This is a genomic window from Paraburkholderia sp. DHOC27 (assembly GCF_003429005.1).
Taxonomy (GTDB): Bacteria; Pseudomonadota; Gammaproteobacteria; order Burkholderiales; family Burkholderiaceae; genus Paraburkholderia.
The window spans coordinates 1418681-1476351 of sequence record NZ_QVQV01000001.1 but is presented as its reverse complement, the minus strand read 5'-3'; the positions used below and the strand labels follow the sequence as shown (position 1 = coordinate 1476351).

The window sequence follows — 57671 nt, the reverse complement described above, 5'->3', positions numbered from 1 at the left end:
CTGAATTGAAGATATGCGTGCGCGGCATTAACGAACTGTACGGAATCACACTTAACGGTGATCTTGAGTCTTTGAAAATGTCAGGAAATGTAAAATCCAGTTAAATTTACGTTTCATCATCGCGGCCGGAAGTTATTGGTCTTAGATTCGGATTCCCAATTACTTTCTCGATTTGTCGTTTTTTAATATGATCAGATTTTTTCGGGAATATGTGACCGCATAGACGATCGGTACGGACGGGTCGCGACATCGGCCGCCGGCCACGCACCACTCGAAAGACGTCTTCGGAAAAGCCCGTGTGGTCTGCGATCTCGACCACATTGCGCGCCAGAAAAATCCGTCCGTCGCTCTGCCTCAGAGCCCACTCGACGGCGCTTTAACGCTCGCAGATGATTGCCGCCGCTAAGACCGCAAGTCGAAGATCATCGAGAAAGCTCACCAGGTCACCAGCAAAGCTCGCTAAAACAGCGCCCAAAGCAGCGCACGAAAGCGGCTTAAAGAGCACAACTCCTCGCCAATCCCAGCTTTTGGGCCGCGTTCGAAAGCGCGCTTTAAAACCACGCTTTAAAGCGCGCAAACGTTTCCGTCCACCATAAACACGGCTTTATTCGGCCGAATCCCGTTCGAACGCAAAAAATCCACTACGGCGATTTTCAGCCATTTCCCATTCAACGGGTCCACGGCCATTGCGGCCGTTCACCGCCGCTTCAACGCTCGTTCAGCGCGCCTTCAACACTATTTGGGTTTGTCACCCCCGCTTCCTGCTAAGCGCACGCAATTTCCTGTGCAAATGAGCAGCACGCCATCGCCACTTTGCGCAACCTCGGCGTTGCAATGTCGCATTCATACGACAGATTGCCGTGAATTTTGAACTGTCACATTCATTACCCTTGCGTCCCTTACATTGCGGGCCATCGCTCGACCAGCCGTTAGAGCCAAGCGCGCGATTGCCTATATTTCATCGGAGAATCTCTTGAACAAGAAAGTTTTGACCACCGCTATTCTGGCCGGCTTTGCCGGTGTTGCTCACGCACAAAGCAGCGTGACGTTGTACGGGTTGATCGATGCAGGTTTCACGTATGTGAATCACGCCAACGCCAAGGCACAAAGCCTGTACCAGTATGGCGACGGTGTTGCTCAAGGTAGCCGTTGGGGTCTGCGCGGCTCCGAAGATCTCGGTGGCGGCCTGAAGGCAATCTTCACGTTGGAAAACGGCTTTAACTCGGGTACGGGCGCAGCAGGTCAAGGCGGCGATCTGTTCGGCCGTCAAGCTTTCGTCGGTCTGACGAAGGACGGCATCGGCTCCCTGACGCTCGGTCGTCAGTACTCGTTCTCGACCGACTATCTGGGCGGTTCGTACGCGAACGGTGGCCAGACGGTTGCTGGTAACTACGGCTATCACATCAACGATATCGACCAGTTGACGTCGAGCCGTATCAACAACTCGATCAAGTTCAACAGCGCGAACTTCTACGGTCTGACGTTCGGTGCCATGTATGGCTTCTCGAACCAGGCTGGCTCGTTCGCAGGCGCGCCGGGCACGACCGGTTCGTCGTCGGCATACAGCTTCGGCCTGCAATACAACAACGGCCCGCTGGGTATCGCCGCAGCGTACACGGACATCCGCTTCCCGGGTTCGGCATCGCCGACGTTCTCGACGACGCTGGCTAACGCAGCGATCACGGGTACGGCAAAGGATCTGGCAACGACCGGTGTTGGCGCCAAGTACTCGATCGGCGCGGCTACGATGTGGGCCCTGTGGACCCATACGAACATCGATCAGATCACGGGTCACATGACGGAGTTCAACGCCTATGAAGCGGGCGCCAAGTACGCCATCACGCCGGCATTGACGGGCGCACTGGGCTACACGTACATGCAGGCCAAGGATCTGACGAACGGTCACTGGAACCAGGTCGACGCCAGCGTCGACTACGCGCTGAGCAAGCGCACCGACGTGTACCTGCTCGGTATCTACCAGGACGCATCGGGCAAGACGGCGAAGAATGCTGACCTGCAATCGCAGATCGGTGTGAGCACGAGCAGCTATCTGCCAGTTGCTGGCGCATCCACGCAGTTGGCTGTCCGTGTCGGTATCCGTCACAAGTTCTAAAGCAGCAGCCGGTTAGCGGGGACGCGGTACGCCTCCCCGTTGCATGAACCGGAAACGCCCCGCCAGGCATCCTTACTGGATGTCTCGCGGGGCGTTGTCGTATCCGGCGGCTTGGCGTCGTACGTGACATCGAGCGTCGAACCCTACGGCCCGACGCTCTGCATTCACCTTAGTGCCCACCTGCGGCAGCGGGGTCGACCTTGCCCTTCTCCGGCTTGGTCACCCAGATCAACGGCACAATCAGCACGAAGATTACGGCCGACAGCCAGAAAATATCATTGAGTCCCAGCATCGCGGCCTGGCTGTTGAGCGAGTTCTCGAAGAACGCCAGCGCCTTCCCATTGCCGCCGCCCAGCGTGTGGTGCAGCGCGGTGAGCGCCCCGGAGAACAGTGGATTTTCCACGCTGGTCTGCTCGGCAAGACGCGCGTGATGCAGGATCGTGCGGTCATTCCAGCCCGTGCTGGCGAGCGACGTGCCCACTCCACCCGCAAACACGCGCACGAAATTCGACAGACCGGCCGCTGCGGGAATCTTGTCGCCCGGCTGCCCGGACAGAATGATGGCGGTCAACGGCACGAAGAACAGCGCGGTCGGAATGCCTTGCAACAGCGTCGGCAGCACGAGGGTCCAGGTGTCGACGCCGGTGGTGTAGAGCGAGCGCATGAAGAACACCCCGGCGAAGCCGAGGAACGCAAGCGTCGCCAGCACGCGGGCATCGGACTTCGGCATGATCTTCGCCATCACCGGCGCGAGGATCACCGCAAAGATACCGAGCGGCGCGGTGACGAGCCCGGCATCCACGGCGCGATAGTTGAGAAACTCCTGCATCCACTGTGGCAGCAGCACGAGGTTCGAAAAGAACACGCCATACGCGACCGAAATCGCCACTGTCCCGCCCAGAAAATTGCGGCCAGCAAAGAGACGCAGATTGACGATGGGGTTCTTCTCGGTCAGCTCCCAGATCAGGAAGAACACGAAGCTGATGAGCGCGAACACGGTGAGTGCGACGATTACGGGCGAATTGAACCAGTCGAGGTCCTTGCCCTTGTCGAGCATGACCTGCAACGACGCAACCCACGCGATCAGCGAAAGCAACCCCACCTTGTCGATCGGCAGGCGTTTAGTCGGCGTTTCGCGGTGACGATACAGCGCCCACGTCACGCCAGCGGCAAAGATGCCGACCGGTATGTTGATGAAGAAAATCCACGACCACGAATAGCTATCCGTGATCCAGCCGCCGAGCGCGGGGCCCGCAATCGGACCCACCGTCGCCGTCATCGCCCACAACGCCAGCGCGGTCGAGCTTTTTTCCTTCGGATACGAGCCGAGCAAGATGGCCTGCGAGAGCGGAATCAACGGACCGGCCACCGCGCCCTGCACAATCCGCGCAGCAAGCAGCACCGTCAGGTTCGGCGCGACGCCGCACGCCCACGACGACAACACGAACAACAAAATCGCCCACACGAACAGCTTGATCTGACCCACGCGTTGCGTGAGCCACCCCGTCAGCGGAATCGCAATGGCGTTGGCCGCCGAGAACAACGTGATCACCCACGTGCCCTCATCCACCGAAACGCCAAGATTGCCGGCAATGGTCGGCACCGCCACGTTCGCAATGGAAGAGTCCAGCACGTTCATAAACGTGGCCAATGCCACGGCGAGAGTCGCCAGCACCAGCTTGCCGCCGGTGAGCGGCGCGAGCGCAGCGGGGCTCGTCGAGTTATTCATTTCATCACCCGTCTGTAGACGCGGTCAGATGCAAATGCGCTTGCTATCTGACCTATCAGCTAATTGGATAAAAAACGTTGCGCGTGTTAGCTCAACCAGCCGAGCGAGCCGGATTGCGATGCACGGCGGCCGTTTTCTGCACCGCGGCGGTTGCGGCCGTGCGCGAGACGGGCATGTTTTGCGCGATGATCTGCGCGATTTCGGCGTCGGCGGCGGCGCCGTATTGGGCGAAGACGTCGGTGTGATACGTGGTGTTCACGGCGGCGGCCAGTTGCGTGCCGGACTCGTCATGCGTGGTGACGTCTACCTGCATCGAGAGACCAATCCGCAACGGGTGCGCCGCGAGTTCCTGCGGGTCGAGGTACACACGTACCGGCAGGCGCTGCACCACCTTGATCCAGTTGCCGGTGGCGTTTTGCGCGGGCAATACCGCGAACGCGGCGCCCGTGCCCGCGGAAAAGCCCTCCACCTTGCCGTGATACTTGACGCTCGAGCCGTACACGTCCGCGGTCAACGTGACGGGCTGACCAATGCGCATATGCTTCAGCTGGACTTCCTTGAAGTTCGCATCCACCCACACGCCGTCGAGCGGCACGATTGCCATGAGCGGCGTGCCCGGCGCGACGCGCTGGCCCACCTGCACCGAACGCTGCGCCACGTAGCCCGTAACAGGCGCGGGCAAGGTGTTGCGCGCGTAGCTGAGATAGGCATCGCGTACTTTCGATGCGGCGGCCTGCACGTCTGGATGCTGTTCGATTGTCGTGCGGTCGGTCAACGCGTGATTGGCTTCGGCCTGCTGACGGGCGGCATCGAGCGCGGCCTGGGCGGAGCTGACCGCATCGCGTGCGTGCGAAACGTCTTCGCCCGACACCGCGCCGGTTTGCGCAATCGTCTCGCGGCGTTTGAGGTCGTCCATTGCGCGGGCGAGATCGGACTCGCGCTGCGCGACATTGGCGGCGTAGAAATCGTTGTTCACATACAGGCCGCTCACCTTGCGCACCGTCTGACCGAGCGTCGCTTCCGCATTCAGGAGCGCGATGCGTGCGTCGGCGCCATCGAGCGTGACCACCGGGTCGCCCTTCTTGACGATCTGCGTATCGTCCGCGTTGACCGCATCCACGGTGCCGGTCACCTGCGGGGTCAACTGCACGAGATTGCCGTTGACGTAGGCGTCGTCCGTCGATTCGTGGAAGCGTCCCGTTGTGTAGTAGTACGATCCATAGGCGCCAGCGGATACGACGATGGCTGCGGCCAGCAACAGCAGAAACAGTTTCCGCTTGCCGGATCTGGGCGCGTCCGGTTGCGACGGCGGCTGCGGCGGCGCAGCGTGTTGCGATGACTGCTGCGACTGCTGCGGCTGGGCCGCGTGGGCCGGCTTGGTGGTGATCGTGTCGCTCATTTCAATGACTCCAGGCAAAGAATAAAAGTGTCGCGATGCGGATTAGCGCGCGGCGGCGACAGGATGGGTTTGCGTCGCGCCGGCTGCGTCGGCAAGCGCGCTGTTGGGGGCGGACGTGTCGGTGTAGCCGCCGCCCAGCGCCTGCGCCAGCGCGATTTGCTGATCGCGCCGGTTCATCTTCAGATTGGCCACGGAATCGTCCGCGGCGAGCGCCGTGGTATCCGCGTTCAGCACGGTCAGTTGATTCGTGAGACCCGCCTTGTATTGCGTGAGCGCGAGTTGATCGGCGCTATGGGCGGCATCCTGTGCGGCGAGCGCCTGGGTCAGTTGTGCGTCGGTTGCGCGGATGTCGGCCAGTTGCGTGGCCACTTCCGAGAGCGCTGTCACGAGCGTCTGGTTGTAGCCCGCTACGGCGGAATCGAAATCGGCGTAACGCCCCTTGAGTTGCGCACGCAAGGCGCCGGCGTCGAAAATCGGCAGATGGATGGCCGGTCCCGCATCTACGGTGCGGCTGGCGGCCGTCAAAAAGCGCCCGAAGCCGAACGCATCCAGGCCGATGGCGGCGCTGAGATTGATGTCGGGATAGAACTCGGCCTTGGCTTCCTTGATGTCGTGCGTGTAGCTGTCGACCCGCCAGCGCGCTGCGACCAGATCGGGGCGGCGGCTCACCAGATCGGCCGGCAGATTGTCGGGCAGACGTACTTCATCGCCCACGCCCAGCGTCGGACGCGCAATCGCCAGGCCGCGGTCGGGCCCGGCGCCAAGCAGCGCGGCCAGTTGATAACGCGTCGTCACGATGCTGCCGTCGAGCGAAGCAAGCGTCGCGCGACTGGTGGCGAGATTGGCCAATGCGGTCTTGCGCTCCACGTCGGTGTCGAGCCCATGCGCAATCCGGGTCGCCGTGATGCGGTCAATCTGCTCGCGCTGCGTGATTTCCTGTTGCGCGATGTCGCGTAACACGTAGAGGCGTGCCAGCTGGTTGTAGCTGCGGGCAATGGAAGCGCTCAGCGTCAGCTTGACGACCTCTGCATCCGCTTCACTCGCCTGCAATTGCGACAGCGACGCCTTCAGCGCCTCGCGATTCTTACCCCACAGATCGAGGTCATACGAGGCAGACAGCACGCCCTTGGTTTCGGACTGCCAACTACCTGCATAGGGTGGTGGAACCGAAGCGGTTCCGGAAAACTGCTCGCGCTGGAAGGAGTAATCCGCGCCCACTTTGGGCAGCGTACTGGCCTTGGCGGTTTCGGTGTACGCCGCAGCCGCTGCAACGCGCGCCCGCGCCTGCTCCAGCGACGGATTGTCTTTCAGCGCTTGGTCCAGCAGCGCCTGCAATTGCGCGTCGCCGAACTGGCTGGCCCAGTCGAGCGTCGGCCAGCGCCCGCCGTCGGTTGGAATGCTTTGCTGGGTCGCGAGACTTTGCGGCTGCGCCATCTGCCTGTCGCTCGAAATCCCCGCGTAGTTGACACATGCCGACAGCACCGCCGCGAACATCACCGTCATGGCCGCCTTCGCTACTCGTGGACCCGCTGCACCTGCATTTAGCTGTGTTTTCATTTTCTGATCTGTCAGATATATGGCCAAAAAAATTTCCCGCTCAAGCTTCCAGAAATTTGCCCAGCAGATAGTTGAGTTGCTTGAACTCTTCCTTGGTAAAGCGCTTCAGGCGCCGGTTCAGCACCCCTGGGGCGATGCCGGGAATCTGGTCGGCGACGGCGTTGCCCTTCTCCGTCAACGTCAGATTGACCACGCGGCGATCTTCCAGGCTGCGCGAACGTTCCAGCAGGCCCTTCGTTTCCAGCTTGTCGAGCAGACGCGTCATCAAGCCCGTATCCGTGCCCAGATACTTCGACAACTCGAACGGCGTGGTGGCAATGCCCCGCTGAACGGCCAACATCACGCCCATTTGCTGGGTGCTGATGTCGAGATCTTTCAGCGCGGAATCCATTTCGCCCACCAGCAGATTGCGCGACTTGTTGATGGCGTAGCCAACGTTCTGCAACGAAGCAAAGTTGTCTTTCGTGTAGTGATCCATGTGGCTACTCCTTATTCGCTGAGAAAAAGAATATCTGACATGTCAAATACTGTCAAGCTGCCAAGCAGTGTCTTCCGTAAAGCTTGACTTCCATTTAGATGATGACTAACATCTATTAAACATCGGATGACGGAGCGCGGCACATCATGAGGAAGTCCAGGGTTGAAACCGCAGAAACGCGTCGGCGGATTGTCGAGATCGCGGCGCGCGAATTCACCGGCAAAGGTATCCACGCCACAGGGCTCGCCGACGTAATGGCCGAAGCCGGTCTCTCGCATGGCGGCTTTTATCGGCACTTCGACTCGAAAGATCATCTGGTTGCCGAGGCCTGCACAAGCGGCATGACCGACGTGATCGGCAAACTCGAAGCGGCAGCCACGGCCAGCGCGGCTCAGGACGGCTTCAAGGCGATTGTCGATGCGTACGTTTCCGCAGGTCATCGTGACAACGCGGCGCGCGGTTGCCCTATCGCGGGCATGGGCAGCGAATTGATCCGCTCGGAGGCTGAAACGCGGGCGGCGGCCACGGATTCGCTCGACCGTCTGCTTGCGCTGCTGGTCAAACATGCAGACGAAGCGGAGCCCGAAGCCGCGCGATCCAAAGCCGTGTTCGCACTCGCGGCCATGATCGGCGGTATCACGATGGCTCGCATCATGACGGACGCGGACGCATCAATGGCAGTTTTGCAGGAAGTAAGAGAACACCTCGACGCGCTCTAACCGCCCCAGTTTTTTGGTGCAGTGAGCGCGTTTTCTTCACCCACATCTGTGCATATGCATAGATAGCGAATCGGACACTTGAAGTAGTCCTCCCCCCGCACTTGTGACGAGTGCACCCACGCAAAGACTGGAGAATCACCATGACGCAACGGCAATATCTCATCACCGGTGCCACCGGCAAGACCGGCATCCACACCATCCGCCATCTTCTCGACGACGGCCACGCGGTGCGCGCCTTCGTGCATCAGGAAGACGAACGCAGTGCGGCGCTCGCGAAGCAAGGCGCCGAAGTGGTGGTTGGCGATCTGCTCGAACACGACGACGTGATTCGCGCAATGGACGGCGTGACCGGCGCCTACCTGTGCTACCCGGTACGCCCCGGCTTCATTCAGGCCACCGCCTATTTCGCGGACGCCGCACGGCGCGCGGGTGTGGAAGTCGTGGTGGATATGTCGCAGATTTCGGCCCGCGAAGACTCGAAGAGTCACGCCGCCCGCGATCATTGGGTCGCCGAGCGCGTGCTCGACTGGTCCGGCGTGCCGACCGTCCACATTCGTCCGACGTTCTTTTCCGAATGGTTCATCTTCCCGTGGGTGCGCGATCAGATCGTGCAGGACAACGCGATCACGCTGCCGTATGGCGAGGGCCGTCACGCGCCGATCGCCGCCGAGGACCAGGCGCGTCTGATCGCCGCCGTGCTCGCCAAACCGGCCGGTCATATCGGCAAGACGCTGCCGCTGTGCGGTCCGGTCGAACTCGACCAGCAGCAGATTGCCGATGAAATTGGCGAAGTGCTGGGCCGCAAGATCGCCTACCGCCCGTCTACGCTTGAACAATACCGCGAGCATCTGCAGAAATACGGATTGCCCGACTTCATGATCCAGCACTTCCTTGCGATTGCCGTGGACTACCAGAACGGTATTTTTAAGGGCGCGGATGACGTGATAGGCGAGATCACCGGGCAAGCGCCCCAGACGGTCGGCGCATTCGTGAAAGCACATCGCCACGTGTTCGAGCGTTGAGGTTGACGATCGACGTGTGGTTCGGGTTAGATCACACTCGATAAGCTATTGCACGTCTGACCGCCGGTTTCGAGGCGGCCAGACGCAGCAGGCAGAAAGACGTGCGTTAATCAGGAGAACAGGATGTCTGAAGTCAGTATCAAGCAGAACGCCAACGAGCCGCATCCGCTCGATGCCGTGGTATGGAACTCGCTCACAGGCAAGCACCAGCAGTTCGCCGTCGGTGACAAGCGGGCGCTGCGGTTCGTGGACGATATCGGCCGCTTCGCCGCCGTGCCGAATGACAGTGCTGAATCGCTGCAAGCGCTGCGCTCGCTCGTCGAGGCACAAGGTTCCGTGGCGCTGGTCACGCCGGAGGCATTCGTGGCGCCGCCCGGCATCACAGTGCTCAAGCAGGTGGATGCGCTGCAAATGATCTGGCAGCACTCGCTCGCCCCACGCGACGAGCAAGACGTCTTGCAGCACGTCAAGCTTACTCGCGACGATGTCCCCGACATGCTCGCCCTGACGAAAATCACCGAGCCTGGTCCGTTTGGTCCGCGCACCATCGAGCTCGGCGACTATCTCGGCGTGCGCGTCGAAGGCAAGCTCGCCGCGATGGCGGGCGAGCGCATGAAACTGGACGGCTTCACCGAAATCAGCGCCGTCTGTGTCGACCCTGCGTTTCGCGGACGCGGCTATGCGGGCGGTCTAATGAAACTGTTGATCTCGGCCATCGTTGCGCGCGGCGAGACGCCCTTCCTGCACGTGTTCGAATCGAATCACGGCGCTATCGCGCTTTATCGTGCCCTCGGCTTTACCGTGCGGCGCCCGATGCAGATTAACGTGATCGATGCCGCAGCACGCTAGAACAGGCGTCAACGAGGCGTGCGAAACGTGACGAGGTAGCGGTCCTTATTACCTCAGAGGTAGTTGGCGCGAGTACGGCACGAACCTACTCTACGTGGGTCGTGCAGTCATTCCCTGACATACGCGCTCAACTCTGAAGGATGAATATCATGGCCAGCTTTCCCATTTACACACTCGAATCCGCGCCGGAACAATCGAAGCCCGCGCTCCAGTCGCTTGCCCAAGCCTTCGGCATGGTGCCCAACATTGCGGGCGCTCTGGCAGGCTCACCGAAATTGATCAACGGTCTGGTGGGCGTGTTCCAGCAGGTGCATACCGGCAGCTTTACGGAAGCGCAAATCCAGACCTTGCTGCTGACGAATGCCGTCACTAATGGTTGCACCTGGGCAGTGGCTTTTCACACGTTCCTCGCGCTCAAGGAAGGACTCGATCGTGCGGATGTCGACGCCATCCGTGCACGCCGCGCGCCGAAAGACCCGCAGCATGCCGCGCTTTCGCATCTGGCCCGTACGCTGATCGAAAAGCGTGGACGGCTCGACGATCAGGATGTCACCGCCTTCACCGCAGCGGGTTTCGAGCAGGCGCTGGTGCTCGAAGTGATACTGGTGGTGGCCGCGTCGACCATGACCAACTACGCGGGCAGCGCCAGCCGTATTCCACTTGAAGACGCGTTCAGTGAATATGCCTGGGTTGCCTAACTAATTGACGTTAGCGCAGGTGCGGGCATCTTCGAAAAGCCCGCACCTGACGCTACGTTTAGTCCCTGCGATGAACCTCGTTCATCAAGTCCAGATGAAGCCGTTCGGTTGCTTCGTCCGCGGGAAAAAGACACTCCACGCGCAACTCCTGCGCTGCAACCGTGCGCGGCGTGCCGACCGTCGACACCATTGAAAAATAGTTCAGCGTGTTGCCGTCCTTGAAGAAACCGAGCGGCACCACCGGCATGGCGGACGCCTCCGGCGTGCCATCCGGCGGGTCCGGAATGCGCCACTCGGGCTTGACGTCTGGATACGCCAGCAACGCGTCCAGCAGTTCGCGGGTCGGTTCGTCCACCACGCGCCCTACCGCTTCCCGATAAACCCGCTGCACCAGACTCTTTGCGACCTCCGCCCAGTTGGCCACGAACGGCCGCATGCCTGCGGGATCGAAGATCAGATGCAGCATGTTGCGGGTCCCCGTGCGCTGCGCCATGTCGATGAAGCAATTGAAAAAGCGGGGCGCCGCGTCATTGGTCATCAGCACGTTCCAGTAACGATCCATGACGAGTGCGGGAAAAGGTTCATGCTGATGCAGAATGCGCTCCAGCGCGCGCGTGATGCTCTGCATCTCCTGCGAATTCCACGCGCCTTCGGAATACACGGGTGCATAGCCGGCGGCCAGCAACAAGGTGTTCCTGTCACGCAGCGGAATATCCAGTCCTTGCGCCAGGTCGATCAGCATCTGACGGCTGGGCACGGACCGGCCGACCTCGACGAAGCTGATGTGCCGTTGCGACACGCCCGTGTCGAGCGCCAGGTCCAACTGACTCTTGCCGCGATTGCTGCGCCAGTGACGCAGCATCTCGCCTACGTCGTTGGCGGGCAAGGTTGAGGGGTTGGCTGACTTGCTCATTGGGCCCAGGGCTTGTCGCCGGAAGTTGCGGGTAGCCTCAATGATAGTAGCCGGCGCGATTTCCTCAACGACTTCGCAGGTAATACCGTCACGCCTGAACGGCCGCGGCGGCGATTCACGCTTCAGGCAGCCGGGATTTCCGCACTCCTGGCCGCAAGCCGCTCCCAGTGTGGCGAGCGCAGCAACGCGTCGAGCGGCATCGGTCGGTCGAAGAAATAGCCTTGTGCCTGGGCCGCGCCCATTTCGCGCAACATCGCGAGCGTGCCCGCATCCTCGACGCCTTCCGCCACGAGCGTGAGCCCCAGTGATTCCGCCATCCGCACGATGGCCCTGACAATGGCCCGGCTACGCGGACTGCTGCTCAGTTCGAGAATGAACGACTTGTCGATTTTCAGGCCGCTGAAGCGGTACTGGTGGACGTAACTAAGCGACGAGAAACCCGCGCCGAAGTCATCGAGCACCACCGACATGCCGTTGTCCGCGAGCACCTGCATCGTGGTGCGCGCGAGTTCCGGTTCGGCCACGAGCGCGCCCTCGGTCAATTCGAGGCACACGCGCGACGGCGCCACGCCATAGCGCTGCAACAGCGCCAGCACTTCGCCCGCAAACTCCGGCCGCGTGATGCTGAAGCTCGAACAGTTCACGTGCACCGGCGGCCAGTTCGCGCGCTGCGGTTCCGCCAGAATTTCGGCCACACGCGTGAGCATGTAGAGATCGAGGCGCCCGATCAGGCGCAACCCTTCGACTCCCGGCAAAAACTCACCCGGCCCGACAATGCGCCCATCCGGCTGGCGCCAGCGAATCAGTGCTTCGAGTGCGACCACGTCGCCGGTGCGCACGTCCACGATGGGCTGGAAGAACGGCAGCAGTTCGTCATTGCGTTTGAGCGCGTTACGCAGCGCGCCCTCGCGTTCCACCTGATCCAGCACCTCACGCCGCAACTCGTGGTTGAACACCACGAAGCTGTCGCGGCCCGCGTTTTTCACGCGATACATGGCGATATCGGCATCGCGCAGCAGATCGGCCGGTTTGACGTGATACTGACTGTCGGCATTCACAACGCCGATGCTGCACGACGAGAACACCACATGCTCGTCGATATCGAAGGGCAGATCGAAAGCCGCGAGGATACGCTCCGCAATGGCAACCGCATCGCTCAGCGGCGCGTTCATCGACAGAACAGCAAACTCGTCACCGCCGAGCCGCGCCAGCAGATCGTTGGCACGCAGACAGCCGCGCAGGCGCCCGGCCGCCTGCACCAGCAGCAGGTCGCCGCAATGATGACCAAGGCTGTCGTTGACGATCTTGAAGCGGTCGAGGTCGATGAACATCACCGTCACCTGGCTGCCGTCCGTGCAATAGGCACTCCATGCGGCCTGCAAGCGGTGCAGCAGATGACTTCGGTTCGGCAATCCGGTCAGCGAATCGTGCGAGTTTTCGTGGACGAGGCGCGCGTTGGCGTTATCCAGTTCACGGGTACGGATCTGCACGCGCGATTCGAGTTCGAGGTTCGCAGCGTGCAGCGCGTCGGCGGCGCGCCGGCGCGATAGCGCAGTATCAATGTGATGCGAGACGAACGTCAGCAGCTCCTGATCGCGCTGCGAATAGCGCACGAGCGGGGCGTAGCTCTGCACGGCCAGCATGCCGCGCACGTCGTCGCCGTCGAACAACGGCACGCCAAGCCACGAACTGAGCCGCACGTTCTCGCTGCGAATGTCGATCTCGCCCGTGTCGATCAGGCGCAACGCGCCGTCCGCGTCGATCAGACATGGGCGGCGCTGGCGAATCACGTATTCGGTGAGGCCGCGCCGGTCGACACGCGGCGGCGGCGGTCTCTGCAAGAACTCGTCGACGTAATAGGGAAACGTGACGGCCTGCGTTTCCGTATCGAGCAGCGCGATGTAGAAATTGCGCGCGTAAAGCAGCTTGCCGACAATGTGATGCAGGCTGCGGAAAAACTCCACCATGTCGCCGGGACGGCTGGACAGTTCGGCAATCTGGAACAGCGTGGCCTGCAGATGTTCGGCGCGCTCACGTTCGGCAATGCCTTCGCGCAGCGCCGCATTCACGCGCGAGAGTTCGGAGGTGCGCCGCGCCACCTTTTCCTCGAGATCGGCGCGGTGCAGGATCCGGTCCAGCGCCATCGCCACGTGACGCGCCACCACGAGGAACAACGCGCGGTCCTCGGCGCTGTAGATGCGGGAGACTTCGTAGACCTGCATGGCCAGCATGCCGAACACCTCGTCCGAGGCGTTCTTCAGCGGCGCGCCCATCCAGAACTCGGGGTGGTCGCCGATCGGATAGAACACCCCTTGCGCCTTGGCGTTCTTGATCATCTCGCCATCCATCATCAGCGGCTGACCGGTGGTCAATACGCAGGCCGTCAACGAGGGGCGCTCGGGGTCGAGCATGTCGAAGTGTTCTGCCTCGACCACGTCGGTGTCGATCACGTCCACGTAGTACGGATAGGTGATCTTGCCGCTCTTGCGGTCGTAGAGCGCGAGGTAGAAATTCTCGGCGTCGATCAGCGTGCCCAGCCGTTCATGCACGCGCCGCAAAAACGCGGCGCGATCGGGCACCGAACTCGCCAGATAGGCGATCTCGTACAGCACGCGCTGGGTGTTCTGGGCGCGCGCCAACGCGTCGCTCTGCGCGCGTTCGCCGAGACTGCGGGCGAATTCCCGCAGCGAGGGGTCGTCGGCATGGGCAGCGGGTGCAATCAGCCAGCCGAGCACGCTTTCACCCCAGCCGGTCGGCCAGCGGTGCCAGCCGCGCTCGGCGCAGAGTTGCGCGAGCCGGTCGCTCGCGATGGCTTGCGGCCACTCGGGCGACGCGCTGCCCTGGCCACCGAGGTGCCATTGCTCGCCCGCGCGATACCAGGCCCACGTGGCCGCCCACGGCTGGCCAGAGTCGCGCGCGGCGCGAAGCTGGGCTTCGAGCGTCGGGGCACCGTGAGCGGTAGCGTCGGCCGCGTCCCAATGGGTGGGAACGTCAACCATGAGGCGTCATTCTCCGGCCATGCAAAGCCCGCAATTCAAGGCGCTTCATATCGTTTTCGAAGGTGTGCGTGTAGCACGGGCGCGCGCAGCCGTGCCGTCTTATGGATAGCGTATGGATACGTTTACAGGGCTAACGGCACGGACCCGGCCAGGCTTGAGGAAAATCCGTTATGCGGGTTAGATGAATGATTCGAGCGCGCCGGCGTCGGCGCGCTCTGCTCTCTCTCCGCGCTGTCAGCATGACTACGCAGGCGTGCCCTCGCCAGTGGGCGTGGTGCCGCCCGGAGCGCCCGGACCACCAGACCCGCCGGGACCGCCGCCGTCATGGCCGCCGTCATGCTCACCGTGGCCGCCCTCGTTGTCATCGCCGTGATGCGGCATCTTGCGCGAGACCTCGTCGAGCTTGTCGCCGAGCAGCCGCCGCACGACCACGTAGAACACCGGGATCAGCAGCAGGCCAAGGAAGGTGGCGAACAGCATGCCGCCGATCACGCCCGTGCCGATCTCATGCCGCGACGCCGCGCCCGCACCCGAGGAGAGCACGAGCGGACACACGCCGAGAATGAAGGCCATCGAAGTCATCAAGATGGGTCGCAGTCTGAGCCGCGCCGCGCTCATTACCGCATCGCGCAGCGTCTGGCCTTTCTGCTGCCCTTCCACTGCGAACTCGACGATCAGAATGGCGTTTTTCGCCGCGAGGCCGATCACGGTCACAAGCCCGATCTTGAAGTAGATGTCGTTCGGTACGCCAAACGTCAGACAGAACGCCAGCATCCCCAGCATGCCGAGCGGCACCACCAGCAGCACGGCCGCCGGAATCGACCAGCTTTCATACAGGGCCGCGAGACACAGGAACACCACCACGATGGACAGGATCAGCAGCGTCACCGCCGACGAACCCGACAGCAATTCCTGGAACGACTGACCGGTCCAGTCCGCCGCGAAACCGACCGGCAACTGACGGTCGACGATGTGTTGCAGCACGTCGATGGCCTGACCAGTCGAATAACCCGCCGCCGAGTTACCGACGATTTCAATGGCGGAGTAGCCGTTGTAGCGCGGCAGCACGGTCGGGCCAAACGACCACTTGGCATTCACGATGCTCGACAGCGGCACCATGTTGTACGGGCTGATCGCCGTATTCGCCGCTGACGGATTGGGCGCCGTCGCGAAGCCGTTGGTCGTGGTCGTGCCGGTCGTGGACGACTGGCTCGTGCTGGTGCTACTGGTCGTGGTGTTGGTGGAGGAGAACAGGCTCGGTGTGTACAGATGCTGGAACGCGTCGAGGTTCATCCGGTACGGCGCGTCTGCCTGGATATAGACGCGCTTCACCCGCCCGCCGTAGGTGAACTGGTTGACGTAGAACGGCGCCAGCTCCATCTCCAGCGTGTCGTAGACATCCGTGAGCGAGAGGCCCATCGACTCGGCCTGCGTGCGGTCCACTGCGATATCCAGTTGCGGCGCGCTCGGCAGCGAATTCGGGCGAATCCCGAACAGCACCGGGCTCTTCGACGCCTCGCCGAGCAGCGTGCGTGTGGCCCCGGCGAGTTCATCGCGCGACTGACCGGCACGCGCCTGCAGATACATGTCGATACCGCCGAACTGACTCAGACCGCGAATGGTCGGCAGGTTCACCGCGAAGATCTGCGCATCGGGAATGCCGTGCAGCACCTGGTTGATCTTCGGAATCAGCGTCATCGCCGTGTCGTGGCGCTTGTCCCAGTCGGACAGCTTGATAAACGACATGCCGACGTTTTCGCTGGTACCCACGAAGCTGAAGCCTTCCGGCTGGAAGATCCCGACGATCTCCTTGCTGAACGGTGCGTTCGCGAGCTTGTCGCGCACCTCGGCCATCACGTGATCGGTTCGCTGCAGCGTCGCGCCGGACGGCAGGTTGATCAGTGCCAGCACGAAGCCCTGGTCTTCATCCGGCACGAAGCTGGTGGGCAGTTTCGTGTAGAGGAAACCGGTCAGTATCACCACCAGCACGAACACGATCATCCAGCGCGGCGCGTGGCTCACGGCACGCGCCGTCTGACCGAGATACTTGTTCGTGGTCCATTCGAAAGCCCGGTCGAACCCGCGATAGATCCGGTTCTTCTTGGTCTCGTGCTCGGGCTTCAGGATCGCCGCGCACAACGAAGGCGTGAACGACATGGCGAGGAATGCGGAGAATCCCATCGAAACGGCAATCGTCAGCGCGAACTGGGCGTAGATGATGCCGGTTGCGCCAGGCTGCAACGCAGATGGAATGAACACGGCGGAGAGCACCACCGTAATCGCGATGATGGCGCCGGTAATCTGTCCCATCGCCTTGCGGGTCGCCGCTCGTGGCTCCAGTTTCTCCTCGGTCATGATGCGCTCGACGTTCTCGATCACCACGATCGCATCGTCCACCACGATCCCGATGGCCAGCACCATGCCGAACAGCGTCAACTGATTCAAGGTGTAATGCAGCGCCGACAGACCGATGAAGGTGCCGAGCAGCGCCACCGGAATCACCAGCGTTGGAATGATCGTGGCCCGCAGGTTCTGCAGGAAGATCAGCATCACGAAGAACACCAGCACGATCGCTTCGACGAGTGTGCGGATCACGTCGACGATCGACGCGGTAATGAACGGTGTGGTGTCGTAAGGCACGCTCCACGTCACGCCTTCGGGCAGGTCTTTCGCGAGCGTGGCCATCTCGGCCTTGACCGCTTTTGCCACCGCGAGTGCATTGGCGCCCGGCAACAGGAACACGGCCATACCGCCCGCGGCCTTGCCGTTGTAGACCGGCGCGAAGCCGTAGGTCTGCGAGCCGAACGAGATGCGCGCGACGTCACTCAGCTTGACCGTGGTGCCGTTGCTGTTAGCGACGATGATGATGTCCTGGAACTGCTTGATGGACGAGAAGAGACTGTCGCCCGTCACGTTCGCCGTGAACACCTGCCCTTTGATGGCCGGGTCCGCGCCGAGCGAGCCGGCGGCGAACTGCGCGTTCTGTGAGCTGACGGCGTTGAGCACCTGGGTGGTCGAGAGCCCGTAGCTTTGCAGCTTGTCCGGGTCGAGCCAGATCCGCACCGCGTATTCCGAGCCGAGCAGCGTGGTATTACCCACGCCGTTCACGCGGCCGATATTCGGCTGGATGTCCGAAGCCAGAATATCGGAGAGCCGGCCCGCATCAATGGCCGGGTTGTCGGACTGCAAGGCCACGAACATCAGAATGTCCGGGCTCGCCTTTGCCACCACCACGCCCTGCTGCGTGACCTGCGAAGGCAGCAGCGGCTCGGCCAGCGTGACCTTGTTCTGCACCTGCACCTGGGCGATGTCCGGGTTGGTGCCCGTGGCGAAGGTCAGAATGATCTGCGTCTGACCGTTCGAGCTCGAGGTCGAACTGAAGTACAGCAGATTGTCGATGCCGGTGAGCTGCTGCTCGATCACCTGGGTCACCGTCGATTCCATCGTCTGGGCGCTCGCACCCGGATATTGCGCGGTCACCGTCACTTCCGGCGGCGCGATATCCGGGTAGGAGTCGATCCCCATGCCGTGTACCGAGATGATGCCGAACAGGCAGATCAGGATCGCGATGACCCAGGCGAAGACGGGGCGGTTAATAAAGAAACTCGGCATGAGCGATCTCCTACTGCGCCATGCCGGCCGAAGCCGAAGATGCTGCGGATGCCGAAGCAGCCGCGGGACCGGAGCCGGGTGCCGCTGGCGCCGCCGTCGATGCCGAAGGTGCTGCCGCCGCGCCTTCCGCTGGCGCGCTCGCCGCAGCCGCGCCGGAGGCCGGCGGCTGCCACTCCACCGTCTTCACGGTGGCGCCTTCGCGCGCGCTCTGCACGCCGGTGACGATGATCTGGTCGCCGTCGACGAGACCCTGCGTCACGACCCAGTTGGGGCCGAGGCTGTCGGTTGCCACTACATCCTTGCGGCCCACCTTGTTGTCCGCGCCAACGACGAGCACGTAAGCGCCCACCGTATCGCGCTGCACGCCCTGTTGCGGAACGAGGAACACCTTGTTCTGCTGGCCGAAGTTGACCGTCAGCGATACATACATGCCGGGCAGCAGACGCCGCTGCGGGTTCGCAACCAGCGCGCGCAAATTGATCGAGCCGGTGGCCGCGTTGACGGACACGTCGGAGAAATCGAGCGTGCCCGGTGTGCCGTACGCCGCCCGGTTCGGCAGCGAGATCTGCACCGTGGTGTGATTCTGTTGCGACAGATCGACCGAGCCAGTGCTCTGCGCATCCTGCAAGGTGGCCAGATCGGACGAGCTGATCGTGAAGTTCACGTACATCGGATCGATCTGCTGCACCGTGGTGAGGAGCGTGCCGTTGCCGCCCGAGTCGGACGTGCTGCTGCCCACCACCGCGCCCGCCGTCACCTGTTGCTGTCCGGCAATGCCGCTGATCGGCGCAATCACGCGCGTGTAGTTGAGCGAGACCCGTGCGCTTTCCACCGTCGCCTCGTCGGCCTTGACCTTGGCCGCCGCACTGCGCTCAGCGGCGTTGGAGTTGTCGACCGTCTGTTGCGAAACCGATCCAACTGGCAGCAATTTGCGGTTGCGCTCGGCGGTGACGTGGTCGTTGACGTAGGTCGCCTGATCCTCGGCGAGAATCGCGATGTCGTTATTGAGCTGCGCGCGGTAGAAGGTCGGATCGATCTCGAACAGGACCTGCCCCGCCTTCACCTGGGCGCCTTCCGTGTACGTCCGCTTCATCAGCACACCGGACACGCGGGCCGTGACGTTCGCCATGTAGTAAGGCGACAGCCGGCCAACGTACTGGCGCTGCAACGGCACGGTCTGCGACTGCACCTTGACCACGGCGACCTGCGGCGTGGGCGGCGGAGGCGCGGGCTTGGAGCAGGCGGCAAGTACGATCAGGCACAGATACGACAGCGACGCGCGCTGAGGACGTGACTTCATGAGAACTCCGTTCTTGCTTGAGGCCGGCACGCCGCGTCAGGCGGCCTGCCAGAACTTATGGAACAGCATGTAAGTCAGTCGGCTGACCGCGCCGAGGCAGGTGTTGCGACAGCTTCTGAAGCAGGTGACGAGGCGGCGGCCGGCGCCGACGCCATCTCGGCGTCGTCACGCTGCCAGCCGCCGCCGAGATTCTTGACGAGATTGACGTTGCTCTGGGCCAGCAACGCCTGCGTGTCGCGCAGGGTTTCCTGCGCCTGAACCAGCGTCAGCCGCTGGGTCAGCACGTTCTGTTCGCTGGACGCGCCCGCGTCGAATTGCGCCTGCTGGCTCGCATACAGCCGGCTGCTGCTGTCGAGCACCTGCGCGTAGGCGGTCTCCTGATCGCGCAGATGGTTCATCGACGACAGGCTGTCTTCGACACTCTGGAATGCGGTCAGCACGGTGTTGCGATAGGTCGCGACGTTTTCGTCGTAGGTGGCGCGCGCCTTGTGGACCGCGGCCGTGCGCTCGCCGCCGTCGAAGAGGGTGGCGGCGAGATCCGGGCCGAGCGTCCAGAAGCGGCTCGGCACCGTGAACAGATGGGCAAAGGTGTTGTGCGCAAAGCCGCCCTCGGCTGAGAGCGTCAGGGTCGGGAAGTAAGCGGCTTCGGCCACGCCGATGGTCTCATTGGCCGCCGCCGCGGTGCGCTCGGCGCTGACGACGTCATAGCGGCGTTCCAGCAGTTGCGACGGCAGCGCCGCCGGCACGGCAGGCGAGAGGAAAGCGTAGTCCGGATCGGGTGGAATGCTGAACGACTCGGGCGGCACACCCGTCAGCACGGCGAGGGCGTGCTCGTCCTGCTCGCGGGTTATCTCCGTGGTCTGCAGTTCGGCGATCACCACCTGCAGATTTTCCTGCGCGTTCAGCACGTCGTCGCTCGACGACGCGCCGACCTGCAGCCCGGTCTGCGTCATCTTGAGGATGCGGCCGTAGATGTCCTGCTGCTCTCGCAGCGCACGGATGTCGTAGTCGGCCTGGCGGAGCTGGAAGTAGTCGGTGGCGACGCTGGCTGCGATCGAGATGCGCTCGCCGGCGAGCTGGGCGTCGGACGCCTCGGCGTTGGCCTTGGCTTCCGCGACCTCACGGCGTAACTGTCCCCACAGGTCGATTTCCCAACTGACCGCGCCGGAGGCCACCACCGCATTGCCCGCCCCTGTCGTCGACGAGCCGCTGCTCGCCGCGAGCCCGGCGATGTTGCCGCCCGAGCGCGAACCCGATATACCGGCCGTCACCACCGGGAACAGGGTTGCCCGGCTGGCCTCGACGGTGGCGAGCGCGACGCGGTAGGCGGCTTCGGCCGCTGCGATTGACTGGTTGGCCTTTAAGGATTGCTCGACGAGATCATTCAGTTTGTCGTCGCCATACATGCGCCACCAGGTGCTGGAGATCGCAGCCTGGGGATTCGCTTCGGCGCGTTGCCAGTCGACGCCTTCCTTGAAACTCTCGGGAGTCTGGACCTCGGGCTTGTGATAGTCGGGGCCCACCATGCAAGCCGCCAGCGACGTGGCGACGACGAACGCAAGGCCGCCTTTCACCGCGTACCGCGCTCGGAATTTCGTATGCTCTTCGTAAGCTAAACCCGACGTCCGCGAATCACTTTTCAAGTGCATTCCCCTGTTCACCGGATCAATGGTCCGGTCACGAGATGACACGTACTTTAGCGAAATAACACGTAACCTGTATATTTAGCCAAATAAGAAAAAAATTTCAATCGCGACCGTCACTTCAAAACATATTTTGTTCAGACGGCCGACGCTACGTTATCCTGTTCAAGCACTTGAGCTGCGGCGCATAACCCTTGCGTGACGGGATCACGGCGCGGGTCACGGCGACGGACCCAATCTTACCGACACTCTGCTTTTGACGTGCGCGAAATTTAAGTCCGGCAATGCACTGCGTTGGGTCATACGCATGACACTTTTGCCGCCCGCTTTTCCTCTGACGTTTTGAACTCTGGTACCCTGCGCCCTTTGCTATCCCTCGTATCGACCAGATGGAAACTCCCTTCAACGACCGTGGCGTATCGGTCACGCGCAATGCACTCTCTGCCGCCGGACAGGTTTTCCCGCTGCGCGAGGTGAAAAACGTCCGCGTCGTCACCGTGCAGAAAAACCGGCCACTGCCGGTGGCCATCTCGGTGATCGGTTTGATCGGCGCGGTGGTGGGCGGCTTCTATCACTCGTCCGTGAGCATCGTATGCGGCGTGATGCTGATCGTGGTCGGCTGGCTCACGTGGGCCACTCAGGACGTCATGCACCGCTTGATCGTCGAGACCAGCAGCGGCGAACGCGAGGCGCTGTCGAGCATCGACCTGGAATTCGTCGAACGCGTGGCGCTGACCGTGCGCGAGACGATGGCGGCGTCCGCTGTTGCGTCCTCTGCTTCAGTTTCTCCTTCTGCGTCTGCCGCGCCGTCTTCTGCGTCATCGTCTGCGCCGAAGGCCTGAGCCGCCTTGCGTTAACACGAATTTGATTCGAACCGCGTGAGCTTTTGCGCCGGCTTGAGGCTCACGTGGCTACAGTGGACAGGTCTTCACAACGCGCCGCCCTCCCCGGTCACGGCGCAAACATGATGCTTCAGTCCACCCAGTCCACCGTTTTGCCCCTCACCTCCAGCCGGCGCGCTGTCCAACCCGTGCGCGCCGTGACACCGCAGTCCTCACGCGACGTCCCGCGCGTTACCCTCGAAGTCACCGTCAGCGGCACGTCCTCGGCAAACGGCCGACGCGCGCTGCATGCCGCGCTTGGCAACAATCTGCAGCTCTATGTCGTGACTATCGACAAACGCAATGAACGCATGACGTTTCGCGTCGAAGTGATCTCGCGCACGCTGGACGAAGTGATCGGCGCGCTGACCAGTGCACTCGATCGGGCGACGCTTGGACGGGCCACCTGCTCCATGCTGCGTCGCTCACATAATCTTTGATCCAAATCAATACTTTACCTATTTTGTCAATTCGGTATGGCCGTGCGGTTAGAGTCTGCGCTTCTTTGATCCCGCGTTCCCTCCGCAGGCCCCGCAAGCGGCCAGGTTCAACGCCCCGGCCTCCGGCCCTTGGCTATTAGCTATCCGGGCACCATCGGGGCAAACAGGCCCACGCGACTGTCGCCCTTGCGGCCCGCTTCACAGTTCACGCTGCTTCGCCTCCGTCAGGGACACGCTCTTTCGCCAAGTGTGGTTCCATGCATCTGCTGTCCCGAAATAGCCTGTCATTCACGGCGACGCTCAAGTCGCTCAAAAGCCTCATCATCCCCCGCTTCGTCGAACGCCTCGAGCCGCGCCAGGCCACGGCGTCGCTGCGCGGCCGCTATGGCGTTCTCACGGCCGCAGCGCTGGCCGGCGCACTTGCGCTGAGCGGCTGCGGCGTCACCTTTCCGGTGCCCACCCCGCCCGCTCCCTCTGCCACGCTGATCAACGGCGGTAACGACGGCGTGCTGATCCCGCTGCATGTGGAACGCGCCGACGAAGGCCATGCGCGCCTCGGCCTGCCGGTCCAGCTCGATGGCAAACCCGTGTATATGGCGTTCGATACCGGCACACAAGGCGTGCGCGTGTTGCGCACAGTCTTGCCGGCCACCAGTTATCCGCCCGCCGGCGCCGACACCTCGCTGACCTTCGCCAACGGCGCCGTGGTGTCCGGCCCGTCCGTCAAACTGCCCGTCAGCGTGGTCGGCACCAAGCCGGTCGACATGAACGTGCAGGCGGTCAACCTCGTGCGCTGTCAGCGCAATCAACGGCATTGTCTGGCAATGGATGGCTACACCGGCGAGTTCGGCTTCGCCTTCTCGGGCATCTTCGGCGCGGGCGCCGAGCAGGCCAATGACGACTGCTGCACGGCACCGCTGCGCGCCTTGCCGGGCAATATCGGCCAGCGCTATCTGGTGCATGCGAACTTCGACAAACCGTTCGTGGTGATCACCCCGTCCGACGCCGTCACGCGCAATTTCACGCTGGTGCCCATGAGCGCCGCCCGCAACGGCGCCACGCAATGGCCGGTGGGGTGCGCGCAGATCGGCGACAAGATGCGCTTTTGCGCCCCCGTCGTGTTCGCGACCGGCAGTACCGAGATGATCCGCGTGGAAACGGACAAGGCCCCTAACTGGACCGGCGACGGCGACGAAAACGACGTCCTCGCGCAAGGTAACTACGATGTCGCGCTGGGCATCGGCGGGTGGACGCACCGTTATGAAGGCGCGCAGGTGACGGTTGCCAAGGGCAAGCCGGGCGCGAACCGCATCGTGATTGGTCTGACGGCCATGCAGAATCTGGACGTGCTGCTGGATTTCCGCAACGGCCAGCTCGGCCTGCACGCGAAGAAGCCGTCCGAAGTCCTCGCGCCGTAACACGAACCAGCTCAACTTCAACCTGCCGCCCGTCCCGTCGCATACTCACGCGGCGCGACGGGCGGCGCGTCGTTTACGACATGTCGAGCGGCTTCACGTGCCAGATCTCACGCGCGTACTCGCCGATCGTGCGGTCCGACGAGAACCATCCCATGCCGGCGACGTTCTCGATCGCACTTTCGGCCCACGCCTGTGGATTGCGGAAACGCGCATCGACTTCCTTCTGCGCCTCGGCAAACGCCGCGAAGTCCGCGAGCACCATATAGTGATCGCCCCAGTCGACCAGCGTATGGAAGATGTCCGAGAAGCGCAGCGGGTCGTCGGGTGAGAAGAAGCCCGTGCGAATCTGGTCGAGCGCCATACGCAGTTCCGGATTCTCTTCGTAGATCTGGCGCGGACGGTAGCCGGTGGCACGCAGGCTGTCCACTTCGTCGGCGGTGTGGCCGAAGATGAAGATATTTTCGCGTCCCACCGCGTCGCAGATTTCGATATTCGCGCCGTCCATCGTGCCGATGGTCAGCGCGCCGTTGAGCGCCAGCTTCATGTTGCCGGTGCCCGACGCCTCGGTGCCCGCCATCGAAATCTGCTCCGACAGATCCGCCGCTGGAATGATCAGTTCTGCTACGCTCACGCCGTAGTTCGGCACGAACACCACCTTCAGGCGATCGCCGATCAGCGGATCGTGATTGACCTTCTCGCTGACATCGCCGATCAGCCGGATGATGGTCTTCGCCATCCGGTACGCGGACGCCGCCTTGCCGGCGAACATCACCACGCGCGGCACCCAGTCGAGTTCGGGATTGGCGCGAATCTGGTTGTAGCGCACGATCACATGCAGCACGTTCAGCAGTTGCCGCTTGTACTCGTGGATGCGCTTTACCTGCAGATCGAACAGCGCGTCGGGGTCGAACGAGACCTTCGTGTGGTGCGACAGCAGTTGCGCGAGACGCATCTTGTTCTGACGCTTGGCATTGCGAAACGCGTCCACGAATGCCGTGTCGTGACGCAGCTCACGCAGCTTTTCCAGTTCGAACAGATCGCGCCGCCAGTGCGTGCCGATCTGTTCGTCGATCAGCGACGACAGCGACGGATTCGCCTGCGCCAGCCAGCGGCGCGGCGTGATGCCGTTCGTGACGTTGGTGAAACGGTCGGGGAACACGCGCGCAAAGTCCGCGAAAATCTCGCGCGTCATCAGTTGCGAGTGCAGCTTCGATACGCCGTTGACCTTGTGGCTCGCCACGATCGCGAGGTACGCCATGCGCACGCGACGTTGACCGTACTCGTCGACGAGCGAAATGCGCCGGATCATTTCGGCATCGTGGCCGGATTGCTCGCTCACGTGCTTGAGAAATTCCGCGTTGATCTCGAAGATGATCTCGAGGTGACGCGGCAGCAACCGCGCCAACGTTTCCACGTCCCACGTTTCGAGCGCTTCCGGCATCAGCGTGTGGTTGGTGTATGAGAACATCTGCTGGATCTGCTTCCACGCCGTTGCCCACGGTACGTGATGCACGTCCACCAGCAGGCGCATCAGTTCGGGAATGGCCAGCACCGGGTGGGTGTCGTTCAGATGCACGGCGACCTTTTCGGCGAAGCGGCCAAACGTGCTGTGCGTGCGCTGATAGCGGCGGATCAGATCCTGCATCGTCGCCGAGACGAAAAAATACTCCTGCCGCAGACGCAGTTCGCGACCGGCCGGCGTCGAATCATCCGGATACAGCAGGCGCGAGACGTTTTCGGACATCGTCTTGGCGTCCACGGCGCTGCGGTAATCGCCGCGGTTGAAGGCGGACAGATCCAGTTCCTCCGTCGAGCGCGCCGACCACAGCCGCAGTGTGTTGGTGGCGCTGGTCGCGTAGCCGGGAATGACGGTGTCGTAGGCCATCGCGTTGACATGCTCGGTGTCGATCCATTCCACGTGCTCGCCACGCTGCACGGTGCGCCCGCCGAAATGCACCAGATACTGGATCTCCGAGCGCGGAAATTCCCACGCGTTGCCGTTGCGCAACCAGTAGTCCGGCGCTTCGACCTGCTCGCCGTTGACGATCTGCTGACGGAACATGCCGTATTCGTAGCGGATGCCGTAACCAAATCCTGGGATGCCGAGCGTGGCCATCGAATCCAGAAAGCAGGCCGCCAGCCGACCCAGGCCGCCGTTACCGAGCGCGGCATCCGGCTCCATGTCGATCAGCATGTCCATATCGACGCCGAGGCCGGCGAGCGCCTCGCGCATCGGCTCGTAGATGCCGAGCGCCAGCAATGCGTTGGTGAAGGTGCGGCCGATCAGGAATTCCATCGACAGGTAATACACGCGCTTCACGTCCTGCTCATATTGCAGGCGCGTGGTTTTCATCCAGCGCGCCACCAGCCGGTCGCGTACCGCGAGCGCGGCGGCGTGCAGCCAGTCATGCGGCCGCGCGGTGACGGCGTCCTTACCGACGCCATACATCATGCGGTTAGAAATAGAGCGCCGTAGCGCATCGACAGTGCTGTTGAGCTGGTCGAACTCCAGATCCACGGCTGTCATGTGAAGCCTCCGGTTAGAGCGACGCGGCGCGCGCGGACCGCAGTTTGACGGACGGGAGGCGCGTGCCGGTCAGGCGGGTAAAGTAGCAGGGTAGGACATTTCTGACTTCCCGTCACCGAGCGGTCCCGTACGCGGGAAATCGCCGATTGCCCGCCGGGCGCCATTCCTGACCACGCTGCGCACAGATCCAGTGCAGACGCCCGTGAATCCTCGGGTCGGCCTGCACTAGTATGGATGCACAAGGTGGCGCGTTCGCGACAGCGCGATTCAAGCCCGGCTTGATTGCGCCGGGCTGCCGCGCGCCCACTGCCTGCGTTTCCGGTGACGGAGGTCCAGATGAACGCACAATCCATGCTCGGAATGTTCCACGCCCAGGAACTGCTGCTGGTCTCGATGATTCGTGCGCTGCCGCCGGAGACCCGACGCCGGATCGCCGATGAGTTTCAGGAGCAGGTCGAACTGGCCGAGGCGCCTCATCTGAGCGCCGCGCACGACCGCGAGACGAACGAAGCATTCAAAACGCATATTCGCAAGCTGTCGATTCTGTTGGCTTCGTTTAGTTGAGACAACTCGGTCATGGCGTTGGCCGCGGTGCGGGTGGACGCGGCTGCGCCTGACTGTTAGTTGCGTTTTCTCGAGTACCCCGCGCGCACCTCGCGCGGACCCCACTGCGGACCTGCCAGCAAGATTTTCCCGCCTCTGCAACAATCACTTCATTCGCAGCGCGTCACGCGTCGACCACTGGGCGCGTGGGCCTGCGTCGACGTTCCACTTTGCAATCGCAGCGGTCTTCTGAGACAGCGCCATTCGTCAATCGAGGCGCGCCTCGTCCCGCGTGCCGCCTTTCAAGAATCCGTTTTGACTGAGAAGAACCCTGCCCCGCCCGCGTCGTCCGATGGCTTCGCGCGTCCCGCCGACGGTCCCATGTCCGCCAGCAACCGCCGTGCGATGGCCGCGATCATGCTGGCCGTCGCGCTGGCCACGCTCGATACCGCGATCGCCAACACCGCGCTGCCGACCATCGCCGCCGATCTGCACGCGGCGCCCGCTGCATCTGTGTGGATCATCAACGCCTACCAGCTGGCGATGGTCGCGACGCTGCTGCCGCTCGCCGCGCTCGGCGAAATCGTCGGGCATCGACGCATCTACATCGCGGGCATCGGTCTGTTCACGATTGCCTCGCTGGCCTGCTCGCTGTCCGGCACCCTGCCCCTGCTGGCCGCCGCGCGGGTGCTGCAGGGTCTGGGCGCGAGCGCCATCATGAGCGTGAACACTGCGCTGATCCGTTTCCTGTTTCCGCCGCACCGGCTCGGGCGCGGGCTTGGCTTCAATGCGCTGGTGGTCGGTGTGTCGTTCGCGGTCGGGCCGACTGTTGCTTCGCTGATCCTGTCCTTCGGGACGTGGCCGTGGCTGTTCGCCGTCAACGTGCCGCTCGGCGTGATGGCGCTGGTGTTCGCGATGCCTGCGCTGCCCCACACCGAGCGCGGCGCACATCAGTTCGACCCGATGGCGGCGCTGCTCAACGTGATCACCTTCGCGGCGCTGATCTTCGCGCTCGGCGAGGCCGCCCAGCGCGAGCCGACCCAGTATGTGCTGGTGGCGGCGGCCGTTGCCATCGTGTTCGGCCTGCTGCTGATCCGCCGTGAGCACGGCCACCCGGCGCCGATGCTGCCGGTCGATCTGTTCAAACTGCCGGTGTTTGCCCTCTCGACGGTCACCGCCATCTGTTCGTTCGCCGCCCAGGGGCTGGCCTTCGTCTCTTTGCCGTTTTACTTCGAGAGCGTGCTGCATCGCAGCCAGGTAGAGACGGGCTTTCTGATGACGCCGTGGCCAGTAGTCGTCGCGCTCGCTGCGCCGATTGCGGGCCGCCTGTCCGACCGTTATCCGCCGGGTTTGCTCGGTGCGATCGGGCTGGCGGTGTTGTCGGCGGGGATGGCGTCGCTGGCGCTGCTGCCGGCGCATCCCGCGGTGCTCGACATTTCGATCCGCATGGCCGTGTGCGGGGCGGGCTTCGGTTTCTTCCAGTCACCCAATCTGAAGGCGTTGATGCAAAGCGCGCCACCCAACCGCAGCGGCGGCGCGAGCGGCATTGTCGCGACCGCGCGCCTGCTCGGGCAGACCACGGGCGCGGCGCTGGTGGCGTTGAGCTTTGGGATTGCGGGTCAGCATGGTCCGACGCTCGCACTGGCGGCGGGCGCAGTGTTCGCCGGTGCGGCGAGTGTGGCCAGTGGTTTGCGGATGTTCGCGCCGTCGCATCGCGCGGGTGTCGGGGCACCCGGTTCGGCGAAGTAAGCGCCGGCTGGAAGCAGCGATTGAGCGGGACGTGCTGTGCGGCGGCACGGCCCGGTCGGCGATGAGGGCGGTAAAGCTCTACGAAGCGCCACGCAACTGCGCGGTTTGAGGACGAGATACCTTAGGACCGGACGGCCGCTGCACGCGCGGCCCACAGGCTAGATCGCGCGGGAAGCGCCCAGCCGGACGCTCACGGAAGTGCCACTCGACAAGCGGCGCACCGTTAGCGGTTGCCTGGCCGCGCTGACAAGCCACTATCAGCCGGCCGGCTTCCGCCCTCGCTCAATGCGTCGCGAAGTATCCCTTCACGGCGGCCACGAAGGTATCGATGTCCGCGCGCGACACGTCCTTGTGCGTGACGAAGCGCGACGCGTACAGCATCTGCGTGAGGATGCCGCGCTCCTTGAGCCACGCTTCGAGCGGCGCGCAATGCTGCGCCGGGAACTGCGCGAACACCATGTTGGTGGCGACCGATTGCAGCTTGACCGCGTCGATCTGCGCCAGCCCTTCGGCCAGATGCGCGGCGTTGGCATGGTCTTCGGCAAGGCGTTCGACGTTGTGATCCAGCGCATACAGACAGGCCGCCGCCAGCACGCCCGACTGGCGCATGCCGCCGCCCAGCACCTTGCGCCAGCGATGCGCGCTTTGCAGCAGCGCCTTGCTGCCGACCAGCACCGAGCCCACCGGCGTGCCGAGCCCCTTCGAAAAGCAGATCGACACCGAATCGAACGGCGCGCACAGCGCCTCCAGCGGCTGCTTCGACGCCACCGCGGCGTTGAAGACGCGCGCGCCGTCCAGGTGCGTGGCCAGACCGCGCTCGCAGGCAAGCGCCGTCGCTTCCGCGACATAGCCCGACAGCAGCACCTTGCCGCCAATCGTGTTCTCGAGCGCGAGCAGGCGCGTGCGCGCGAAGTGATCGTCGATGGGTTTGATCGCCGCCGTGATCTTGTCGAGCGGCAGGGAGCCGTCCGCGGCATTTTCGATGGGTTGCGGCTGGATGCTGCCCAGCACCGCCGCGCCACCACCTTCGTATTTATACGTGTGCGCCGCCTGACCGACGATGTACTCGTCGCCACGCGCGCAGTGCGCCATCAATGCAGCCAGGTTGCTTTGCGTGCCGCTCGGGAAGAACAGGCCCGCTTCCTTGCCCGCACGCTCGGCAACGGCCGCCTGCAGACGCAGTACGGTGGGGTCGTCGCCCCACACGTCGTCGCCCACTTCGGCGGACATCATGGCCGTCAGCATGGCCTGGTCGGGACGGGTAACGGTGTCGCTGCGCAAATCGATCATCTGACATTCCTGTGAGTAAACGCGCCCGCAGTCAGGTCCTGGTATCTGGGCCAGGCGGCTCTAGCGCATGAACCAGCCAGTGTATTCAATTCACGCGACACTGGAAACCTTATCCCCCCGCCCGTGGCAGCCATTCGAGCGGATCGACCGGATGGCCGTCCTTGCGCACTTCGAACTGGATCGACGCCACCCCGTGACTATCCGAGCCAACCGCGCCGATTGCCTGTCCCTGCGTCACGGCATCCCCTTCTTTCACGAGCAGGGTGCTGTTCTGGCCGTAGGCGGTAATCAGGGAGTCGTCGTGCTTGATGATGATGAGCGGCCCGTACGCCTCGATGCCCGTGCCGGCATACACCACCCGGCCGGCCGCGGCGGCCCTGACCGGATCGCCGACGTGGCCGCCGATCACGATGCCCTTGCCGTTGCCGTTGGCGAAGTTCTTCAGGATCGGGCCACGCAGCGGCCAGGTCAGCACGCCCTGCTGCGCGGCGCCTTGCGCGAGCGCCGGACCGCCCGGGCCCGGCACTGCGCCGGGTGCGCCCGCTGCGGGATTAGGCCCACCCACCGGCGGCACACCGGCGACGGCGGGCGGCGCGACGCGCAACACCTGGCCCACGTACACCGACGCGTTCGGCAGCATGCCGTTCCAGCGCGCCACGTCCTGTGGATGCTGCCCGAATGCGTTGGCAATGGCCGGCAGCGTATCGCCCGGGTTGACCCGGTAATAGCCGGGCGGCACCGGATTCATCGCCGCGCCATTGGTCTGGTAGTTCCCAGATGCGCCGTTGTAGGACTCCGGCGAACTGCCCCACGGCGAAATCGTGCAACCTGCCAGCGCAACGACGATGGATACGGCGAACAGCGTCTGCGAAAACGCACGAAGCGACTTGTCTCTCATTGGATAAACCTCGACGTGTGAGTCAATCAATCTTCAGGCTTGGGTGCCTGTCCTCAGCGGAACGCGGGCACCATACCTTGTTGTGCAATCGTTTCTGTCAAATTTGTTTCTGTCGGATTTCATTGTTTCGCGCCTGCGTGACGCGGTCGCGACGGCGCTCGCGCACCGCCCACTACCGCCTCACAACCGCCTCACTACCGCCGCGCACGGCCGTCGCACCACGCCGCGGCAAGACCAGGCAGTCGCAAGGCAATCGCCCTGTAATTAGCCGGCATTACCTATGTAATACCTGGCGCTCCGAAACAATCTTGCCTGATGCTGCCATCCACGCACCCTGAATATGCGTGACGAATGTGCGCCGCTGCACGCACGCTGCACTTCGATAAATGTCTCGTGCGCGCCCGCGATCAAACACTGTCAGCAAAAGTCGGGCCCGACCAGCCAGCTCGTTGCCTCATTATAGGGCGCGGGTTTCGCGCCATGCTGCACGGGCCTGCGGAACAAACGCACCACGCATGCGCATCATTTGTGTGAGCATTGAATACCACTGAGGCTCGCCTATACTGGGTCTTGCTGATGCCACGCACTGCAGGCGAGCCGCTCGCCGTCAGGTCCTGTTCGTGAGGAGCTCCGGGATGAATAAAGCCACGTTTCTAGCCGTACAGTTGAACGTTGAAGATGTCGCGACGTCTTCGGGGTTGGTCGAGTTGTTGAACACCCACCTCGTCTTTGCGGCAGACGTGGCCGAAGCAGCCGATGCGCTGGTCCAGCTTGCCAGCGTTGCCCGCCTCTCGAGCGGCGTCGAGGCGAGCGTCGAACTTCCCGCCGTTGCACTCGAACGGCTGCGCGAAGCACTCGACAATCTGAGCGGCTACGACGAATCGTGGCTGCTCGCGCTCGAACCCAGCAACGAACTTTTCGACGATATCGCGCGCCGGAGCCGCACATTGCACTGAGCTTTACCGCTGCGGGACACAGGCGGCCCCGCCGCCGACCCCCTTCGCTTTCGTTCACCGCACGCACCGCCTTGCGGCCGGCACGTAGCAGCGCCGGCACGTCGGGCGATGTCGCGCGAGCCACTTCGAGGAACCGCCGTGAAAAGTCTCCTGAACCGACGCAGCGCATTGCTGGGCACTGGCCCATCCCACCTCGTTCCGGTGAACCGGGATAATGCCGCCCTGCCCAACGACGAGCCCCAGCCGGCCGCCCCGACACCCACGGTCGCCGTCGACAACCCCGCCACGCCGCGGCCGGTCACGACCTTGCGGGCGGTACCGGTCGTACCGGCGCAGGTAAGCGGCCGGGCGGTGCAGATCGCGGACAGCAGCGAACTGGAGTGGCTGTCGGAAGAAGAAGCGCTCACGCCTTTCCGGGTGTTTCGCAGCTTCGACTATTCGGTGAGCCTGCTGTTTCACGCGCGCGAGCTGACCTACTACATCGCCCTGTATCAGGCCGGCGCGCTTTGGCGAGCGCTCAAGGCCGCGGATCTCGACACTGCGGAAGCCGCTTTCCATCACTTCGAGGAGCAGGCCACGCGGCTCTCGGAGGGCGAGACTCGCCGCGCGCAACTGGCCGCACAAAACGAACAGTTGACGCGCCTGATTTCGCAATCGGAAGCGCAGGCCGAACGTCTGCGCGGCGAACTGCAACGCAACGCCGTTCAGGAGCAGGCGGTGGTGGGACGTCAGCATCTGGTGCGCAAGGAAGTCGCGCAACTGGAAGCGCAGCGGGTGGCAGCGCAGGCGCAGTTGAACAAGGCGCATCGGCAGATTCATCAACTCAATCTGGCGAGCAACGAACACGTGCCGCATCTGTCAGGACGCTAGCGCCGGTTGGCGCATGCTTCACGCCTCGACATGCGCTCCGTCTTACCCAGAGAATGAAAACGGCCGGGTCCCCATCACAGGGACCCGGCCGTTTTGTTCGATGCGTGCCGCACGCAGCTACACGCACGAAGCGCGCTGCCACGATCAGGCGCATCGGGCAGGCAAGACCTGCAAGCCATACCCGATGTGTTCAGCGCCGTGCCGTTACGCCCAGTTGGCGTGGAAGCTGCCCGGCTTGTCGATGCGCTCGAAGGTATGCGCGCCGAAGAAGTCGCGCTGCGCCTGCACGAGGTTGGCAGGCAGACGTTCCGAACGATAGCCGTCGAAATACGCCACTGCCGTGGCAAACGCCGGCACCGGCACGCCAGCCTTGATGGCGGCGATCACCACGTCACGCAGCGCACCTTGATAGTTGGTGGCGATGTCGTTGAAGTACGGATCGAGCAGCAGGTTGGCGATCTGCTTGTCCTTCGTATAGGCGTCGGTGATCTTCTGCAGGAAACGCGCGCGGATGATGCAGCCCGCCCGGAAAATCTTCGCGATCGTGCCGAAGTCGAGATCCCACTTGTACTCTTCCGATGCCGCCCGCAGTTGCGCGAAGCCCTGCGCGTACGAGATCACCTTGCTGAAGTACAGCGCCCGGCGTACCGATTCGATGAACGCGGCGCGATCGCCGTCGAACGGCTTCGTTTCCGGTCCCTTGATCACCTTGCTTGCGGCGACGCGCTCGGTCTTGAGCGACGACAGCACGCGTGCAAACACCGACTCGGTAATCAGCGGCAGCGGCACGCCGAGGTCGAGCGCGTTCTGGCTGGTCCACTTGCCGGTGCCCTTCTGCGCGGCGCGGTCGAGAATCACGTCCACGAGGTCCTTACCGGTCTCGTCGTCCTTCTTGCTGAAAATCTTCGAGGTGATTTCGATCAGATAGCTGTCGAGCTCGCCCTTGTTCCATTCGGTGTAGACCTCGCCCAGCTCCTTGTTCGAGAGTCCCAGCACCTGCTTGAGCACCGCGTAGCTTTCGGCGATCAACTGCATGTCACCGTATTCGATGCCGTTGTGCACCATCTTCACGAAGTGCCCCGCGCCGTCCGGTCCCATGTAGGCCACGCACGGCTCGCCGTCCGGCGCCTTGGCCGAGATTTCGGTGAGAATCGGTGCAACCAGATCGTAAGCGTCGCGCTGGCCCCCCGGCATGATGGACGGTCCTTTCAATGCGCCTTCCTCGCCGCCCGAGACACCCGTGCCGATGAAATGCAGGCCCGACTTGGCGAGGTCCTGATTGCGGCGAATCGTGTCGGTGAAGTGCGTGTTGCCGCCGTCGATCAGGATGTCGCCCTTCTCCAGCAGCGGCTTGAGTTGCGCGATCGTCTCGTCGGTGCCCGCACCGGCCTTCACCATCATCAGGATGCGGCGCGGCTTTTCGAGCGACTCGACGAATTCTTCGAGCGTGAAGGTCGGCACCAGCTTGCGGTCGGGATACTCTTTGATCAGTTCATCGGTTTTCTCGCGGCTGCGGTTGAACACGGACACCGCGTGACCGCGGCTCTCGATGTTGAGCGCCAGATTGCGGCCCATGACCGCTAGCCCCACTACGCCGATTGCCTGTTTGCCCATTTGAATTCTCCAGATTCCGAAATGTCGTGGTGCCGCGCCAGGATGTTCGCCGGCGGGCCTCGAGGGTAAAAGCATAAAAGAAATGCCGGATCGCCGCTCGCGGGCGGCCCTATGTCGTCTCAAACCTCGTACCTGAATCTCGCGCTCAACGCTGGTTCGACGCTCGCTGAACCCGCAACCGCGCGATCATCTGAAGCTGCCGCACGCGGCGCTGCGGCGTGCTCAGGTGTTTTACCGGATCTGCGCTAGCGTTTCGTGAACACCAGACTGAAGTTATTGGCAGGCATGGCGACCGGTTCGCCGCACGCGAATCCATGTGCGTCGCCCAAGGCCACGACCGCCTCCATGTCGCGCACGCCCCATGCCGGATTGCGGCTTTGCAACTGCTGATCGAACGCTTCGTTACCCGGCGACGTGTGCGCGCCGTCACGCCGGTACGGGCCATAAAGATACAGTACACCGCCGCGCTCGAGCAGGCGGTCCGCGCCTGCAAATAATGCCTGGGTCGCCGTCCACGGCGAAATGTGGACCATGTTGATGCACAGCACCGCCTGCGCGGCCTCGACGCCCCACGGCGTGCCTTCGACGTTCAGCGCGAGCGGCGCGCGCACGTTGGTCAAACCGCTATGCGCCGTCCACGCTGCGATCGAGGCGCGCGCGTCGGCGTCGGGGTCGCTCGGCTGCCAGTCGAGAGCGGGCAAGGCCGCCGCGAAGTGAATCACGTGCTGCCCGGTGCCGCTGGCAATTTCCAGTACGAGACCGGCCGGCGGCAGCACCTCGCGCAGCACCGCAAGAATTGGCTCGCGGTTGCGTTCGGCAGCGGGTGCGTGCTGACGCACGGCGGTGGAAGTGGCGTGGCTCATTGAATCCGTGTGGGTCAATACAGGCTCGTGCGCAGACGCTCGACCAGTTCGAGGTCGTAGGCCTGAGCATCAAAGGTTTCGCCATTCAGGCGTTGGTGGATCGCGCCCGCGCTCGGCAGGCGTGAGCGTTCGACATGGCCCGCCGGGTCCCACAGTCTGGAGCGGGCGAGCGCCTTGGAGCAGTGAAAGTAGACCGCATCGACATCCACCAGCAACACCGTGCGCGGCAGCTTGCCGGCCACCGCGAAGCTTTCGAGCAGCGCCGGGTCGTTCGAGATGCGGCCGCGGCCATTCACGCGCAGCGTCTCACCGACGCCTGGCACGACGAACAGCAGCGCAAGATGAGGTTCGACGATGATATTGCGCAGACTGTCGATGCGGTTGTTGCCGACGCGGTCTGGAATGGCGAGCGTGCGCTCGTCGATGATACGCACGAAGCCCGGCGCGTCGCCACGGGGTGAGCAGTCGAGCCCCTCCGGTCCTGCAGTGGCGAGCACGACGAAAGGCGCAAACTCGATGAAGGCGCGGTAGTCCTCGTTGACATACGGGATCTCTTTGCGTACCGCGCGTTCGTGCGGCTCGCCGTAGAGCGCTTCCAGTTGTTCGATGGTCGTCAGCATCTGTTTTCCTGCGCTCCTCTCACTTCGCTGCCGTTTTCGCGTGACATGGCCCGCTGTCTGGTCGGGGTCAGCCAACGGCCCGATCTCCAAGGCGGGCCAGGATGCCGGCGCGCCGAGATGAAACTGTGGAGACCCGTGCCTCGGCGATCCGCCAGAGGGGCTCTCATTATGAGCGATCTTGGCGGCCCGTGGCGCGCGACTCAATCCAGCGCGAGCCGCGCCGCCAGCGCGGTCAGCGTTTCGGCGCAAGGCGCGGCGATCTTCAGCGCCAGCAGCGGGTCGGCGCGCGTACGGCCCAGGTTGATCGCGGCCACCGGCTTGCCCATCTTTTGCGCCCATACGCAGAAGCGGTATCCCGAGTAGACCATCAGCGAGGAACCGACCACCAGCATGGCGTCCGCCGCTTCCAGCGCATGCGTTGCCTCGTCGACAGTGGCACGCGGCACGTTTTCGCCGAAGAACACCACCGCCGGCTTCAGCATGCCGCCACAGTTCGGACACGGCGGAATGCGGAAACCCCCGAGGTCGTGCCATTCGAGGTGAGCGTCGCCATCCGCGGCCGGTTCGGCGACGGCGTCCACGAGCGCCGGATTGTCCGCTTCGAGCGTGCGCTGGATGGTCGCCCGGGCATGCCGCGTACCGCAATCGAGACAGGTCACGGCGTCGATGCTGCCGTGCAGTTCAATCACCGAGCTGCTGCCGGCGCGCTGATGCAGTCCGTCGACGTTTTGCGTCACGAGCACCGGCACATGCTGCGCCGCCTCGAGCCGCGCGAGCGCGCGGTGCGCGGCATTCGGCTGCGCGTCGGCCACCACCGGCCAGCCGATCATGCTGCGCGCCCAGTAGCGTTGCCGCGAGGCGATCGAACCCAGAAACTCCTGCAGCGTAATGGGCGGCGAGCGCTTCCAGGCGCCGTCTTCATCGCGATAGCCGGGGATGCCGGAATCGGTGCTGATGCCGGCGCCGGACAGCACGAACAGGCGCGGATAGCGCTGCACGAAGGCGTGCAGCTCATCGACGAGTTGAGGTTCAACGAGTGTGGGCTGGAGGTCGGTCATGAATGGTGAAGTTCAAGGCAGCGGACGGCGCGAAACTGGCCTTGTCGCCCTCGTCGCATGCTAGCGCGCCTGCCGCTTGCGTGCTGGCGGCGCCGCGCTCGCGGGCTGGCGCGCCCGCCACGCGGCGAGCGCCGTCTCGTAGCGCGCCAACGCCTCGTCGTAGAGATCGAACACGCAGGGACTGCAACCGCTATGGCAGCAATCGTCGAGTTCAGGGCGCCGGGGCGGCGTGGGCGGCGGGTCGTCGGGCATGCTGTGCCGGGCGTGGGGCTGCGGGTTCGGCGAACTGCCAGACAGGGCGTTGGCCGAATGCTGAGGCAAAGCGTCAGGCGAATGCTGAGGCGAGTTCTCGGGCAAATGCCGAGGCAAGGTCTCAGGCAACGCCTCAGCCACCCCGCCCCGCAGGGTCTTTTTCCGTGAAGCTGGCGGCACGGTCGCATCCGGGTTACATGGGTCAACCAGTATAGGTTGATCTCGCCGTACGCGTGCGCCGCCGCCCTCCTCGCTGCTTTCGTCCCTGTGTTCTCGCCTAGCCACGCCCCACGTACGGCATCTTCGTCGCCATGATCGTCATGAACTGGACGTTGGCAGCGAGCGGCAGATCGGCCATGTGCAGCACGGCATCAGCCACCAGTTCGACGTCCATCAACGGCTCGACCGCGATCTCGCCGTTGGCCTGCGGCACGCCGCGCGCCATACGCTCTGCCATCTCGGTCGCCGCATTGCCAATGTCGAGCTGGCCGCAACAGATGTCGTACTTGCGCCCATCGAGCGAGACCGACTTCGTCAGCCCCGTGATGGCGTGCTTGGTCGAGGTGTACGCAATGCTGTTCGGACGCGGCGCATGTGCCGAGATCGAGCCGTTATTGATGATGCGCCCGCCGCGCGGCGTCTGCGTCTTCATCAGACCGAACGCCGCGCGCGTGCACAGGAACACGCCGGTCAGATTGGTGTCCACCACGCTGCGCCAGTCCTCGACGCTCAGCTCGTCGATTTCGACCGGCGGCGAGCCGCGGCCGGCATTGTTGAACAGCACGTCGAGCCGGCCATAGCGCTGGCGGATCGTGTCGAACAGCGCGTCAACGCTGGCCGCGTCGCCCACGTCGCAGGACACCGCCAGCGCATCGAAGCCGCGCTGACGCGCTTCCTCGGCGAGCGCGTCGAGCGGCGCCTGGCGGCGCCCGGTCAGCACCACGCTATAGCCATGTTCGAGCAACCTGAGCGCACTGGCGCGACCGATGCCGCTGCCCGCGCCCGTCACCAGCGCAATCTTTTTTGTAGCTGTCACAACACGTCTCCTTGCAGATAAGCGGGAACCGGCGGCGCATCGAACTGGCCGCACGAACCAGCCAAAACCTATCACGTCTCTCCGGTCTGCTGGTTCCGCGCTCGCGCATGGCGAGCATCTCATCCCACGATTGCGCCTTTTATTTGTTATGTTATAACATCTCATACAGAGCGCACCGACCTGCATGACGCCGTTCCGCTGCCAGACCAGACGGTGACGGACGGATACGCAGGTCAGGTACGGCAAGAGGATCTCCACCCGCACAAGAAGAAGATGAAACATCACCAACTCGTTTCCCGCGCCGCCCTGTTGCTGCTCGCGCAGTCGGTTGCCTTGCCCGCCTTTGCCGATAGCGGCGACCCATCCAGCGCCCCCAGCGCGCCGGTCGCTCCAGGCGCTATGGACGTGCCGGTCAACGGCCGCGTGACGGATAGCCAGGGCCAGGTAGTCAGCGTGACCGTCGAGGCGCAGCGTCTGAATACGGCACGCAACGGCTTGCAGCCCGACGTGGGCGCCACCGTCTACCGCTTCACGCAAGCCGACATCCAGGCGCTGCCGCAGGGCGACAACACGCCGCTGAACCAGGTACTGCTGCAGGCGCCCGGCGTGGCCAACGATTCCTACGGGCAACTCCACGTGCGCGGCGACCATGCCGATCTGCAATACCGCATCAACGGCATCATCATTCCCGAGCCGATTAGCGGCTTCGGTCAGTCGCTCGATACGCACATCATCGACGAAGTGAACCTGATCACCGGCGCGCTGCCCGCGCAATATGGCTACAAGACGGCGGGGATCGTCGACATCACGACGAAGTCCGGCGAACTCGGCAACGGCGGCTCGATCGATGTCTACGGCGGCAGCCATCAAACCTTGCAGAGCAGCGCGGACGTGTATGGCTCGCAGGGACCGCTCAGCTATTTCTTCACCGGCACGCTCGGTGTGAACAATCTCGGCATCGAAGCGCCCACCGCCGATGGCAGCCCGTTGCACGATCACACGCGGCTTGGCAACGGCTTTGGCTATCTGTCGTACATCATCAACCCGCTTACCCGCGTCAGCGTGATGGTAGGCACCGCTGCAAATCAGTTCGAACTGCCAAATACTCCCGGGCTGCCAACCAATTTCGCGCTCGCCGGTCATAGCGATTTCAACTCTGCCAATCTCAACGAAACGCAATCCGAGCTGAACAACTTCGGTATGCTCGCGCTGCAGGGCACCAACGGTGGTGCGCTCGACTATCAGGTGGCGCTGTTCACCCGCTATACGCGCACGCAGTTCAATCCCGACCCGGTGGGCGACCTGATGTTCAACGGCGTCGCCTCCGACGATTTCCGCAGCAATCAGGCCGAAGGCGTGCAGGCCGATACGACCTTCCGTCTCAACGCAACGCACACGCTGCGCGCCGGCATCATGGCCGAAGAGGAGCACGCGGTGTTCGACGACAACGTGCTGGTGTTTCCAGCCACCGCGGCTGGCGAACAAAGCTCCGACGTGCCGTTCAACATCAACGATTCAGGCGCCAGCACCGGCTATCTGTATAGCGCTTACCTGCAGGACGAATGGAAGCTCACCAGCAAGCTGACGCTGAATTACGGCGTGCGCTACGACGGCATGGACGAGTATGTGCACGCCAGCCAGTTGAGCCCGCGCGTGGGGCTCGTGTTCCAGCCCACCAATGCCACCACGCTGCATGCCGGATACGCGCGCTACTTCACGCCGCCGGACTTCGAACTGGTCTCCGCATCGACGGTGAGCCGCTTTACCGGCACCACCAACCAGAGCGAAGTCACCCAGGACAGCCCCGTGCAGCCCGAACGCAGCCATTACTTCGACGTGGGCGTGACGCAGCGGCTGACGCCGGCGCTCACCGTTGGGCTGGATGCGTATTACAAGATCGCCTCGAACCTGCTCGACCTGGGCCAGTTCGGCACGGCCCTGATCTATACGCCGTTCAACTACGAATATGGCCGCGTGTATGGCGTGGAATTCACCAGCAACTACAAACGGGGCAACCTCTCGGCCTATCTGAATCTGGCGTATAGCCGCGCCCAGGGCAAGAACGTGGACTCCGCGCAATTCAATTTCGGCGCGGCCGAACTTGCCTACATTGCCAACAACTGGGTGTTCCTCGATCACGATCAACGCATCACGGCGTCACTGGGCGGCGCTTACGAACTGGGCCGGACCACCTTCACCGCGGATGCCATCGTGGGCAGTGGTCTGCGCAGCGGCTTCGCCAATACCGACAAGCTGCCCTGGTACGGTCAACTGAATCTTGCCGTGATCGAGCATTTCAATGCGCCGGTGGTGGGGAAATTCGATGCACGGATCGTGCTGATCAACGCCGTCAACAGCGTGTACGAACTGCGCGACGGGTCTGGTATTGGCGTCGAGGCGCCGCAGTATGGGCCGCAGCGCGCCGTGTATGCGGGCGTGACGAAGCTGTTCTGAGGCAGAAGCCGGCGGATTCACGGCCGCCGGCTCACCGCTGCACAACCCGCGGCTTCAAACGCGCCTTCAAACGCAGGTTCAAGCGCAGATTCAAACGCGGAAATCCGCCGCCATGTCTTCGTCCGAACGCGCCTGCAGTTCGCCACTGCGGCAAGCCTTGAGAAACACGTCGTAGTCGCGCTCGACCTGGTCTGCATAGGCAAACGCGTATTCGGTCAGCGCTTCGGCAAACTGGTCGCCGCGTCCGATATACGCGGCGATTTCGATGGCCTTGCCGCTCGCCTTGGCGTGTGCGCGCGCCATCACCCATCCGCACAGTTTCGCGTAGCCCAGCAACAAGTCGTTATCGAACAGTTCGATGTTGGCCGACAACTTCATGTCGCGCAGCTGCCTGAAGTAGAAATGACGTCCGGAAGGACCGGTTGCCCAGCCGAGGAAGATGTCGCTCGCGGCCTGCAGCACGCGCTGTCCACGCACCACGCGTTCGCCGTCGTGAGACAGGCTCGTTCCCTTGAAGTATTGCGCGATCACCGACTGGCGAGCTTCCTTGATCTGCAGGAACAGCGGTTTGCCCATGTGATCCGTGGTGAGCAGCACGAGGCAACGCGTGCCCACGCTGCCGACGCCGACCACCTTGAACACCAGGTCCTGTGCCGTGAAATGGCTGAGCAGTTCACGCCGGTCGTGCGTCAGGGTCTTGAGATATTCGCCGTACATGGGGCCGATCAGCTTGCGCCAGTCGCCCATTCTGAACCAGTCGTCTTCGGGCTCGAACAGGCTGTTGGCGCCGTGCACGTGGAAGAGCCCCGGCGGCGCATCGCGGATCATCAAATGGTCGCCGGCGTATTCGCACATCTTTTCCAGCATGCTCTCATGCGTGCGGCTGGCGGCTTTTTCCATGCCGCGCCGAACCTCGCGGCGGCGCTCGGGCGTCAGCGCCGTTTCAGCCATCCGTTCGAACGTGATGCGCTCATACCAGAGATCGAGTGCGCCGCATTGCGCATACTGCAGCATGCGGTCACGGTATTCGCTCACTGCCGTCATCACCAGATCGCTGGCGAAGCCACGGCTCAGACGCATATGCCGCGCGGCCACCACGAGGCTCGCGGTCAAGCGCTTGAGATCCCATTCGAACGGGCCGAGCGCCACTTCGTCGAAATCGTTGAGATCGAACACGAGTTGCCGCTCGGGCGTTGCGAAGCCGCCGAAGTTCATCAGATGGCCGTCGCCACAGATCGGCAGCACGAGGCCCGTATCGGACACGCGGCTCAGATCGCGAGCCTGCAGGATCGCGCTGCCGCGAAAGAACGTGAAAGGCGACACGGCCATGCGGCCGTAGCGCAGCGGCACCAGCTTCGCGACCCGCCCTTCGCTGCTTTGCCTGAGCAGATCGACCGCGCTGCGGTGCATGTCGCCCATCGCGCGATGACTGGAGCGTTTCGAATGCTCACGCGCGGCGCGCCCCCTGGCTTCCCGTTCCGCGATGGTGCTGGCTTTCATGCTCCGCTCCGTTGATGATGACTCGCTGGCCGGCGGCAGCCGGCTTTAGACGGATACGCTGCCCGTGCAGGCATGCCGGGCTGCGCAGTGCGCAATGTGCTTCGAAGACGATTCTTTTTTGCCGCACCGACGAGCGCCGTTGCGACGCCGTATTAAATCGTGTGATGCAAGCCTGCGCAAGTGTGGCTAAGCCCACCGGACGTGGGCGTAGCGAGAGCCCGAAAATCCGTCACACAGATCGGCGAAGATGTTGCGGCCTGCAATCTGCCGGATCACGACGCCCCTCACTGTCTGGAGGCAACCCGCAGATCGGCGGGCAGCGCAGCGAGTTGCTCGCGCGCTGCACCCGCGACGCGCTCGAACTCCACCCGTTGACGCCCGGCGAGCATCGTTGCGCCGACCCGGCTCGTCAGCCTGAGCGGATCGACAGGCTGGTTGTTCAAACGCACTTCGAAGTGCAGATGCGGGCCCGTTGCGACGCCCGTCTGACCGACCGCGCCGACTCGCTGCCCCTGGGCGATGCGGTCGCCGACGCGCAAGCCGTTCGCGTAGCTCGACAGATGCGCGTAGTAGCTGGTGTAGCCCTGTGCATGACGCAGGATCACGTGCTTGCCGTAGCCATCGTCGAAGCCGGCGAACTGCACGATGCCGGTCGCCGCAGCGACCACGGGCGTGCCCACGGCGGCCGTCAGGTCCACGCCGGTATGCATCAATGGCACGCCCGTCACCGGATGAATGCGATAACCGAACGGCGAGCTGATGCGGGCATAGTTGACCGGCATGGCGAACGGCGTGGCCGCGAGACGCTCGCCGTCGAACGAGTAGTAGTCGCCGCTCTTTCTGCCCGGCGCGACGAACCACACCGCCCGATAGGTCGCGCCAGCCAGGCGGATCTCGACGGCGCTTACGCGTCGGCGCGCCGCTCCCGATGCTGCGCCGGCCTCACGCTCATAGGCGATGCGATAGGTGTCGCCGGGGCGCGCAGGTCTGGCCAGGTCGAGGCGCCCCGCGAAGATGCGGGCCACCTGGGTTGCGACATCCGTGGGCAAACCGTTGGCCTGCCATGTCGCACGCAGGGTGCCGGCAATTGGCCCGGCATAGCTGCCGGCGCTGAGTCCGTCGCTGGTTGCAGCGCTGGTTGCAGCGCTGGTTGCAGCGCTGGTTGCAGAGTTGATTGCAGCGTTGATTGCGGCGCCGGGTCCGGCAGCGGTGTCGGGCAGCCTGAACGCGGCCGCGTTGGCGAGCATGCCGTCCCCCATCGTGACGGGCGGCGGCGTCACGCTCTTCACCCTGACCTCGGCCTGCGCGATGGGCCCCGACCACTGATGCTGCGAGCGCGGCGGCATCGAAGCCTCGTCGCGCGCAGTGAAGGCCGCGCAGACGGCCGGCGTGATACGGCACATCGTCGCGAGGACCGGCTGATCCAGCGACAACACCGCCGGCGCGAGGGTATGCCACCCGTCACGCAGCATCGACCAGCCGGCCGGTCTGGCGGGCAGCGTCTGCGGCGTAACCGTGGGCGCCGCTGCGGCAACGGGCGGCGCGGCGTGGGGATCGAAGGAAAAGGCTGGCGCGTCGAGGCGGGTCCGCTTCATTGCAATGCCGCCCGGGGCAGCCGCCGCCGTCCGGCTCAGCGGCTTCGACGTGATACCCGAGGCAGCCGGGGCTGCCAGCACGACGAAGGTGCCGCTCAGCACAGCCGCGCTTGCGGCCATGCCCATCGAGGATTTGCGTGTAAAACGAGCCTTGTGGCTCGCATGCATGGAAGTGACCTGCCCGCGCGCGAGGATGGTACGGAAGAACGGCCACATCTCGTAGGAATCTCGCAGTTGGAACAGAAGGCTGCGGGCGGTAGCAACAGCGCTTTGGCGACATGCGACCGCGACTCAGCATAGAAAGTCTGACAGCCAACAGGACGCCGCAAACATGAAGTCGCGCAGCCCAACAACAGGAAACTACGAGTCTACTGACAGCACATCCCTACAAATATAGGACTAGTCCTGTGTTTAACCGCTCAGCTGCCTGCAAAGAGAGTGGACATGTCATCGGCATGGCCAGCATTGGTGTAAACGCGGAAAACGCGCGCTATGCGCGCACTGCCGTACGGCAATCGCGCAATCACCGGCATACGCCAATTGTTAATCCCGCCGCTTGTCATTAATCTCCAGCCCATATCGCAGCAATCTCGCGCGCCAGGCGGTCATCGGATCCGGCAATCAGTGCGAAGCCAGCCTGCGTTCCAGAGACAGCCACCCGCCCGGGTGGGACCGGAGACACGACATGACCACTGCAGTATCGGCATCCTCACACCTCAACGCGGGCACCAGCGCGAGCCGTGCCCGCAAGGCCGCGTTGGGCAGTTTCGTCGGCGCGGTCGTCGACTGGTACGACTTCCTGCTGTACGGCATCGTCGCCGCGCTCGTCTTCAATACGCAGTTTTTCCCCAAAGTCAGCCCGGCGATGGGCACCCTCGCCGCCTTCGCCACGTTCGGCGTCGGCTTCCTGTTCCGTCCGCTCGGCGGCTTCATCTTCGGTCACTATGGCGACCGGCTCGGCCGCAAGCGCATGCTGGTGCTGACGGTCATGATGATGGGGCTATCCACCGCCGCGATTGGGCTCTTGCCCGCTTTCACCAGCATCGGCTGGTGGGCACCGGCGCTGCTCGTCACGCTGCGTGCCATTCAGGGTTTCGCGGTAGGCGGTGAATGGGGCGGTGCGGCCCTGATGGCCTGCGAAAGCGCGCCCGAGAAAAAGAAAGCGTTCTACAGCAGCGGCGTGCAGGTGGGATACGGCGTAGGGCTGATTCTCTCGACCGGCCTCGTGTCGATCATCAGTCACTCCATGGACAACGCCACCTTCCTCGCGTGGGGCTGGCGCCTGCCGTTCCTGTTCAGCGTGGTGCTGGTGCTGATCGCACTGTGGATCCGCTCGAGCATGGAAGAGTCGAAGGAGTTCGTCGAGAAGGTGGTCGAGAAAGGCGAGCGGCGTCAGCGTCTGCCCATCGTCGAGGCGCTGCTGCAAAACCCGAAGGCGTTTCTGCTCATCATCGCCCTGCGCCTCGCGGAACTGTTCACGATGTACATCGTGACGGCCTTCGCGCTCAACTATTCGACCGCCAACCTCGGCATGCCGCGCACGTTCTTCCTCAACATCGGCTTGCTGGTCGGCGTGCTGAGCTGCGTGACGATTCCCTGTTTCGCGTGGCTCGCCGACCGCTTCGGACGCCGCCGCGTCTACATGATCGGCGCGGTGGTCGGCCTGCTCAGCGCGGTGCCGTTCTTCCTCGCGCTCGACGCACGTTCGGTGGTGTGGATCGTGTTCTTCGCGGTCATGCTGGCCAACGTGGCGCACGACATGATCGTGAGCGTGCAGCAGCCCATGTTCACCGAACTGTTCGGCACCGAGTACCGCTACAGCGGCGCGGGCGTGGGCTACCAGGTGGCGAGCGTGGTGGGCGGCGGTTTCACGCCGTTCATCGCCGTGGGATTGGTCAGCCTCGCGGGCGGCTCGTGGCATCCCGTGGCAGCGTATCTGGGCGCGGGCTGTCTGATCTCATTGCTGGTGGCCGCACGGATGAAGACGGGACGCGCCGCGTGAGGACGCTTTGGCGCACATAGCTGAGCTTCGCCTGCCTGGAGAAATGCCGCCTCGCGCGGCATTTTGCATTTCTGGCTCCGCGCTGCATTGGTAGCTTTCTTCTAACGGCTCGCGCGCCCCGGACGACATGACTGCGTTGCCGGTTTGTGTAGTACAGCAAAATGCTGCGCGCCAGAACGGCCGCTGGTTCGGCAGCGGCGCCTTCATCAGCGAGCAATCAGCGGGCATCATCGGCTCTGACCTGTCAGGCGACCGTCAGCATCAGGGCGATTCCTTATGCATTGCCATGTCATATTGCCATTGCAATCCACGCACCCTATCGTCTAACTGGCCACACATTCGTCACGCCGGCTTTCATGCTTTATGAAATCCTAATACATATATAACGTGACGCGGGGCAGCATGCCGGAGGCACGGTGGGGTTCAGCCGTGGCATGTTCGTTCCGATAACACACAAAAACCCTGATAGGAGACGATCATGAGTAGCATCAGTGAGCCCGATCGCAACACCGGCGCCCCCTTCTTTTCTAAACAGGCCACCATTGCGCCGCCCGGTTTTTCGCGCTGGATGGTGCCGCCCGCTGCGCTCGCCGTGCATCTGTGTATCGGCCAGGCGTATGCGTTCTCCGTGTTCAACGGGCCGCTCACCAAGGTCATCGGCATTACCCAATCCGCCCCGGACGACTGGTCGCTGACCACGCTGGGCTGGATCTTTTCGCTTGCCATCGTGTGCCTCGGACTGTCCGCGGCGTTTGCCGGCAAGTGGCTCGAGCGGGTTGGCCCGCGCCGCACCATGTTTACCGCAGCGTGCTGCTTTGGCGGCGGCTTTCTGGTCTCCGCGCTCGGTGTGTGGATGCATCAGATCGTGCTGCTCTATCTCGGCTATGGTGTGATTGGCGGCATCGGCCTCGGGCTCGGCTATGTCTCGCCGGTTTCGACCTTGATCCGCTGGTTCCCCGACCGGCGCGGCATGGCGACCGGCATGGCCATCATGGGCTTCGGCGGTGGCGCGATGATCGCGGCGCCCCTCTCGGTCGCGCTGATGAACCATTTCCGCAGCGCGACCAGCAACGGCGTCGCTGAAACCTTCGTCGTGCTCGGCATCGCGTACTTCATCTCGATGTCGATCGGCGCGCTGGCCATCCGCGTGCCGGCGCCGGACTGGAAACCGGCTGGCTGGACCCCGCCCGAGACCAGCCAGAAGAAGATGATCACGCGCAATCACGTGCATATCGACCAGGCGTTGAAAACACCCCAGTTCTACCTGATCTGGCTGGTGCTGTTCCTGAACGTGACGGCGGGCATCGGCATTCTGGGCCAGGCATCAGTGATGATTCAGGAGAGCTTCAAGGACACCGTCACCGCAGCGGCGGCCGCCGGCTTCGTCGGCCTGCTGTCGCTCTTCAACATGGGCGGCCGTTTCGTGTGGGCGTCGACCTCCGACTGGATTGGCCGCAAGAACACCTACCTGATTTTCTTCGCGCTCGGCGCGGTGCTGTATTACCTGGTACCGAGCTTCGCCGCGTCCGGACAGATCGCGCTGTTCGTGCTGGCCTACTGCATCATCCTTTCCATGTACGGCGGCGGCTTCGCGACCGTGCCGGCCTATCTGGCGGATATGTTCGGCACTGCGTTCGTCGGCGGCATTCATGGACGCCTGCTGACGGCATGGGCCGCGGCCGGCGTGGCCGGTCCGGTGCTGGTGAACTACATCCGTGCCTATGAGGTGGCGCACGGCGTAGCGAAGGCCGACGCCTACACGATGACCGTGCACATCATGGCCGTCCTGCTGGTGATCGGTTTCGTCTGCAACCTGCTGATCAAACGCGTGGACGACAGGCATCACATGAGCGACGCACAGCTCAGAAGCGGCCAATAAGGAGACCCAAATGAATACGACTCAAATTGCGCGGCCTACATCTACCGCCAAGCTCGCTGTGTTCTGGCTGTATGTGCTGATTCCGCTCGCGTGGGGCGTGGTCAATACGTTGTTGCAGGCAGTCAAGTTGTTTGGCTGAGCCACCTTGGTGAGCCACCCGCGCGTGAAGGTGCGGGTGGCTCACTCGCCCATCTCTCCCCCTACTCCGCCGGCGCCACCACCAGCGGAAACGTGATCTCGAACACCGTCCCCTCGCCTTCATTCGAATCGAAGCGAATCCGGCCGCCCAGCAAGCGCGTCAGCTCGCGGACAATGGCGAGCCCGAGGCCCGCGCCCGGCACATCCTCTTCCGTGGCGCGCTCGAACTCCTTGAAGACCCGCTCGCGGTCCGATTCGCCGATGCCCACGCCGGTATCCGATACCCGCAGCAGCCATTCATCGGCTTCGTGCAGCGACATGGTCAGCTCGACCTCGCCGACCTTGGTGTACTTCGCCGCATTGGTGAGCAGGTTGAGCGCAACCTGCTTGAGCTTCAACCGGTTCGACACGATGGTGCCGATGGCCGGATCGAATGCATGGACAAGCCGCAAGCCCTTCGCCTCGATGACCGGCCCGCACGACGCGAGCAGCTCGTCGAACAGCTCGCGCAGCTCAAACCGTTCGAGCACCAGTTGACTGTTGTCGCCCAGCACCACCGAGTACTCGACCAGTTCGTCCACCAGCGCTTTCATGTCCGTTGCCTGACGGTTGGCGAGCGCGAGCGCGGTCTCCACCTTGGCGGGCGCGCGCGCCATCAGCTGCAGCGCCATGGAAAACACATTCAGGAAGTTGCGCAGGTCATGCACGACGCTGCGCGTGATCTGCATGCGCGATTCGTACAGATCGCCGACCAGCTTCTGCTTGAGTGTCAGTTCGTGGTTCGCCCGCTCGAGGCGGCCGGTGTAATCGTCGATCTTGCGGTCGCGCTCGCTGACGACTTCGCGAATCGACGTGAGCGTGACGAAGCTCACCGCTTCGTCGATGAAATGCCGCGCCCGTTCCTCATGGCGCCGCGTGAACCACGGACGCGCCTCGCTGAACTCGACGATCTGCCCTGCCAGCATCTGCCGGAACAGGTCCAGTTCGCGCACCAGTTCGTCGATCCGGTAGCCTTGCCGCCAGCGCAATTTGCCGTGCTTGCGCGCGTTGCGCTCGATGGCCGGTTCGACCTGGTCGAAATCCTGCTCTTCGAGCGCGCTACAGATCTCTTCCAGAATATTTGGTACGTGATCCGATAGCTGTTCGTAAGTCAGCCGGTCGGCCTCGGTCAGCTCGGTGTCATGAAATACCGCCTTCATCCAGCGTTCGGTCAGATCGACCTGATTGGCGCGCATATGGCCGGCAAATGCGCGCAGCGGGCGTGCTTGCGTATCGGGCATGGTGGTTGAGGGCTGCCGCCACGAATGATGAGTAAGTGAATGCGCGTCCGTCGTATCCGTACGCGCTAGCGGACCTGCTCCATCAGCGTATCACGGCCGGCCCCGCCCTCGCGCGACCTTGCGCGCACCCGCAGCGGCTCGATACCTCTGAGGATTGCGCCAGCCCCGGCCGCACCCCATGGAGAATCGCTCAGAGCTTCTCGAACACGATGTCCTGCGCGCCTTCCCATAGCACCTTGACGCCGAGCGCACGCAGGTTTTCCTTGCCCTCCACGACGGTCAGAAAATGGTTGCCGGCCAGTTGACCCATCTTGCTCGCGAAGCAGCACGAGCCGTAGGCGAGGATGATTTCGGTTTCGCTGTAGCCACCGGGATAAAACAGAATGTCGCCCACGGACGGATGGCTCGTGTGGTTTTCGAATCCCACCGCCTTGCCGTCGTTTTCCAGTTTGAATTCGCCGAGCGGCACCCAGCAGCCCTCGCCGCTCCAGCGTACGTGAATCAGTTTCTGGCGGTACGGCAGCAGCTTCAGAAAAGCCGCGACCGTCTGCGGCGCATCGGGATTCGTTTCGGCAATGAATTCATGGCCGCAGGAGGTGATGCGAAGTCGGGTCATTGTCGTCTGTCCACCGGTTTGGTTGAAGTAAGGGCGGCGCTCATTCTGTCGGCACGGGCACGATGCGAACAGACACAATTGCCGCACGCCTCATCAGGACAGTTCGTGCCGCATGCCGCCCCGCTGCCCGCGCTCAGTTCCCGAGGAAAGCCGGGACGATGTCGACGAACAGGATCTTGATGATCGTCATGCCTGGAAAGATCATCGCATAGCCGATATCCGGTTCGTCCGTGGGCGCCAGTTTGCTCGCGTACGCCAGTATGGCCGGATTGCCGCACGCACCGGCCACGATGCCCGCTACCTGATCGAACCGCATGTGACAGACGAACAACCCAAGCACGATTACGGGGATCGCGAGCGCCAGCAGGATGATCGCGCCCAGCGCCAGCATTTCGAGGCCGGTTTGCGATACCGTGGCGGCGAAGCGCGGACCCGAGGCCATGCCCACCTGCGCGAGAAACAGCGTCAGCCCGAGATTGCGCAGCACAAGATTGGCAGAGAGCGGAATGGTCCAGTTCAGGCTCCCCGTGCGCCGCAGTTTGCCGAAGATGAGCGCAACGATCAGCACCCCTGACAATCCCAGACTGATCTTGCCGATACCCGGCAAGGGTACGCTGACCGCGCCGAGCAGAAAACCCAGCGCCATGCCGAAACCAATGGAGATGTAGCTGAACTCGGCCGTGCCCTTGATCGAATTACCGAAGAAGCTTCGCAAGGCACCGAAATCTGCGGGATTCGCGAGCATGCCCACGCGATCGCCCGATTCGAGTACGAGATCGGGATGCGCCAGCAGATCCGCTTCGCCGCGTCGCACGTGTACCACCACGGCAACGTTGGCACCCGGCAACGCGAGTTCGCCCACGCTTTTGCCCACCACCGCGGCGCGCGAGGCGAAGACCCGCAGATAGTCCAGATGCTGCCTGTCCTTCACCATCCGGCCGGGCTGCGCCTGACCAAGCGTCTTGCCCGCCCGCTCCAGGGTCTCGCGATCCGGCCCGACCATCAGCAGCACGTCGTGTTCGGCGAGCACGATGTTGGGCGTAGCGGGCTCGTTGTGATGCTGTCGGCGGCGCGCAATGATCTGCACATCGTCGGGGAGATCCTTCATCAGTTCCCCGAGAGTCTTGCCGCTCAAATGAGAATCGGCCAGCGCCACTTCGAGGATCTCCATGCCTGCACCGGCCGGCACGGCGACCTTCGGCTTGACGAGCGCGAACGTGATGTACAGCAGCAGAATCGGACCCGCGACGCCAAACGGATAGGCCACCGAATAACCGACAGCGGCGTCGTCATTCCCGAGTTTCGCAATCGCGGCCTGCAGGGTCGCGGTGCTCGTGCCCGAACCGGCGAACAGACCGAATGCATGGCCCGGAGTGAGTTGAAATGCCTTCATGCACAGCAGACTCACCACGCCGGAGAGCAGCACGCCCACCAGCGCAATCAGATTCGCCCGCCTGCCATAGGCGCTGCTGAAGCCGAGAAAGAACTGTTTGCCGTATTGCGCACCCACGGCATACAGAAACAGAGAGAGGCCCAGGGTGCCGACCATCGGCGCGGGGGCCGACTTCGGCGCGAACCAGCCCACTGCCAGCGCCACGAACAGCACCGCGCCGACTCCGAGCGAGAACCCCTTGAGATTGATTTCCCCCACCACATAGCCGATCGCAATGGTGAGGAACAGCGCAAACATGGGTTGCTGTTCGAGCAACGACCTGACGAACGTCATGGGTGCTCCCTCGAATGATCTGTCTGGCGCACCGTGTATCCATCGTCAAACGCGCAACAGCCGGCACGATTGACACGTAATCATCAACGATTCGTGGGTCGGAATGGATACGTTTGATCGGGCGGCTTTAGCGCGCAGTCCTGGCGACGACTGCCCCGATAACTGTAGTCGGTCCTCCACGCGTTTTCAATGAACGCTGTGAAGTCGCTCAGGTCAGCATGGGGGTGAAGCCGGGATCGCCCTTTTGCATCGCGCGCCGGTACGCCTCGCGCGCACCGATCCGCTGCAGATACGCGAGGATGTTCGGATACGGCGCGAGATCGAGCGGCATGAAGATGCGCATGGTGGTGAGCGAGAACACCGTGACGATATCCGCGGCCGTGAAGGCGTTGCCCGCCAGGAAGTCCGTTTCGCCCAAACGTTTTTCGACCAGACCCAGCACGAGATCCAGTCTTTCGTCGACCCACTTGCGCATGGCGTTGTCGGCGGGAATGTCGAGCCTGCCGAGAATCATGCTGCGTCCGAGATTGGGCTGCAGCGAACCGTTTGCGAAGTGAAACCAGTAGAGGTAGTCGGCGAAGCTGGGATCGGTGGACGCGGGCACGAGTGTGCCGCCGCCGTGTCGCGCCATCAGATACTCCATGATCGCAGCGGATTCCGCCATCACCACGTCGCCATCCGTGATGATCGGGGCCGTGCCCAACGGATGCAGCGCCTTGTACTCCGGCGGTCCGAGCCGCGTCACCGGATCACGCTGGTAAATTTTCAATTCGTACGGAATGCCAAGTTCTTCGCACAGCCAGACAATACGTTCCGACTGGGACTTGCCCAGATGGTGGATGGTGAGCATGACCGTTCCTTGCAATGAGAGTCTGGGACTGTATCAGCACGCGCTGCCCCGCACGCGCGCCTGCGCGTACACGGGGCCACGATACCAGTCGGCGCGCGTTTGCAAAGGACGGGACGCGTCAGGGTTTTCGCCAGGCGCGACCCCCTGATGAGACGGGGAATGGTGAATGGGAGCGGCCGTGACCCGCCGTGACCCGGCGTCACGCACGAACCGCCCCGGCAGAACAAGACCTACAGTTCGCTGACGATCTTCTTGGCCCGCAGCACGGAGGATGGGCTCATGCTGAGTTCGTTGACACCGAGGCCGACCAGCACGGGAATCATGTCGGGCCGCGCCGCTGCTTCACCGCACACGGCCACGCTGATATTGGCCCTTTTTGCAGCCTCGCAAACCATGCCGATGGCCCGCAGCACCGCCGGATGATCCGTCCGGTAGAGCGAGGCGAGACTCGCATTGACGCGGTCCACCGCCATCACGTATTGCGTCAGATCGTTGGTGCCGATCGAAAAGAAGTCCACTTCGGGTGCCAGCAGATCCGCCGTCAAGGCGGCCGCCGGCGTCTCGACCATGATGCCGAGCTTCGGCATGGCGCACGCCACGCCCGCCTGGCGCAAGGCCTGCGCGCAGTTTTCCAGCATGACCTTGGCGCGACGGATCTCGTCGAGATCGTCCACCATCGGCAGCATCACGTGCACGTTGCCGAGCGTTGCCGCGCGCAGCAGCGCACGCAATTGCGGCTCGAACACGTCAGGACGGTCGAGACACATGCGCACGCCGCGCCAGCCGAGAAACGGATTGTCTTCGTGTGGAAATGCGATGCCGGGCACCGGCTTGTCGCCGCCCACATCCAGCGTACGGATCACAACCGGACGTGGATGAAACGCCTCGGCGAGACGGCGGTACACATCGTATTGTTCGTCCTCGTCGGGCAAGGTCCGGCGGTCCATGAAGAGCAGTTCCGTGCGGAACAGGCCCACGCCCATCGCGCCCGCTTCGAGTGCGGCGTCGATCTCCGCGAGCGAACCGAGGTTGGCGGCGATCTCGATGTGACGGCCGTCGCTCGTGACCGGCGACACGTCGCGATACACGCTCAATGCCGCATGACGGCGGCGCTCCTGTGCGATCCGCGCGTCGAACTCCGTCTGCCATTCCGGCGACGGATCGAACCACACCTGCCCGTGTGCGCCATCCAGCGCGACCCGGCTTGCCTCGCGCAACAACTCCTCCGGCACCGGCAGGCCCAGCACGGCAGGGATGCCATGCGCCCGCGCCATGATGGCCAGATGCGAGGTCGCGCTGCCTTTGGTGCAAACCAGTCCCACGATATTGGCCACCTTGGCGCGCGCGAAATCCAGTGCAGTGAGATCGGCGGCGAGCACCACGCACGGCTCCGCGAGCGCGGCGAGACTCACGTCCTCCTTGCCCAACAGACGCAGCGCCACTTGCCGCGCAATGCCGCGGATATCGTCGGCGCGGCTACGCAGGTATTCGTCGTCCATAGCGAGGAACGCCGCCGAGAGTTCTTCCCCCACCTGTAGCGTGGCGGCGGCAGCATCCCAGCCCGCGGCGATTTTCTCCTTCACTGCGCCAGAAAAATCATCGCTTTGGGCAACGTCCGCGAGTGCCTCGACGATATCGTCGTGCTGCCCCATTGCTTCGAACTGCTGATCAAGTGCTGCAATAGATTCGCGGAACGTCGTGCCGAAGCGTGCCAGTTCACTTTCCACCTCATCCGGCTCGATGAATTGCCGCGTGGCGCGCAATTCCTCCGGCAGATACACGAAGGCCGGCCCGCATGCGAGACCTTCGCTGGCCGGCACGCCGTGCACGGGAGGTTCCGTAGATGCATCGCAGCCGCTGCTTGCAGGCGCCACGTCCTGCGCCGCGGCCGGCTCGTGGTGGGTTCCGTTCGATGCGACCGCAACAGCTTCGCCCTGCGCCTCCTGCCCCGCCGCCGTACCCGCACCGTTCTTCGCACCGTCGTGCCGCGCCAGCGTCACGCCCGCCGTCGGCTCCGACAAAAACTGCAATAGCCGGCGCACCGCATCGCTCTCGTCCGAACCGTCCGCGCGCAGCAGAATCTGGTCGTCCTGCTTGACGCCCAGCAGCATCAGCTTGACGGCGCTTTTGGCATCGGCGCACGTCGAGCCGCGAAAGATCTGCAACGAGCAGGAAAACTCTTTCGCGAGCTTGGCGAACTGGGTGGCCGGCCGCGCGTGCAGACCTTCATTCACTTTCACGACGATGGCGGTTTCAAGCATGGCAAGACCTTCTCATATCAGACAATCGACAGACGTCATCACGGCAGATGGGTCACGGCAAAAGCATCCAACACTGACAATGCACTTCGCCCCGCACCTCAGCGATCGACGATCTCGATCACCGTGCCGCTGCGCATGCAGGCGAGCAGCGCCTCCGTATCCACCGGTTGCGCGCAGATTTCGCCGGGGCGCTCAGCGGTCTGCGAGCCGTTGAAATTGATCACCACGTGACCCATTTCGTTGACCTTGTTCCAGGCCGTCGGACCGACCGCGGTGACGGACGCGCTGACCTCGCCGATGCGCAGTTGCGAACCGGCAGCCGGCGCCTCCGTATGCGCCTGCTCGGCGCGATGCAGCACGGAGACTTCGGCGAGTTCCGGCGGGGCGCCGTCCGCATACAGGATCAGCACGCCACCTTCCAGCAGGTCCCGCACCTCGGGGCCAACGTCCGAAATCACGGTCTTGTAGTAATGCATGGTCATTTCATCCCGTCAGTTAAAGAGCGAAACTCGCGGCCCACGCGATCAGCACCGAGATCGGGCCCATGATCTGCCGGCTGATCAGCACCGCCGGCACGCCGATGCGGATCGTCTCCGGCTTGGCTTCGCCGAGCGCCATGCCCACCGGCACGAAGTCGCAGCCCACTTGCGTGTCGTAGGCGAACAGCGCCGGCAACGCCATCTGCGGCGGAATCGTGCCGTTGCCGATGGCCGGTCCGATGATGGCCGCGCCGATCACCTGGGCAATCACCGCACCCGGTCCGAGTACCGGTGACAGAAACGGCAGCCCGCAGATCGCCGAGAGCACGATCAGGCCGATGATGTTGCCCGCGAGCGGTGAGAGCAGATGCGCGAGCCCGGTGCCGATGCCGGTCGAATTGATGATACCGATCAGCATGGTCACGAAGGCCATGAACGGCAGCACGTTGCGGATCACCGTGTCGATCGCCTTGCGGCCGCTGTTGAACAGCACGTTGACCACGCCGCCCATGCCGCGGCCAATCGACGTAATGAAGCCGATCAGCCCGCGCGAGCTTTGCTCCACCTCGCGCGGCGAAGCGGCACGGCTTGCCGGCGCCGCGAACGGCGAGGTGGCCGCAGCCGCGCTCATCACGCCGGCCGCACGTCCGCCTGCGCTACCGTGAGCACCGTCGTCTTCGACCGCCGTCAGGTTTTCCGGCGTTACGCCCGATACATAGGTGTCCTCGGTAATGAATTGCGCCAGCGGTCCCGACTGCCCTACCGAAGTCAGATTGATGGTGGGAATCTTCTTGCGCGGATAGACCCCGCAGCGCGCGGTGCCGCCGCAGTCGATCACGACCGCCGCCATTTCCGATTCCGGCGGTGGCGTACGGAAGCCGTCCACCAGCACGCCGCCCGTCATTTCGGCCAGACGCTTCGCCAGTTCGGGCATGGTGCCACCCGTCACCGCAACGATCTTGTTGCGCTCCGGAGTGGGTTGAATGAACAGCGGACCACCCCAGCCATTGGGGCCCCGCTCCACTTTTACCGTCCGGTATGCTCGTGTGTCCATTGCAGGTCTCCTCAGTCTCGATGTTGGATTGACAGCCAGTGGCAGTGCATCACAGTTCGATGTTTTCCCGGTGCGCCAGCATCCGGGTCAACCACTCGGTGAGAATGCCCTTCAGCAGATTCACGACGAGACCGACGATCAGATAGAACAACGCGAGCTTTGGAATGGAAAACGCCAGCGCATGCGTTTCCGCGAGCTTGGTGAGACCGGCCGCCACCCCGAGCCAGACGAACAGCTCACCTGGATTGCAGTGCGGAAAGAGCCCGGTGATGGGGTGACACAGCGAGACAGCGGAATCGTAGAAAGCGGGCTTGTGTTTTTCTTCGAGGAACACGCCGAAGGTGTAGGCCATCGGGTTGGTGAGGAAGAACATGGCCAGCAGCGGCAGCAACGTATAACGGGTCAGCGCATTCTTCGAGAAGAAACGCGCGAGTCCCTGAATCCGTTGTTCGCCCACCAGCGCGATGATGGTGTACACCGCCGTCAACAGCACGATCAGCGTGGGGAGGATACCGACGACGAAGCCCACAAACGTTTTACCGCCGGCATTGAAGATGCCGATAAACCCTTCTGCGACATGCGTGAGCCAATCAAGCATGAACATGGCGAATCTCCCAGATGAACCGAAACGATCGCGAAAAGCTCCGGCAAGACGTGATACGGCGTGACCCGACGGAACCGGACAGAACTGCCTGCTGTACTACGTAGAAGGGAATCAGGTGGGCGCTTCGGCGGCGCGCTGGGCACGCTCGAGCGCATCGGAGGCGGCCTGCGTGATGCTGCGTCGCAGCTTCGAGGCCTTCAAGCTGGCGACGAACTCGCCCGTCGTCAGACCCGTGAAGCCGTCGTGCGGACGAAAGCGCGTGAAGACGGTCAGACCGGACATGCTCAGGAACTGGCAGACGCGCAGATCGGCAGACAACACGACGATCGCCACCGCGCCGCGTCCCAGTTTGACCTTGCAGGAGCCGACGCCGAGAAAGCCGCTGTTCCAGCGGCTTGCCGCGCCGCGCACCGCGTCGGTATAGCGGCGCATCTGAAACCACGAACCGACCAGTTGCAACGCCCAGAACACTGCCAGGGCGAGTAACGCACCGCGCACGAAGTCCATCGTCGTCTCCTGTGTGGACGGGAGTCAGCGGTTCGGCGCCTGTCCTGTCCCATGCTTCGCAGTGGACCTGAGTGGGCGTTTCGACGCTTGCTCCTGTGCCACCGTCTCTGTTGTTTGCCGGAGTTTTTCGCTGCCCTGGCAAGGCAACGCACCGTTTGGTGAGCTCTCTGGGCTCTACTCGTTCAACTGTATATCGCTGCCAGAATCCGTCGCGTACTGAACCCGCTCCGATGACGAACTGAACATCTTGTACTTTGAATAATACAATTGTTCATGTTGTTTATCATTGGGGAAAACGCCAGCCATTCCCCCCATTCCCCCATTCCCCTGCCATCCATGCACCTGTTGCCGCGATGCCTGCTGCCGTAGTTCGCTAGCCTATAGGACTCCGTACGCTACGTCATCCACGTGCGGCACACGCCAGCGCATTCACCGTCGATGCCGCCGCGATGTTCTGCACGACCACGCGCGCCACCTCGGCCTGGGCTTCCAGATACGGCAAGTGACCCACGCCATCGAAACGGTGTACCGCCACATGCCCCGGCAGACCCTCGGTATGACGCACCGGCAGTATCCGGTCCTGCTGTCCCCACACCACCCGCACCGGCATGGTCAGATCATGCAACAGATGCCTGAGGTCGAGCGCCTGCGTGCCGTCCGGGAAGAAGCGCCCGGCCACC

The 57671-nt window shown here is 63.3% G+C and carries 46 protein-coding genes (1 of these 46 cut by a window edge); 16 read left to right on the top strand and 30 right to left on the bottom strand.

Annotation, left to right across the window (positions count from 1 at the left end; all coding sequences use genetic code 11):
- Positions 1 to 973 precede the first annotated feature (973 nt).
- Complete coding sequence (locus tag D0B32_RS06465; RefSeq protein ID WP_117332865.1) at positions 974 to 2113, top strand: porin; 1140 nt, start codon at positions 974 to 976, stop codon at positions 2111 to 2113.
- Positions 2114 to 2282: 169 nt separating this feature from the next.
- Here D0B32_RS06465 and D0B32_RS06460 read toward each other — a convergent pair whose 3' ends face one another.
- The 4 genes from D0B32_RS06460 to D0B32_RS06445 form a co-directional block, all read right to left on the bottom strand.
- Positions 2283 to 3842 (bottom strand): DHA2 family efflux MFS transporter permease subunit, encoded by a 1560-nt coding sequence (locus D0B32_RS06460; RefSeq protein ID WP_117332863.1) that lies wholly within the window; start codon positions 3840 to 3842, stop codon positions 2283 to 2285.
- Between the two features lie 91 nt (positions 3843 to 3933).
- Positions 3934 to 5241 (bottom strand): HlyD family efflux transporter periplasmic adaptor subunit, encoded by a 1308-nt coding sequence (locus D0B32_RS06455; protein ID WP_117332861.1) that lies wholly within the window; start codon positions 5239 to 5241, stop codon positions 3934 to 3936.
- A 42-nt stretch (positions 5242 to 5283) separates the two neighbouring features.
- On the bottom strand, positions 5284 to 6798 hold the full coding sequence (locus tag D0B32_RS06450) for an efflux transporter outer membrane subunit (RefSeq protein ID WP_259294899.1): 1515 nt from the start codon (positions 6796 to 6798) through the stop codon (positions 5284 to 5286).
- 40 nt (positions 6799 to 6838) lie between these two features.
- Positions 6839 to 7276 (bottom strand): MarR family winged helix-turn-helix transcriptional regulator, encoded by a 438-nt coding sequence (locus D0B32_RS06445; protein WP_117332859.1) that lies wholly within the window; start codon positions 7274 to 7276, stop codon positions 6839 to 6841.
- 146 nt (positions 7277 to 7422) lie between these two features.
- Between D0B32_RS06445 and D0B32_RS06440 the strand changes: the two genes are divergently transcribed.
- The 4 genes from D0B32_RS06440 to D0B32_RS06425 all read left to right on the top strand — a co-directional run bounded on the left by D0B32_RS06440 (position 7423) and on the right by D0B32_RS06425 (position 10564).
- On the top strand, positions 7423 to 7995 hold the full coding sequence (locus D0B32_RS06440; protein ID WP_117332857.1) for a TetR/AcrR family transcriptional regulator: 573 nt from the start codon (positions 7423 to 7425) through the stop codon (positions 7993 to 7995).
- A gap of 140 nt (positions 7996 to 8135) precedes the next feature.
- Positions 8136 to 9017, top strand: coding sequence for an NAD(P)H-binding protein (locus D0B32_RS06435; RefSeq protein WP_117332856.1), 882 nt, complete (start codon positions 8136 to 8138; stop codon positions 9015 to 9017).
- Positions 9018 to 9140: 123 nt separating this feature from the next.
- The gene (locus D0B32_RS06430) at positions 9141 to 9866 is read left to right on the top strand and encodes a GNAT family N-acetyltransferase (protein ID WP_117332854.1); all 726 of its coding nucleotides are present in this window, start codon (positions 9141 to 9143) and stop codon (positions 9864 to 9866) included.
- A gap of 149 nt (positions 9867 to 10015) precedes the next feature.
- Positions 10016 to 10564 carry a carboxymuconolactone decarboxylase family protein gene (locus tag D0B32_RS06425; protein WP_117332852.1) on the top strand — a complete coding sequence of 183 codons (549 nt, stop codon included), beginning with the start codon at positions 10016 to 10018 and terminating at the stop codon, positions 10562 to 10564.
- 58 nt (positions 10565 to 10622) lie between these two features.
- Here D0B32_RS06425 and D0B32_RS06420 read toward each other — a convergent pair whose 3' ends face one another.
- The 5 genes from D0B32_RS06420 to D0B32_RS06400 form a co-directional block, all read right to left on the bottom strand.
- Complete coding sequence (locus tag D0B32_RS06420) at positions 10623 to 11477, bottom strand: helix-turn-helix domain-containing protein (RefSeq protein ID WP_117332850.1); 855 nt, start codon at positions 11475 to 11477, stop codon at positions 10623 to 10625.
- A gap of 122 nt (positions 11478 to 11599) precedes the next feature.
- Positions 11600 to 14476 (bottom strand): EAL domain-containing protein, encoded by a 2877-nt coding sequence (locus D0B32_RS06415; protein ID WP_117332848.1) that lies wholly within the window; start codon positions 14474 to 14476, stop codon positions 11600 to 11602.
- A gap of 243 nt (positions 14477 to 14719) precedes the next feature.
- Positions 14720 to 18088: an efflux RND transporter permease subunit gene (locus D0B32_RS06410; RefSeq protein WP_117332846.1), complete on the bottom strand. Its 3369-nt coding sequence runs from the start codon at positions 18086 to 18088 to the stop codon at positions 14720 to 14722.
- Positions 18089 to 18098: 10 nt separating this feature from the next.
- Positions 18099 to 19388: an efflux RND transporter periplasmic adaptor subunit gene (locus D0B32_RS06405; protein ID WP_117332844.1), complete on the bottom strand. Its 1290-nt coding sequence runs from the start codon at positions 19386 to 19388 to the stop codon at positions 18099 to 18101.
- A gap of 74 nt (positions 19389 to 19462) precedes the next feature.
- Positions 19463 to 20962: an efflux transporter outer membrane subunit gene (locus D0B32_RS06400; RefSeq protein WP_259294898.1), complete on the bottom strand. Its 1500-nt coding sequence runs from the start codon at positions 20960 to 20962 to the stop codon at positions 19463 to 19465.
- A gap of 458 nt (positions 20963 to 21420) precedes the next feature.
- Between D0B32_RS06400 and D0B32_RS06395 the strand changes: the two genes are divergently transcribed.
- The 3 genes from D0B32_RS06395 to D0B32_RS06385 all read left to right on the top strand — a co-directional run bounded on the left by D0B32_RS06395 (position 21421) and on the right by D0B32_RS06385 (position 23770).
- On the top strand, positions 21421 to 21873 hold the full coding sequence (locus tag D0B32_RS06395; RefSeq protein ID WP_117332841.1) for a DUF6232 family protein: 453 nt from the start codon (positions 21421 to 21423) through the stop codon (positions 21871 to 21873).
- 122 nt (positions 21874 to 21995) lie between these two features.
- Positions 21996 to 22352: a hypothetical protein gene (locus D0B32_RS06390; protein WP_117332839.1), complete on the top strand. Its 357-nt coding sequence runs from the start codon at positions 21996 to 21998 to the stop codon at positions 22350 to 22352.
- Positions 22353 to 22609: 257 nt separating this feature from the next.
- Positions 22610 to 23770, top strand: a complete 1161-nt coding sequence (locus tag D0B32_RS06385) for a hypothetical protein (RefSeq protein WP_259294897.1) — start codon at positions 22610 to 22612, stop codon at positions 23768 to 23770.
- A 73-nt stretch (positions 23771 to 23843) separates the two neighbouring features.
- Here the strand turns inward: D0B32_RS06385 and D0B32_RS06380 are convergent, their stop codons facing one another.
- On the bottom strand, positions 23844 to 26297 hold the full coding sequence (locus tag D0B32_RS06380) for a glycogen/starch/alpha-glucan phosphorylase (protein ID WP_117332837.1): 2454 nt from the start codon (positions 26295 to 26297) through the stop codon (positions 23844 to 23846).
- Positions 26298 to 26633: 336 nt separating this feature from the next.
- Between D0B32_RS06380 and D0B32_RS06375 the strand changes: the two genes are divergently transcribed.
- Entirely contained in the window at positions 26634 to 26861 is a 228-nt protein-coding gene (locus tag D0B32_RS06375; protein ID WP_117332835.1) for a hypothetical protein, read from the top strand.
- A gap of 360 nt (positions 26862 to 27221) precedes the next feature.
- The gene (locus D0B32_RS06370) at positions 27222 to 28589 is read left to right on the top strand and encodes an MFS transporter (RefSeq protein ID WP_117332833.1); all 1368 of its coding nucleotides are present in this window, start codon (positions 27222 to 27224) and stop codon (positions 28587 to 28589) included.
- A gap of 282 nt (positions 28590 to 28871) precedes the next feature.
- Here D0B32_RS06370 and ltaE read toward each other — a convergent pair whose 3' ends face one another.
- Positions 28872 to 29879: a low-specificity L-threonine aldolase gene (ltaE, locus tag D0B32_RS06365; protein WP_117332831.1), complete on the bottom strand. Its 1008-nt coding sequence runs from the start codon at positions 29877 to 29879 to the stop codon at positions 28872 to 28874.
- A 109-nt stretch (positions 29880 to 29988) separates the two neighbouring features.
- Positions 29989 to 30777, bottom strand: a complete 789-nt coding sequence (locus D0B32_RS06360; RefSeq protein WP_117332830.1) for a peptidoglycan DD-metalloendopeptidase family protein — start codon at positions 30775 to 30777, stop codon at positions 29989 to 29991.
- Positions 30778 to 31412: 635 nt separating this feature from the next.
- On the opposite strand from D0B32_RS06360, the gene D0B32_RS06355 reads away from it, so the two are divergent.
- Together D0B32_RS06355 and D0B32_RS06350 are read left to right on the top strand one after the other, a co-directional pair.
- Positions 31413 to 31733 carry a hypothetical protein gene (locus D0B32_RS06355; RefSeq protein WP_117332828.1) on the top strand — a complete coding sequence of 107 codons (321 nt, stop codon included), beginning with the start codon at positions 31413 to 31415 and terminating at the stop codon, positions 31731 to 31733.
- Positions 31734 to 31871: 138 nt separating this feature from the next.
- Positions 31872 to 32603 carry a DUF2968 domain-containing protein gene (locus tag D0B32_RS06350; protein ID WP_117332826.1) on the top strand — a complete coding sequence of 244 codons (732 nt, stop codon included), beginning with the start codon at positions 31872 to 31874 and terminating at the stop codon, positions 32601 to 32603.
- A gap of 204 nt (positions 32604 to 32807) precedes the next feature.
- Here D0B32_RS06350 and gndA read toward each other — a convergent pair whose 3' ends face one another.
- From gndA to D0B32_RS06315, 6 genes are all read right to left on the bottom strand, one after another.
- The gene (gene gndA, locus D0B32_RS06345) at positions 32808 to 34217 is read right to left on the bottom strand and encodes an NADP-dependent phosphogluconate dehydrogenase (RefSeq protein WP_117332825.1); all 1410 of its coding nucleotides are present in this window, start codon (positions 34215 to 34217) and stop codon (positions 32808 to 32810) included.
- A gap of 245 nt (positions 34218 to 34462) precedes the next feature.
- Positions 34463 to 35080, bottom strand: coding sequence for a DUF938 domain-containing protein (locus D0B32_RS06340; protein WP_117332823.1), 618 nt, complete (start codon positions 35078 to 35080; stop codon positions 34463 to 34465).
- Positions 35081 to 35094: 14 nt separating this feature from the next.
- Positions 35095 to 35700 carry a pyridoxamine 5'-phosphate oxidase family protein gene (locus D0B32_RS06335; RefSeq protein WP_117332821.1) on the bottom strand — a complete coding sequence of 202 codons (606 nt, stop codon included), beginning with the start codon at positions 35698 to 35700 and terminating at the stop codon, positions 35095 to 35097.
- Positions 35701 to 35900: 200 nt separating this feature from the next.
- Positions 35901 to 36758 (bottom strand): NAD-dependent protein deacetylase, encoded by an 858-nt coding sequence (locus D0B32_RS06330; protein ID WP_117332820.1) that lies wholly within the window; start codon positions 36756 to 36758, stop codon positions 35901 to 35903.
- 60 nt (positions 36759 to 36818) lie between these two features.
- Positions 36819 to 37010 carry an oxidoreductase-like domain-containing protein gene (locus tag D0B32_RS06325; protein ID WP_117333489.1) on the bottom strand — a complete coding sequence of 64 codons (192 nt, stop codon included), beginning with the start codon at positions 37008 to 37010 and terminating at the stop codon, positions 36819 to 36821.
- 277 nt (positions 37011 to 37287) lie between these two features.
- Positions 37288 to 38046 (bottom strand): SDR family oxidoreductase, encoded by a 759-nt coding sequence (locus D0B32_RS06315; RefSeq protein ID WP_259294896.1) that lies wholly within the window; start codon positions 38044 to 38046, stop codon positions 37288 to 37290.
- A gap of 273 nt (positions 38047 to 38319) precedes the next feature.
- Here D0B32_RS06315 and D0B32_RS06310 point away from each other — a divergent pair, with 273 nt between their 5' ends.
- On the top strand, positions 38320 to 40500 hold the full coding sequence (locus D0B32_RS06310) for a TonB-dependent receptor (RefSeq protein WP_117332814.1): 2181 nt from the start codon (positions 38320 to 38322) through the stop codon (positions 40498 to 40500).
- 90 nt (positions 40501 to 40590) lie between these two features.
- On the opposite strand, the gene D0B32_RS06305 is transcribed toward D0B32_RS06310, so the two are convergent.
- On the bottom strand, positions 40591 to 42000 hold the full coding sequence (locus tag D0B32_RS06305) for a DUF2252 domain-containing protein (protein ID WP_117332812.1): 1410 nt from the start codon (positions 41998 to 42000) through the stop codon (positions 40591 to 40593).
- A gap of 284 nt (positions 42001 to 42284) precedes the next feature.
- Complete coding sequence (locus D0B32_RS06300) at positions 42285 to 43811, bottom strand: M23 family metallopeptidase (RefSeq protein ID WP_259294895.1); 1527 nt, start codon at positions 43809 to 43811, stop codon at positions 42285 to 42287.
- A gap of 469 nt (positions 43812 to 44280) precedes the next feature.
- Here D0B32_RS06300 and shiA point away from each other — a divergent pair, with 469 nt between their 5' ends.
- From shiA to D0B32_RS06285, 3 genes are all read left to right on the top strand, one after another.
- Positions 44281 to 45597: a shikimate transporter gene (gene shiA, locus D0B32_RS06295; protein WP_117332810.1), complete on the top strand. Its 1317-nt coding sequence runs from the start codon at positions 44281 to 44283 to the stop codon at positions 45595 to 45597.
- 478 nt (positions 45598 to 46075) lie between these two features.
- A complete protein-coding gene (locus tag D0B32_RS06290) occupies positions 46076 to 47476 on the top strand; it encodes an OFA family MFS transporter (RefSeq protein ID WP_117332808.1) in 1401 nt (466 codons plus the stop codon).
- Positions 47477 to 47486: 10 nt separating this feature from the next.
- Positions 47487 to 47615, top strand: a complete 129-nt coding sequence (locus D0B32_RS06285; RefSeq protein ID WP_117332806.1) for an oxalate:formate antiporter — start codon at positions 47487 to 47489, stop codon at positions 47613 to 47615.
- A 61-nt stretch (positions 47616 to 47676) separates the two neighbouring features.
- Here D0B32_RS06285 and D0B32_RS06280 read toward each other — a convergent pair whose 3' ends face one another.
- The 10 genes from D0B32_RS06280 to D0B32_RS06235 all read right to left on the bottom strand — a co-directional run.
- Positions 47677 to 48894 (bottom strand): sensor histidine kinase, encoded by a 1218-nt coding sequence (locus tag D0B32_RS06280; RefSeq protein WP_117332804.1) that lies wholly within the window; start codon positions 48892 to 48894, stop codon positions 47677 to 47679.
- A gap of 190 nt (positions 48895 to 49084) precedes the next feature.
- Complete coding sequence (locus D0B32_RS06275) at positions 49085 to 49510, bottom strand: DUF3830 family protein (protein ID WP_117332802.1); 426 nt, start codon at positions 49508 to 49510, stop codon at positions 49085 to 49087.
- Positions 49511 to 49643: 133 nt separating this feature from the next.
- Positions 49644 to 51236 (bottom strand): aspartate:alanine exchanger family transporter, encoded by a 1593-nt coding sequence (locus tag D0B32_RS06270; RefSeq protein WP_117332800.1) that lies wholly within the window; start codon positions 51234 to 51236, stop codon positions 49644 to 49646.
- Positions 51237 to 51444: 208 nt separating this feature from the next.
- Entirely contained in the window at positions 51445 to 52086 is a 642-nt protein-coding gene (locus D0B32_RS06265) for a glutathione S-transferase family protein (protein ID WP_117332798.1), read from the bottom strand.
- A 230-nt stretch (positions 52087 to 52316) separates the two neighbouring features.
- Complete coding sequence (gene ptsP, locus D0B32_RS06260; protein ID WP_117332796.1) at positions 52317 to 54347, bottom strand: phosphoenolpyruvate--protein phosphotransferase; 2031 nt, start codon at positions 54345 to 54347, stop codon at positions 52317 to 52319.
- A gap of 98 nt (positions 54348 to 54445) precedes the next feature.
- Positions 54446 to 54823, bottom strand: coding sequence for a PTS glucitol/sorbitol transporter subunit IIA (locus D0B32_RS06255; RefSeq protein ID WP_220444906.1), 378 nt, complete (start codon positions 54821 to 54823; stop codon positions 54446 to 54448).
- A gap of 19 nt (positions 54824 to 54842) precedes the next feature.
- The gene (locus tag D0B32_RS06250) at positions 54843 to 55880 is read right to left on the bottom strand and encodes a PTS glucitol/sorbitol transporter subunit IIB (RefSeq protein WP_117332792.1); all 1038 of its coding nucleotides are present in this window, start codon (positions 55878 to 55880) and stop codon (positions 54843 to 54845) included.
- A gap of 49 nt (positions 55881 to 55929) precedes the next feature.
- Positions 55930 to 56484: a PTS glucitol/sorbitol transporter subunit IIC gene (locus D0B32_RS06245; RefSeq protein WP_220444905.1), complete on the bottom strand. Its 555-nt coding sequence runs from the start codon at positions 56482 to 56484 to the stop codon at positions 55930 to 55932.
- A gap of 111 nt (positions 56485 to 56595) precedes the next feature.
- Complete coding sequence (locus D0B32_RS06240) at positions 56596 to 56991, bottom strand: transcriptional regulator GutM (protein WP_117332791.1); 396 nt, start codon at positions 56989 to 56991, stop codon at positions 56596 to 56598.
- A 400-nt stretch (positions 56992 to 57391) separates the two neighbouring features.
- Positions 57392 to 57671: the 3' end of an acetoin dehydrogenase dihydrolipoyllysine-residue acetyltransferase subunit gene (locus D0B32_RS06235; protein ID WP_117332789.1), read on the bottom strand. The gene runs 1160 nt beyond the window's last position; only the last 280 of its 1440 coding nucleotides appear in the window; the start codon falls outside the window, past its right edge; it ends in the stop codon at positions 57392 to 57394.

What these genes read in the sequence shown, in the direction of transcription:
- D0B32_RS06275 (WP_117332802.1), bottom strand. Translation starts at nt 49,510, where the DNA reads ATGACCCGACTTCGCATCACCTCCTGCGGCCATGAATTCATTGCCGAA.
- D0B32_RS06405 (WP_117332844.1), bottom strand. Translation starts at nt 19,388, where the DNA reads ATGAAGTCACGTCCTCAGCGCGCGTCGCTGTCGTATCTGTGCCTGATC.
- D0B32_RS06430 (WP_117332854.1), top strand. Translation starts at nt 9,141, where the DNA reads ATGTCTGAAGTCAGTATCAAGCAGAACGCCAACGAGCCGCATCCGCTC.
- D0B32_RS06440 (WP_117332857.1), top strand. Translation starts at nt 7,423, where the DNA reads ATGAGGAAGTCCAGGGTTGAAACCGCAGAAACGCGTCGGCGGATTGTC.
- ptsP (WP_117332796.1), bottom strand. Translation starts at nt 54,347, where the DNA reads ATGCTTGAAACCGCCATCGTCGTGAAAGTGAATGAAGGTCTGCACGCG.
- D0B32_RS06285 (WP_117332806.1), top strand. Translation starts at nt 47,487, where the DNA reads ATGAATACGACTCAAATTGCGCGGCCTACATCTACCGCCAAGCTCGCT.
- D0B32_RS06280 (WP_117332804.1), bottom strand. Translation starts at nt 48,894, where the DNA reads ATGCCCGATACGCAAGCACGCCCGCTGCGCGCATTTGCCGGCCATATG.
- D0B32_RS06455 (WP_117332861.1), bottom strand. Translation starts at nt 5,241, where the DNA reads ATGAGCGACACGATCACCACCAAGCCGGCCCACGCGGCCCAGCCGCAG.
- D0B32_RS06385 (WP_259294897.1), top strand. Translation starts at nt 22,610, where the DNA reads ATGCATCTGCTGTCCCGAAATAGCCTGTCATTCACGGCGACGCTCAAG.
- D0B32_RS06445 (WP_117332859.1), bottom strand. Translation starts at nt 7,276, where the DNA reads ATGGATCACTACACGAAAGACAACTTTGCTTCGTTGCAGAACGTTGGC.
- D0B32_RS06435 (WP_117332856.1), top strand. Translation starts at nt 8,136, where the DNA reads ATGACGCAACGGCAATATCTCATCACCGGTGCCACCGGCAAGACCGGC.
- D0B32_RS06290 (WP_117332808.1), top strand. Translation starts at nt 46,076, where the DNA reads ATGAGTAGCATCAGTGAGCCCGATCGCAACACCGGCGCCCCCTTCTTT.
- D0B32_RS06460 (WP_117332863.1), bottom strand. Translation starts at nt 3,842, where the DNA reads ATGAATAACTCGACGAGCCCCGCTGCGCTCGCGCCGCTCACCGGCGGC.
- D0B32_RS06325 (WP_117333489.1), bottom strand. Translation starts at nt 37,010, where the DNA reads ATGCCCGACGACCCGCCGCCCACGCCGCCCCGGCGCCCTGAACTCGAC.
- D0B32_RS06245 (WP_220444905.1), bottom strand. Translation starts at nt 56,484, where the DNA reads ATGTTCATGCTTGATTGGCTCACGCATGTCGCAGAAGGGTTTATCGGC.
- shiA (WP_117332810.1), top strand. Translation starts at nt 44,281, where the DNA reads ATGACCACTGCAGTATCGGCATCCTCACACCTCAACGCGGGCACCAGC.
- ltaE (WP_117332831.1), bottom strand. Translation starts at nt 29,879, where the DNA reads ATGATCGATTTGCGCAGCGACACCGTTACCCGTCCCGACCAGGCCATG.
- D0B32_RS06380 (WP_117332837.1), bottom strand. Translation starts at nt 26,297, where the DNA reads ATGACAGCCGTGGATCTGGAGTTCGACCAGCTCAACAGCACTGTCGAT.
- D0B32_RS06240 (WP_117332791.1), bottom strand. Translation starts at nt 56,991, where the DNA reads ATGGACTTCGTGCGCGGTGCGTTACTCGCCCTGGCAGTGTTCTGGGCG.
- D0B32_RS06360 (WP_117332830.1), bottom strand. Translation starts at nt 30,777, where the DNA reads ATGAGAGACAAGTCGCTTCGTGCGTTTTCGCAGACGCTGTTCGCCGTA.
- D0B32_RS06395 (WP_117332841.1), top strand. Translation starts at nt 21,421, where the DNA reads ATGGAAACTCCCTTCAACGACCGTGGCGTATCGGTCACGCGCAATGCA.
- D0B32_RS06390 (WP_117332839.1), top strand. Translation starts at nt 21,996, where the DNA reads ATGATGCTTCAGTCCACCCAGTCCACCGTTTTGCCCCTCACCTCCAGC.
- D0B32_RS06340 (WP_117332823.1), bottom strand. Translation starts at nt 35,080, where the DNA reads ATGAGCCACGCCACTTCCACCGCCGTGCGTCAGCACGCACCCGCTGCC.
- D0B32_RS06420 (WP_117332850.1), bottom strand. Translation starts at nt 11,477, where the DNA reads ATGAGCAAGTCAGCCAACCCCTCAACCTTGCCCGCCAACGACGTAGGC.
- gndA (WP_117332825.1), bottom strand. Translation starts at nt 34,217, where the DNA reads ATGGGCAAACAGGCAATCGGCGTAGTGGGGCTAGCGGTCATGGGCCGC.
- D0B32_RS06335 (WP_117332821.1), bottom strand. Translation starts at nt 35,700, where the DNA reads ATGCTGACGACCATCGAACAACTGGAAGCGCTCTACGGCGAGCCGCAC.
- D0B32_RS06250 (WP_117332792.1), bottom strand. Translation starts at nt 55,880, where the DNA reads ATGGACACACGAGCATACCGGACGGTAAAAGTGGAGCGGGGCCCCAAT.
- D0B32_RS06370 (WP_117332833.1), top strand. Translation starts at nt 27,222, where the DNA reads ATGTCCGCCAGCAACCGCCGTGCGATGGCCGCGATCATGCTGGCCGTC.
- D0B32_RS06300 (WP_259294895.1), bottom strand. Translation starts at nt 43,811, where the DNA reads ATGTGGCCGTTCTTCCGTACCATCCTCGCGCGCGGGCAGGTCACTTCC.
- D0B32_RS06410 (WP_117332846.1), bottom strand. Translation starts at nt 18,088, where the DNA reads ATGCCGAGTTTCTTTATTAACCGCCCCGTCTTCGCCTGGGTCATCGCG.
- D0B32_RS06310 (WP_117332814.1), top strand. Translation starts at nt 38,320, where the DNA reads ATGAAACATCACCAACTCGTTTCCCGCGCCGCCCTGTTGCTGCTCGCG.
- D0B32_RS06330 (WP_117332820.1), bottom strand. Translation starts at nt 36,758, where the DNA reads ATGACCGACCTCCAGCCCACACTCGTTGAACCTCAACTCGTCGATGAG.
- D0B32_RS06305 (WP_117332812.1), bottom strand. Translation starts at nt 42,000, where the DNA reads ATGAAAGCCAGCACCATCGCGGAACGGGAAGCCAGGGGGCGCGCCGCG.
- D0B32_RS06270 (WP_117332800.1), bottom strand. Translation starts at nt 51,236, where the DNA reads ATGACGTTCGTCAGGTCGTTGCTCGAACAGCAACCCATGTTTGCGCTG.
- D0B32_RS06450 (WP_259294899.1), bottom strand. Translation starts at nt 6,798, where the DNA reads ATGAAAACACAGCTAAATGCAGGTGCAGCGGGTCCACGAGTAGCGAAG.
- D0B32_RS06265 (WP_117332798.1), bottom strand. Translation starts at nt 52,086, where the DNA reads ATGCTCACCATCCACCATCTGGGCAAGTCCCAGTCGGAACGTATTGTC.
- D0B32_RS06425 (WP_117332852.1), top strand. Translation starts at nt 10,016, where the DNA reads ATGGCCAGCTTTCCCATTTACACACTCGAATCCGCGCCGGAACAATCG.
- D0B32_RS06375 (WP_117332835.1), top strand. Translation starts at nt 26,634, where the DNA reads ATGAACGCACAATCCATGCTCGGAATGTTCCACGCCCAGGAACTGCTG.
- D0B32_RS06355 (WP_117332828.1), top strand. Translation starts at nt 31,413, where the DNA reads ATGAATAAAGCCACGTTTCTAGCCGTACAGTTGAACGTTGAAGATGTC.
- D0B32_RS06415 (WP_117332848.1), bottom strand. Translation starts at nt 14,476, where the DNA reads ATGGTTGACGTTCCCACCCATTGGGACGCGGCCGACGCTACCGCTCAC.
- D0B32_RS06255 (WP_220444906.1), bottom strand. Translation starts at nt 54,823, where the DNA reads ATGCATTACTACAAGACCGTGATTTCGGACGTTGGCCCCGAGGTGCGG.